Annotated in this window: 52 protein-coding genes and 1 other RNA gene (1 of these 53 only partly in view); 35 read left to right on the top strand and 18 right to left on the bottom strand. The window is 59.2% G+C overall.

Translation table 11 applies throughout. The features are described 5' to 3' along the window. Positions 1 to 218: 218 nt before the first annotated feature. Positions 219 to 1,379 (bottom strand): Do family serine endopeptidase AlgW, encoded by a 1,161-nt coding sequence (gene algW, locus LIX91_RS00005; RefSeq protein ID WP_003340656.1) that lies wholly within the window; start codon positions 1,377 to 1,379, stop codon positions 219 to 221. Positions 1,380 to 1,490: 111 nt separating this feature from the next. On the opposite strand from algW, the gene LIX91_RS00010 reads away from it, so the two are divergent. From LIX91_RS00010 to cysN, 4 genes are all read left to right on the top strand, one after another. Then, entirely contained in the window at positions 1,491 to 2,249 is a 759-nt protein-coding gene (locus LIX91_RS00010; RefSeq protein ID WP_003364071.1) for a Nif3-like dinuclear metal center hexameric protein, read from the top strand. Between the two features lie 153 nt (positions 2,250 to 2,402). Beyond that, positions 2,403 to 3,320 (top strand): sulfate adenylyltransferase subunit CysD, encoded by a 918-nt coding sequence (cysD, locus tag LIX91_RS00015; protein ID WP_003313577.1) that lies wholly within the window; start codon positions 2,403 to 2,405, stop codon positions 3,318 to 3,320. Between the two features lie 58 nt (positions 3,321 to 3,378). Next, complete coding sequence (locus tag LIX91_RS00020; RefSeq protein WP_003340660.1) at positions 3,379 to 3,720, top strand: four helix bundle protein; 342 nt, start codon at positions 3,379 to 3,381, stop codon at positions 3,718 to 3,720. 53 nt (positions 3,721 to 3,773) lie between these two features. Then, positions 3,774 to 5,672, top strand: coding sequence for a sulfate adenylyltransferase subunit CysN (gene cysN, locus LIX91_RS00025; protein WP_003418808.1), 1,899 nt, complete (start codon positions 3,774 to 3,776; stop codon positions 5,670 to 5,672). Between the two features lie 140 nt (positions 5,673 to 5,812). Here the strand turns inward: cysN and LIX91_RS00030 are convergent, their stop codons facing one another. Further along, complete coding sequence (locus tag LIX91_RS00030) at positions 5,813 to 6,256, bottom strand: YhcB family protein (RefSeq protein ID WP_003418807.1); 444 nt, start codon at positions 6,254 to 6,256, stop codon at positions 5,813 to 5,815. Positions 6,257 to 6,401: 145 nt separating this feature from the next. On the opposite strand from LIX91_RS00030, the gene LIX91_RS00035 reads away from it, so the two are divergent. The 3 genes from LIX91_RS00035 to zapE all read left to right on the top strand — a co-directional run bounded on the left by LIX91_RS00035 (position 6,402) and on the right by zapE (position 9,577). Continuing rightward, positions 6,402 to 7,031, top strand: coding sequence for an alpha/beta hydrolase (locus tag LIX91_RS00035; RefSeq protein ID WP_046236477.1), 630 nt, complete (start codon positions 6,402 to 6,404; stop codon positions 7,029 to 7,031). A 39-nt stretch (positions 7,032 to 7,070) separates the two neighbouring features. Then, positions 7,071 to 8,420 (top strand): tryptophan--tRNA ligase, encoded by a 1,350-nt coding sequence (locus LIX91_RS00040; RefSeq protein WP_004416192.1) that lies wholly within the window; start codon positions 7,071 to 7,073, stop codon positions 8,418 to 8,420. Positions 8,421 to 8,482: 62 nt separating this feature from the next. Continuing rightward, on the top strand, positions 8,483 to 9,577 hold the full coding sequence (gene zapE, locus LIX91_RS00045; protein ID WP_024692202.1) for a cell division protein ZapE: 1,095 nt from the start codon (positions 8,483 to 8,485) through the stop codon (positions 9,575 to 9,577). 99 nt (positions 9,578 to 9,676) lie between these two features. On the opposite strand, the gene LIX91_RS00050 is transcribed toward zapE, so the two are convergent. After that, positions 9,677 to 10,582, bottom strand: coding sequence for a GlxA family transcriptional regulator (locus LIX91_RS00050; protein WP_226487938.1), 906 nt, complete (start codon positions 10,580 to 10,582; stop codon positions 9,677 to 9,679). Between the two features lie 494 nt (positions 10,583 to 11,076). Between LIX91_RS00050 and rplM the strand changes: the two genes are divergently transcribed. The 4 genes from rplM to LIX91_RS00070 all read left to right on the top strand — a co-directional run bounded on the left by rplM (position 11,077) and on the right by LIX91_RS00070 (position 13,247). After that, positions 11,077 to 11,505, top strand: a complete 429-nt coding sequence (gene rplM / locus LIX91_RS00055; protein ID WP_002555065.1) for a 50S ribosomal protein L13 — start codon at positions 11,077 to 11,079, stop codon at positions 11,503 to 11,505. A 14-nt stretch (positions 11,506 to 11,519) separates the two neighbouring features. After that, a complete protein-coding gene (gene rpsI, locus LIX91_RS00060; protein ID WP_002555064.1) occupies positions 11,520 to 11,912 on the top strand; it encodes a 30S ribosomal protein S9 in 393 nt (130 codons plus the stop codon). A 280-nt stretch (positions 11,913 to 12,192) separates the two neighbouring features. Continuing rightward, the gene (locus LIX91_RS00065; RefSeq protein WP_003406040.1) at positions 12,193 to 12,810 is read left to right on the top strand and encodes a glutathione S-transferase N-terminal domain-containing protein; all 618 of its coding nucleotides are present in this window, start codon (positions 12,193 to 12,195) and stop codon (positions 12,808 to 12,810) included. 17 nt (positions 12,811 to 12,827) lie between these two features. Further along, the gene (locus tag LIX91_RS00070; RefSeq protein WP_003418802.1) at positions 12,828 to 13,247 is read left to right on the top strand and encodes a ClpXP protease specificity-enhancing factor; all 420 of its coding nucleotides are present in this window, start codon (positions 12,828 to 12,830) and stop codon (positions 13,245 to 13,247) included. 59 nt (positions 13,248 to 13,306) lie between these two features. Here the strand turns inward: LIX91_RS00070 and LIX91_RS00075 are convergent, their stop codons facing one another. The 4 genes from LIX91_RS00075 to LIX91_RS00090 all read right to left on the bottom strand — a co-directional run bounded on the left by LIX91_RS00075 (position 13,307) and on the right by LIX91_RS00090 (position 16,831). Further along, positions 13,307 to 13,885 (bottom strand): BON domain-containing protein, encoded by a 579-nt coding sequence (locus tag LIX91_RS00075; RefSeq protein ID WP_003313570.1) that lies wholly within the window; start codon positions 13,883 to 13,885, stop codon positions 13,307 to 13,309. Then, positions 13,882 to 14,475: a phosphoheptose isomerase gene (locus LIX91_RS00080; protein ID WP_003418801.1), complete on the bottom strand. Its 594-nt coding sequence runs from the start codon at positions 14,473 to 14,475 to the stop codon at positions 13,882 to 13,884. Before LIX91_RS00080 ends, LIX91_RS00075 begins: the two co-directional genes overlap by 4 nt. A gap of 170 nt (positions 14,476 to 14,645) precedes the next feature. After that, on the bottom strand, positions 14,646 to 15,020 hold the full coding sequence (locus LIX91_RS00085; protein ID WP_181017086.1) for a YraN family protein: 375 nt from the start codon (positions 15,018 to 15,020) through the stop codon (positions 14,646 to 14,648). Beyond that, positions 15,017 to 16,831, bottom strand: coding sequence for a penicillin-binding protein activator (locus LIX91_RS00090; RefSeq protein WP_003418800.1), 1,815 nt, complete (start codon positions 16,829 to 16,831; stop codon positions 15,017 to 15,019). The genes LIX91_RS00085 and LIX91_RS00090 overlap by 4 nt, the downstream gene beginning before the upstream one ends. Before the next feature lie 280 nt (positions 16,832 to 17,111). On the opposite strand from LIX91_RS00090, the gene rsmI reads away from it, so the two are divergent. The 18 genes from rsmI to lpxC all read left to right on the top strand — a co-directional run bounded on the left by rsmI (position 17,112) and on the right by lpxC (position 36,545). Further along, positions 17,112 to 17,981 (top strand): 16S rRNA (cytidine(1402)-2'-O)-methyltransferase, encoded by an 870-nt coding sequence (gene rsmI / locus LIX91_RS00095; protein ID WP_016568902.1) that lies wholly within the window; start codon positions 17,112 to 17,114, stop codon positions 17,979 to 17,981. An 85-nt stretch (positions 17,982 to 18,066) separates the two neighbouring features. Beyond that, positions 18,067 to 18,424, top strand: an RNA gene (gene rnpB / locus LIX91_RS00100) — RNase P RNA component class A. Positions 18,425 to 18,731: 307 nt separating this feature from the next. Then, positions 18,732 to 19,187, top strand: a complete 456-nt coding sequence (gene mraZ / locus LIX91_RS00105; RefSeq protein ID WP_003406034.1) for a division/cell wall cluster transcriptional repressor MraZ — start codon at positions 18,732 to 18,734, stop codon at positions 19,185 to 19,187. Then, a complete protein-coding gene (rsmH, locus tag LIX91_RS00110) occupies positions 19,184 to 20,131 on the top strand; it encodes a 16S rRNA (cytosine(1402)-N(4))-methyltransferase RsmH (RefSeq protein ID WP_226487790.1) in 948 nt (315 codons plus the stop codon). The genes mraZ and rsmH overlap by 4 nt, the downstream gene beginning before the upstream one ends. Beyond that, positions 20,128 to 20,421 carry a cell division protein FtsL gene (gene ftsL, locus LIX91_RS00115; protein ID WP_002555053.1) on the top strand — a complete coding sequence of 98 codons (294 nt, stop codon included), beginning with the start codon at positions 20,128 to 20,130 and terminating at the stop codon, positions 20,419 to 20,421. The genes rsmH and ftsL overlap by 4 nt, the downstream gene beginning before the upstream one ends. Further along, positions 20,421 to 22,148 carry a peptidoglycan D,D-transpeptidase FtsI family protein gene (locus tag LIX91_RS00120; protein ID WP_162234414.1) on the top strand — a complete coding sequence of 576 codons (1,728 nt, stop codon included), beginning with the start codon at positions 20,421 to 20,423 and terminating at the stop codon, positions 22,146 to 22,148. Before ftsL ends, LIX91_RS00120 begins: the two co-directional genes overlap by 1 nt. Continuing rightward, positions 22,148 to 23,611 (top strand): UDP-N-acetylmuramoyl-L-alanyl-D-glutamate--2,6-diaminopimelate ligase, encoded by a 1,464-nt coding sequence (locus LIX91_RS00125; RefSeq protein WP_226487791.1) that lies wholly within the window; start codon positions 22,148 to 22,150, stop codon positions 23,609 to 23,611. Before LIX91_RS00120 ends, LIX91_RS00125 begins: the two co-directional genes overlap by 1 nt. Further along, positions 23,604 to 24,974 (top strand): UDP-N-acetylmuramoyl-tripeptide--D-alanyl-D-alanine ligase, encoded by a 1,371-nt coding sequence (locus LIX91_RS00130; RefSeq protein WP_226487792.1) that lies wholly within the window; start codon positions 23,604 to 23,606, stop codon positions 24,972 to 24,974. Before LIX91_RS00125 ends, LIX91_RS00130 begins: the two co-directional genes overlap by 8 nt. Continuing rightward, positions 24,974 to 26,056, top strand: a complete 1,083-nt coding sequence (gene mraY, locus LIX91_RS00135) for a phospho-N-acetylmuramoyl-pentapeptide-transferase (protein WP_003313553.1) — start codon at positions 24,974 to 24,976, stop codon at positions 26,054 to 26,056. Before LIX91_RS00130 ends, mraY begins: the two co-directional genes overlap by 1 nt. Positions 26,057 to 26,061: 5 nt before the next feature. Next, on the top strand, positions 26,062 to 27,408 hold the full coding sequence (gene murD / locus LIX91_RS00140) for a UDP-N-acetylmuramoyl-L-alanine--D-glutamate ligase (RefSeq protein WP_226487793.1): 1,347 nt from the start codon (positions 26,062 to 26,064) through the stop codon (positions 27,406 to 27,408). Continuing rightward, positions 27,405 to 28,619 carry a putative lipid II flippase FtsW gene (gene ftsW, locus LIX91_RS00145; protein WP_003418789.1) on the top strand — a complete coding sequence of 405 codons (1,215 nt, stop codon included), beginning with the start codon at positions 27,405 to 27,407 and terminating at the stop codon, positions 28,617 to 28,619. Before murD ends, ftsW begins: the two co-directional genes overlap by 4 nt. After that, positions 28,609 to 29,679 (top strand): undecaprenyldiphospho-muramoylpentapeptide beta-N-acetylglucosaminyltransferase, encoded by a 1,071-nt coding sequence (murG, locus tag LIX91_RS00150; protein ID WP_100072517.1) that lies wholly within the window; start codon positions 28,609 to 28,611, stop codon positions 29,677 to 29,679. Before ftsW ends, murG begins: the two co-directional genes overlap by 11 nt. Next, positions 29,672 to 31,132 (top strand): UDP-N-acetylmuramate--L-alanine ligase, encoded by a 1,461-nt coding sequence (gene murC / locus LIX91_RS00155; protein WP_003418785.1) that lies wholly within the window; start codon positions 29,672 to 29,674, stop codon positions 31,130 to 31,132. Before murG ends, murC begins: the two co-directional genes overlap by 8 nt. Further along, on the top strand, positions 31,129 to 32,088 hold the full coding sequence (locus tag LIX91_RS00160; protein ID WP_003395373.1) for a D-alanine--D-alanine ligase: 960 nt from the start codon (positions 31,129 to 31,131) through the stop codon (positions 32,086 to 32,088). The genes murC and LIX91_RS00160 overlap by 4 nt, the downstream gene beginning before the upstream one ends. 3 nt (positions 32,089 to 32,091) lie before the next feature. Next, positions 32,092 to 32,961, top strand: coding sequence for a cell division protein FtsQ/DivIB (locus LIX91_RS00165; RefSeq protein ID WP_003395370.1), 870 nt, complete (start codon positions 32,092 to 32,094; stop codon positions 32,959 to 32,961). Between the two features lie 14 nt (positions 32,962 to 32,975). Next, entirely contained in the window at positions 32,976 to 34,232 is a 1,257-nt protein-coding gene (gene ftsA / locus LIX91_RS00170) for a cell division protein FtsA (RefSeq protein ID WP_003364017.1), read from the top strand. 101 nt (positions 34,233 to 34,333) lie between these two features. Continuing rightward, a complete protein-coding gene (gene ftsZ, locus LIX91_RS00175) occupies positions 34,334 to 35,521 on the top strand; it encodes a cell division protein FtsZ (protein WP_002555041.1) in 1,188 nt (395 codons plus the stop codon). Between the two features lie 112 nt (positions 35,522 to 35,633). After that, complete coding sequence (gene lpxC, locus LIX91_RS00180) at positions 35,634 to 36,545, top strand: UDP-3-O-acyl-N-acetylglucosamine deacetylase (protein ID WP_003364012.1); 912 nt, start codon at positions 35,634 to 35,636, stop codon at positions 36,543 to 36,545. Between the two features lie 116 nt (positions 36,546 to 36,661). Here lpxC and LIX91_RS00185 read toward each other — a convergent pair whose 3' ends face one another. Continuing rightward, positions 36,662 to 37,117 (bottom strand): DUF721 domain-containing protein, encoded by a 456-nt coding sequence (locus LIX91_RS00185; protein ID WP_003313540.1) that lies wholly within the window; start codon positions 37,115 to 37,117, stop codon positions 36,662 to 36,664. Positions 37,118 to 37,422: 305 nt separating this feature from the next. Here LIX91_RS00185 and secA point away from each other — a divergent pair, with 305 nt between their 5' ends. The 4 genes from secA (at position 37,423) to LIX91_RS00205 (ending at position 43,128) form a co-directional block, all read left to right on the top strand. Beyond that, positions 37,423 to 40,164, top strand: coding sequence for a preprotein translocase subunit SecA (gene secA / locus LIX91_RS00190; RefSeq protein ID WP_003418776.1), 2,742 nt, complete (start codon positions 37,423 to 37,425; stop codon positions 40,162 to 40,164). A gap of 109 nt (positions 40,165 to 40,273) precedes the next feature. Further along, positions 40,274 to 41,491: a bifunctional glutamate N-acetyltransferase/amino-acid acetyltransferase ArgJ gene (gene argJ / locus LIX91_RS00195; RefSeq protein ID WP_003340710.1), complete on the top strand. Its 1,218-nt coding sequence runs from the start codon at positions 40,274 to 40,276 to the stop codon at positions 41,489 to 41,491. A gap of 57 nt (positions 41,492 to 41,548) precedes the next feature. Further along, positions 41,549 to 42,175, top strand: coding sequence for a glutathione S-transferase family protein (locus LIX91_RS00200; protein ID WP_003313535.1), 627 nt, complete (start codon positions 41,549 to 41,551; stop codon positions 42,173 to 42,175). A gap of 2 nt (positions 42,176 to 42,177) precedes the next feature. Further along, a complete protein-coding gene (locus tag LIX91_RS00205) occupies positions 42,178 to 43,128 on the top strand; it encodes a Nudix family hydrolase (protein WP_226487794.1) in 951 nt (316 codons plus the stop codon). A 262-nt stretch (positions 43,129 to 43,390) separates the two neighbouring features. Here the strand turns inward: LIX91_RS00205 and LIX91_RS00210 are convergent, their stop codons facing one another. Genes LIX91_RS00210 through LIX91_RS00220 form a run of 3 tightly spaced genes read right to left on the bottom strand, consistent with a single transcriptional unit; the run spans position 43,391 to position 46,986 of the window. Then, positions 43,391 to 43,969: a cob(I)yrinic acid a,c-diamide adenosyltransferase gene (locus LIX91_RS00210; protein ID WP_003313533.1), complete on the bottom strand. Its 579-nt coding sequence runs from the start codon at positions 43,967 to 43,969 to the stop codon at positions 43,391 to 43,393. Between the two features lie 15 nt (positions 43,970 to 43,984). Next, complete coding sequence (locus LIX91_RS00215; RefSeq protein ID WP_003418768.1) at positions 43,985 to 46,021, bottom strand: sensor histidine kinase; 2,037 nt, start codon at positions 46,019 to 46,021, stop codon at positions 43,985 to 43,987. Positions 46,022 to 46,065: 44 nt separating this feature from the next. Beyond that, positions 46,066 to 46,986, bottom strand: coding sequence for a putative 2-dehydropantoate 2-reductase (locus tag LIX91_RS00220; protein WP_226487795.1), 921 nt, complete (start codon positions 46,984 to 46,986; stop codon positions 46,066 to 46,068). 169 nt (positions 46,987 to 47,155) lie between these two features. Here LIX91_RS00220 and LIX91_RS00225 point away from each other — a divergent pair, with 169 nt between their 5' ends. Further along, complete coding sequence (locus LIX91_RS00225) at positions 47,156 to 47,635, top strand: YajQ family cyclic di-GMP-binding protein (RefSeq protein ID WP_003304827.1); 480 nt, start codon at positions 47,156 to 47,158, stop codon at positions 47,633 to 47,635. Between the two features lie 121 nt (positions 47,636 to 47,756). Beyond that, positions 47,757 to 48,587, top strand: coding sequence for a mechanosensitive ion channel family protein (locus tag LIX91_RS00230; RefSeq protein ID WP_226487796.1), 831 nt, complete (start codon positions 47,757 to 47,759; stop codon positions 48,585 to 48,587). Positions 48,588 to 48,760: 173 nt separating this feature from the next. Here the strand turns inward: LIX91_RS00230 and LIX91_RS00235 are convergent, their stop codons facing one another. The 7 genes from LIX91_RS00235 to LIX91_RS00265 form a co-directional block, all read right to left on the bottom strand. Next, on the bottom strand, positions 48,761 to 49,276 hold the full coding sequence (locus tag LIX91_RS00235; RefSeq protein ID WP_032703229.1) for a hypothetical protein: 516 nt from the start codon (positions 49,274 to 49,276) through the stop codon (positions 48,761 to 48,763). Between the two features lie 80 nt (positions 49,277 to 49,356). Further along, the gene (locus tag LIX91_RS00240) at positions 49,357 to 49,626 is read right to left on the bottom strand and encodes a PAAR domain-containing protein (protein ID WP_003431441.1); all 270 of its coding nucleotides are present in this window, start codon (positions 49,624 to 49,626) and stop codon (positions 49,357 to 49,359) included. Then, on the bottom strand, positions 49,623 to 51,314 hold the full coding sequence (locus LIX91_RS00245) for a DUF2875 family protein (protein ID WP_181017085.1): 1,692 nt from the start codon (positions 51,312 to 51,314) through the stop codon (positions 49,623 to 49,625). Before LIX91_RS00245 ends, LIX91_RS00240 begins: the two co-directional genes overlap by 4 nt. Then, positions 51,311 to 53,323: a DUF3274 domain-containing protein gene (locus LIX91_RS00250; RefSeq protein ID WP_044312130.1), complete on the bottom strand. Its 2,013-nt coding sequence runs from the start codon at positions 53,321 to 53,323 to the stop codon at positions 51,311 to 51,313. The genes LIX91_RS00245 and LIX91_RS00250 overlap by 4 nt, the downstream gene beginning before the upstream one ends. Further along, entirely contained in the window at positions 53,320 to 55,881 is a 2,562-nt protein-coding gene (locus tag LIX91_RS00255; protein WP_226487797.1) for a type VI secretion system Vgr family protein, read from the bottom strand. The genes LIX91_RS00250 and LIX91_RS00255 overlap by 4 nt, the downstream gene beginning before the upstream one ends. A gap of 312 nt (positions 55,882 to 56,193) precedes the next feature. Next, positions 56,194 to 56,526, bottom strand: coding sequence for a hypothetical protein (locus LIX91_RS00260; RefSeq protein ID WP_226487798.1), 333 nt, complete (start codon positions 56,524 to 56,526; stop codon positions 56,194 to 56,196). A gap of 28 nt (positions 56,527 to 56,554) precedes the next feature. Next, a protein-coding gene (locus LIX91_RS00265; RefSeq protein ID WP_226487799.1) for an AmpG family muropeptide MFS transporter crosses the window boundary here: on the bottom strand, positions 56,555 to 57,030 show its final stretch. The gene runs 1,075 nt beyond the window's last position; only the last 476 of its 1,551 coding nucleotides appear in the window; the start codon falls outside the window, past its right edge; the stop codon is at positions 56,555 to 56,557.

Genomic DNA, 57,030 nt, shown 5'->3' on the forward strand with positions numbered 1-57,030 from the left:
GCTCCCACAAGGTCATCAGTGCCGCAGGGCATTCGCATGGCTCGAAACACAGCCGACCTGTGTGAGTAATCCACATAGCTCGAAAACACCCCGGCCCTGTGTGAGTGTTTCACATCGCCCGAAAACACCTCGCTCTCACGCGCTTCTGGCAGAAGCCCGGACACCTTTTATTCCCGGCGTCACAGATCCGCGCTGTACCGCACTTCCAGGTGCTGGCGTCACTCCGGTGCTGCGACGGGTGTCGGGGCGGGTGGTGGGCGTAGGCCGACTTCGGCGCTCAGGCGCATTTCCTTGCCGTTGCGCATTACGTCGATCGCAATCTTGTCCTTGGGTTTAGTGCGCGCCACCTGGTTCATCGAGCGACGCCCGTCGCCGGCAGGTTCGCCATTGATGCTCAGGATCACGTCACCCAGTTGCAGTCCGGCTTTCTGCGCCGGTCCGTCGCGGAAGATGCCCGCCACGACGATGCCTGGACGATCCTTCAGCCCGAAGGATTCGGCCAGTTCCTGGGTCAGGGGTTGAACTTCGATGCCCAGCCAGCCACGAATGACCTGACCGTGCTCGATGATCGACTTCATGACATCCATGGCCAGCTTGGTCGGAATGGCGAAGCCGATGCCCTGCGAGCCGCCGGACTTGGAAAAGATCGCGGTATTGATACCGATCAGATTGCCGCTGGCGTCTACCAGCGCACCGCCCGAGTTACCCGGGTTGATGGCCGCATCGGTCTGAATGAAGTCTTCGTAGGTGTTGAGGCCCAATTGATTGCGCCCGGTGGCACTGATGATGCCCATGGTCACGGTCTGGCCGACGCCGAACGGGTTGCCGATCGCCAGTGCCACGTCGCCTATGCGGATGCTGTCAGAGCGCGCGATGGTAATCGCCGGCAGGTTTTTCAGGTCGATCTTGAGCACCGCCAGGTCGGTTTCCGGGTCATTGCCGATGACCCGGGCAATGGTTTCGCGGCCGTCTTTGAGCGCGACCACGATCTGGTCCGCGCCGGTGGTGACGTGGTTGTTGGTCAGTATGTAGCCTTCGGGGCTCATCATGACGCCAGAACCCAGGCTCGATTCCATACGCTTCTGCTTGGGCGTGTTATCGCCGAAGAAACGTCGGAACTGCGGGTCTTCGAAAAGCGGGTTGTTGCCCTTGTTGACCATCTTGGTGGTATAGAGGTTGACCACCGCGGGCGCTGCGGCAATGACCGCGTCGGCATAGGAAGACGGACCTTGCATGACATTGGTGGTCTGTGGGGCCTGTTGCAGATTGACATCCAGGCTCGGCAGACCGACCCACTGCGGGTAGCGCTGAATAATCAGCATGGCGATAAGCACGCCAGCCAGCAATGGCCAGCCGAAAAAACGCAGTGCCTTGAACATTTAACAAGTCCTGATGGTTGCGGGCGCAGAAAGTTTTGCCACGGGTGCGCCATAATGGCGGGCATTATACGAGTACAACGCAGCTCTGAACTGCATATTTAGGAGTCTTTTATGGCTGTTGCCCTGAGCACCCTGGTCGAAGAAGCCGACCGCTATCTGAACAGTGCCCGGATTCAGGATTACTGCCCCAATGGCCTGCAGGTCGAAGGGCGGCCGCAAGTCATGCGCATCGTCAGTGGCGTGACGGCCAGTCAGGCCCTGCTGGACGCGGCCGTCGACGCTCAGGCTGATCTGGTTCTGGTCCATCACGGTTATTTCTGGAAGGGCGAAAACCCGTGTGTCGTCGGCATGAAGCAGCGTCGCCTGAAAACCTTGCTCAAGCATGACATCAGCCTGCTGGCCTACCACCTGCCGCTGGATGTGCATCCCGAGGTGGGCAACAACGTGCAACTGGCGCGTCAACTGGACATCACGGTCGAAGGTCCTCTGGACCCCGAAAACCCGCGCGTGGTCGGGCTGATCGGTTCGCTGTCCGAACCCATGACTGCGCGGGATTTCGCTCGTCGCGTGCAGGACGCGCTGGGGCGTGAGCCATTGCTCATCGAAGGCAGTCAGATGATTCGCCGTGTCGGCTGGTGCACGGGTGGCGGTCAGAACTACATCGATCAGGCGGTGCTTGAGGGCGTCGATCTGTTCCTCAGTGGTGAAGCGTCGGAGCAGACGTTTCATAGCGCACGAGAGAACGACATCAGCTTCATCGCCGCCGGCCATCATGCCACCGAGCGCTATGGCGTTCAGGCACTGGGCGACTACCTGGCGCGGCGCTTTGCGCTCGAACATATCTTTATCGACTGTCCGAACCCGATTTGAACGATCAAACAGCAGGGCATATGCATAGATCGTTTCGATCTAGTTGCATCGCTGATTAGCGATATCACGCATGTTAAAGTGCGCGGCTCGAATACGGCCCGCTGGCCGCCCCGGGGTTTCCCGGTCCATAACGAACGCAATCCGTGAGTAGCCATGGTTGACAAACTGACGCATCTGAAACAGCTGGAGGCGGAAAGCATCCACATCATCCGCGAGGTCGCCGCCGAGTTCGATAACCCGGTGATGCTGTACTCGATCGGCAAAGATTCGGCCGTGATGCTGCACCTGGCGCGCAAGGCATTCTTCCCCGGTAAACTGCCATTCCCGGTCATGCACGTCGATACCCGCTGGAAATTCCAGGAGATGTATCGCTTTCGCGACCAGATGGTCGAGGAAATGGGCCTGGACCTGATCACCCACATCAACCCCGATGGCGTGGCACAGGGCATCAACCCGTTCACCCATGGTAGCGCCAAACACACCGACATCATGAAGACCGAGGGCCTGAAGCAGGCGCTCGACAAGCATGGTTTCGACGCCGCCTTTGGCGGCGCCCGACGCGACGAAGAAAAGTCCAGGGCCAAGGAACGCGTCTACTCGTTCCGCGACAGCAAGCACCGCTGGGACCCGAAAAACCAGCGTCCCGAGCTGTGGAACGTCTACAACGGCAACGTCAACAAAGGTGAGTCGATCCGTGTGTTCCCGCTCTCCAACTGGACCGAGCTGGACATCTGGCAGTACATCTACCTTGAAGGCATCCCGATCGTGCCGCTGTATTTCGCCGCCGAGCGCGACGTTATCGAGAAGAACGGCACGCTGATCATGATCGACGACGAGCGCATCCTCGAGCATCTCACCGATGAAGAGAAGTCGCGCATCGTCAAGAAAAAGGTCCGTTTCCGCACCCTCGGCTGCTACCCGCTGACCGGTGCTGTCGAGTCCGAAGCGACCAGCCTGACCGACATCATTCAGGAAATGTTGCTGACGCGAACTTCCGAGCGCCAGGGCCGGGTCATTGACCATGACGGCGCTGGCTCGATGGAAGAAAAGAAACGTCAGGGTTATTTCTAAGGAGCAGCTTTTAGCTTCAAGCGGCAAGCTAGAAGAAAATTAAAAGCAGGGGATCGAAATGGACTTCGAGAGACTCTTGGTATGGCAAAGAGCAAAGGCGCTGGCGGTCATTCTCTACAGGCAAACGGCGTCTTGCCCTGATCTGGCTTTCAGAAGCCAGATCACACGCTCTGGTTTGTCGGTACCAAGCAATATTGCTGAGGGCATGGAGCGATTCACTGCCAAGGACAAGTGTCGCTTTTTGTATATTGCGAAAGCCTCGTGCGGCGAGCTGAGAACTCAGCTCATGATCGGCAGTGAAATCGGTTATATCCCTGAGGCAGTTGCAGCAGCATTGATTACTGAAACCCGCGAGCTCTCGAAAATGCTGTGCGGGCTGATCAACAAAATTTCTGAATAGCTGTACGCCGACAAGCTTGCCGCTTGAAGCTTACAGCTTGGAGCTCAACCGCTATGAGTCACCAATCTGATTTGATCAGCGAGGACATCCTCGCCTATCTGGGCCAGCACGAACGCAAGGAAATGCTGCGCTTTCTTACCTGTGGCAACGTCGATGACGGCAAGAGCACGCTGATCGGGCGTTTGCTGCACGACTCCAAGATGATCTACGAAGATCATCTGGAAGCCATCACCCGTGACTCGAAGAAGTCCGGTACCACGGGTGATGACGTCGATCTGGCGTTGCTGGTGGATGGCCTGCAGGCCGAGCGGGAGCAGGGCATCACCATCGATGTCGCTTATCGCTATTTCTCCACGGCCAAGCGCAAGTTCATCATCGCCGACACTCCGGGCCACGAGCAGTACACCCGCAACATGGCCACCGGTGCGTCGACCTGCGACCTGGCGATCATTCTGGTGGACGCGCGCTATGGCGTGCAGACCCAGACCCGTCGTCACAGCTATATCGCCTCGCTGCTGGGCATCAAGCATATCGTCGTCGCCATCAACAAGATGGACCTCAACGGCTTCGATGAAAGCGTTTTCGAGTCGATCAAGGCCGATTACCTGAAGTTTGCCGAGGGCATCGCGTTCAAGCCGACCACCATGGCTTTTGTGCCGATGTCGGCGCTCAAGGGCGACAACGTGGTGAACAAGAGCGAGCGTTCGCCGTGGTACACCGGCCAGTCGCTGATGGAAATTCTCGAAACGGTCGAAATCGCCAGCGACCGCAACTACGCGGACCTGCGTTTCCCGGTGCAGTACGTCAACCGCCCGAACCTGAACTTCCGTGGCTTCGCCGGTACGCTGGCCAGCGGCATCGTGCACAAGGGCGACGAGATCGTCGTGCTGCCGTCGGGCAAGAGCAGCCGTGTGAAGTCCATCGTCACCTTTGAAGGCGAGCTGGAGCAGGCGGGGCCGGGTCAGGCGGTGACACTGACCATGGAAGACGAGATCGACATTTCCCGTGGTGACCTGCTGGTACATGCCGACAACGTTCCGCAGGTCAGCGATGCGTTCGATGCCATGCTGGTGTGGATGGCCGAAGAGCCGATGTTGCCGGGCAAGAAGTACGACATCAAGCGCGCCACCAGCTATGTGCCAGGCTCGATTGCCAGCATCACCCATCGGGTCGATGTGAACACACTGGAGGAAGGCCCTGCCAGCTCGTTGCAGTTGAACGAGATCGGCCGCGTCAAGGTCAGCCTCGATGCGCCCATTGCGCTGGACGGCTACAGCAGCAACCGCACCACGGGTTCGTTCATCGTCATCGATCGTTTGACCAATGGCACCGTTGCGGCGGGCATGATCATCGCCAAGCCGGTTTCAGGTGGCGGCTCGCAGCACCATGGCGAACTGGCTCACGTCTCCACCGAAGAGCGCGCGCAGCGCTTCGGTCAGCAACCGGCCACCGTGTTGTTCAGCGGCCTGTCCGGCGCGGGCAAAAGCACGCTGGCCTATGCGGTCGAGCGCAAGCTGTTCGACATGGGCCGTGCGGTCTATGTGCTGGACGGTCAGAACCTGCGTCATGACCTGAACAAGGGCTTGCCACAGGATCGTGCAGGTCGTACCGAGAACTGGAGCCGTGCTGCTCATGTGGCGCGTCAGTTCAACGAAGCCGGCCTGCTGACCCTGGCCGCATTCGTTGCGCCGGATGCCGAAGGGCGTGAGCGCGCCAAGGCGCTGATCGGCAAGGATCGCCTGCTCACCGTCTATGTACAGGCGTCGCCAACGGTCTGCCGCGAGCGTGATCCACAGGGTCTGTATGCCGCCGACGGCGACAACATTCCTGGCGAGTCCTTCCCGTATGACGTGCCGCTGAATGCCGATCTGGTGATCGACACGCAGACACTCAACGTGGAAGAAAGCGTCAGGCAGGTGCTGGATCTGCTGCGCAGCCGCGGCGCGATCTGATACGCATGCAGGCGTGAATGACCAATGGTTTCCAGCGCCTGCACTAGCCTCTTCGCTTAGCTTGCTCGCGAAGGGGTAGGCCACAAAAAAGCCCGCCGCAGACAATCTCTGCGGCGGGCTTTTTGTGTGGCTGCGAAAGCTTACTTCTTCAAGCCGTAATGCTCGTCCAGCATGCCCGGGGTATTGGGCGACTTGGGGGCGTAATCCTTGGGTGTTTCAGTGTCGCGTGGCGGGGTCAGGCGGTCGCGATGATCGCGGTGCGCATGATTGGCCTCAGGGTGCAGGGCGGCCAGCAGGCGTTGGCGGGTCAGCTCGTCGAGAGCCAGACGGTTGGCGCCCTCGGCAAGGTGTTCCTGAACGTCCTGATAGCTCTGTGAAAGCTTTTGGACCAGATTGGCCGTGCTGTTGAAGTGCGTGACTACCTCGTTCTGATAGGCGTCGAAACGCTCCTGAATGTCATCCAGCTGGCGCTGGGTGCTGTTCGGAACGGTGTTGGGCAGCAGGCGTGCCACCAGAAAACCAATGACGACACCGGCCACCAGGGCGAGCGTCGGCAACAACCAGACTAAGAGCGAGTGTTCCACGAGTCCTTCCTCTATAAACGGCTTTGCTTTACGTTAACGGCTCGAACCTGCGCTGTATACCCGCGACGTATCGTTGATATGCATGCCGCAGACAATCAGCTAGACGAGTCGACCCATTTCGAGGTCACGGAGTTCTGTTTTGCTCATGCGTGAAACCCCATTATTTATCGATGGCCCTGAAGGCCAGCTCGAAGCGCTGTATCAGGACGTCCCCGACGCCCGAGGTGTTGCACTGATCTGCCATCCTAACCCGATACAGGGCGGAACGATGCTCAATAAAGTCGTCTCGACGTTGCAGCGTACCGCACGCGATCAGGGTTTGATCACGTTGCGCTTCAATTATCGCGGCGTCGGTGCCAGTGCCGGTACCTCGGTTGCCGGGCCGGGCGAGATCGATGATGCCCAGGCTGCCGCCCAATGGCTGCGGGCGCAACATCCTGATCTGCCGATGACCCTGTTCGGATTTTCCTTTGGCGGCTACGTTGCTGCAAACCTGGGTGGCAGGCTTGAAGCGCAGGGTGAAAAGCTCACGCACGTGTTTCTGATTGCGGCTGCGGCCTCGCGCCTCGAGGACCAGAGCGTACTGCCCAAGGCTTGCCCGCTGACGATCATTCAGCCCGAGAACGACGAAGTGATCGATCCCGAGACGGTCTATGCATGGTCCGCTGCGTTGCAACGTCCCCATGAGCTGCTGAAAGTGGCAGAATGCGGACACTTTTTTCACGGCAAGCTGACTGATCTGAAAGATCTGCTCCTGCCGCGACTTTCCAGCTGATTGCAGCCCGTATTGCATCCTATTGATAAGCGACCTGCCATGACCACTCGTATCCTGACCGGTATCACGACCACCGGCACTCCCCATCTGGGCAACTACGCGGGCGCCATTCGCCCGGCCATTGTCGCCAGCCGTCAGAGCGATTTCGACTCGTTCTATTTTCTGGCCGACTACCACGCGTTGATCAAATGCGATGACCCGCTGCGCATTCAGCGCTCGCGTCTGGAAATCGCCGCGACCTGGCTGGCAGCGGGGCTGGACGTTGATCGTGTGACCTTTTATCGCCAGTCGGACATTCCTGAAATCCCGGAACTGACCTGGTTGCTCACCTGCGTCGCGGCCAAGGGGCTGCTCAATCGCGCCCACGCCTACAAGGCGTCGGTGGACAAGAACGTGGAAGGTGGCGAAGACCCGGATGCAGGCATCACCATGGGGCTGTACAGCTACCCGGTGCTGATGGCTGCCGACATCCTGATGTTCAATGCGCATCAGGTTCCGGTAGGGCGTGATCAGATTCAGCACGTTGAAATGGCCCGCGACATCGGCCAGCGTTTCAATCACCTGTTCGGCAATGGCAAGGAATTCTTCGTCATGCCCGAGGCGCTGATCGAAGAGAGCGTGGCTACGCTGCCAGGTCTGGACGGTCGCAAGATGTCCAAGAGCTACGACAACACCATCCCGTTGTTCAGCGGTGCCAAGGACATGAAAAGCGCGATATCGCGCATCGTCACCGACTCGCGTGCGCCGGGCGAAGCGAAAGATCCGGACACCTCGCACCTGTTTACCCTGTACCAGGCTTTCTCGACGGCCGAGCAGTGCGCCGAATTCCGCGCTGACCTGTTGCAGGGCCTGGGTTGGGGTGAAGCCAAGAATCGTCTGTTCACGTTGCTGGATGCACAGCTGAGCGAGCCCCGTGAAAAGTATCTGGGGCTGATCGAGCGTCCTGCCGATCTCGAAGACATCCTGCTCGCTGGTGCGCAGAAAGCCCGACGTGTCGCCACCCCGTTCCTCGAGGAACTGCGCGAGGCGGTAGGCCTGCGGTCGTTCCGTACCGTGGTGCAGAACGCCGACACCGGCAAGAAAAAGGCCAGCAAGGGCGCTCGTTTCGTCAGCTTCCGTGAAGACGACGGCAGCTTCCGTTTCCGTCTGCTGGCAGCCGATGGCGAGCAGTTGCTGTTGTCGCGCAATTTTGCCGATGGCAAGGCGGCAGGCGTGGTCAGCAAGCAGTTGCAGCAGGGCGGCGAACTGGACCTGCGCAGCGAAGACGATCGCTTCACGCTGTGGCTGGACGGCGCCTGTGTGGCGGACAGTCCGGTATTCGCCGACGCTGCCGCGCGCGACAGTGCCATCGAAACACTCAAGCTGGCGCTCGCTCCTCAACAGGACTGATTGCCAATCCCCAGGGTCGTCGCTACAGTGACGACCCGTTTTTGTTGCCTTGCTAACGAATTATGACGCCCCTAGAACGATATCAAGCTGATCTGAAACGCCCGGACTTCTTTCACGATGCCGCGCAGGAAAACGCTGTGCGTCATCTGCAGCGCCTGTACGACGATCTGATCGCCGCTCACGACAGCAAGCCCGGCCTGTTCGGCAAACTGTTCGGCAAGAAAGAGCAGACGCTGGTCAAGGGGCTGTACTTCTGGGGTGGCGTAGGCCGCGGCAAGACGTATCTGGTCGATACGTTCTTTGACGCGCTGCCGTTCAAGGACAAGGTCCGTACGCACTTCCACCGCTTCATGAAGCGCGTGCACGAAGAGATGAAGACCCTCAAGGGCGAGAAAAACCCGCTGACGATCATCGCCAGGCGGTTTTCCGACGAGGCGCGGGTCATCTGTTTCGACGAGTTTTTCGTCTCCGATATCACCGATGCCATGATCCTCGGCACGCTGATGGAAGAGCTGTTCAAGAATGGCGTGACGCTGGTGGCCACTTCCAACATCGTTCCGGACGGCCTGTACAAGGACGGCCTGCAGCGGGCGCGTTTCCTGCCGGCCATCGCGCTGATCAAGCAGAACACCGACATCGTCAACGTCGACAGTGGCGTCGATTACCGTCTGCGTCACCTGGAGCAGGCTGAACTGTTCCATTTCCCGCTTAACGAAGTTGCACAGGAGAGCCTGCGTAAAAGCTTCAAGGCGCTGACTCCGGATTGCGCAGAAACCATCGAAAACGATGTGTTGATGATCGAAAACCGCGAGATCCGTGCGCTGCGTACCTGTGACGATGTGGCGTGGTTCGACTTCCGTGAGTTGTGCGACGGCCCGCGCAGTCAGAACGACTACATCGAGCTGGGCAAGATCTTCCATGCCGTGCTGATCAGCGGCGTCGAGCAGATGGACGTCGCCACTGACGACATCGCCCGACGCTTTATCAACATGGTCGACGAGTTCTACGATCGCAACGTCAAGCTGATCATCTCGGCCGAGGTCGAATTGAAGGACCTGTACACCGGCGGCCGGTTGATGTTCGAGTTCCAGCGCACCCTCAGCCGTCTGCTGGAAATGCAATCCCACGAGTTCCTCTCGCGGGCGCACAGGGCCTAGTCGCAGCGGCAAGTTTCAAGCTGCAAGCCGCAAGCTAAAAGCCCAGGCTCTTGCAGCTTGCAGCTTGCAGCTTGCAGCTTGCAGCTTATAGCTTATAGCTTATAGCTTCTCCCACTGACCCTCGAACTGTTGCCGATACTGATTGGGTGACAGCTCGGTGTGCTGGCGGAACAGTCGGGCAAAGAAGCTGGCGTCGTCGTAGCCCACTTCATAGCTGATGGTCTTGATGCTCTTGCGCGTCCCCGAGAGCAATCCCTTCGCCGTTTCGATCCGCAGCCGTTGCAGGTAATGCAGCGGTTTGTCGCCCGTGGCGGTCTGAAAGCGGCGCATGAAATTGCGAATGCTCATGCCGTGCTCGCGGGCCACGTCTTCAAAGCGGAACTTGTCGGCAAAGTGCTCTTCCAGCCAGTGCTGAATCTGCAGAATGACCACGTCCTGATGAAGCTTCTGACCGCCAAAACCGATTCGCCCCGGCGAGTAGGTGCGACGCACTTCATAGAGGATGTCGCGGGCGACGGCCTGGGCTACATTGGCGCCGCAGAAGCGCTCGATCAGATAAATGTACAGATCGCAGGCCGAGGTCGTGCCGCCCGCGCAATACACGTTGTCGGCGTCGGTCAGGTGCTTTTCCTGATTGAGCAGGACCTTGGGATAGCGCTCGGCGAATGCGCTGAAAAAGCGCCAGTAGGTCGTCGCTTCCTTGCCGTCCAGCAAGCCGGCTTCGGCAAGCCAGTAGACGCCGGTCGCTTCGGCGCAGAGTACCGCGCCATTGGCGTGCTGCTCGCGCAACCACGGCAGGATCTGTGGGTAACGCTGGCAGAGGGTTTCAAAATCGTCCCAGAAGGCCGGGATGACGATGATGTCGCTCTGGCACAGCGCGCCGTCGACCGGCAGGGTGACGTCGCTGAAGCTGCTGACCGAAAGCCCGTCCGGGCTGACCAGGCGCGTTTCGAAGGCGGGTACCAGGCCATGGCCCAGTTGCTTGCTGTAGCGCAGGCTCGCCAGATGGAAGAAATCCTTGGCCTGCATGACAGTGGAGGCAAACATCTTGTCCGTGGTCAGGATGCTTACGCGGCGCAGAAGAGTGGCGTGTCGGATCGGCATAATCGTTATTCTTATATGGGTAAATGGTCATGCTACGGCTGGATCGTCTTATTTTTTGCCAAAACTGTCCAGCCTCGTTACGTGTGTGCCCTTGGCAGGGCACCCATGATGGCTTTGTGCTAAGGGGGTCAATATCCGCCAATCCACGCCTCGCAGGCAATAAACAGAATGTGAACAAAAAATCCGGTTGAGGTTATTTTTACAGTCTGTATAATCCGCCAGCTCTTTGCAGTGGAAGTGATGCGCCGTCTGCCGAAGAATCTTGCCGTATAACGGACGCGCTGACCCGAGCCCCCGATAGCGTCTGTTTCCGGCTGCCTTTGACTTGTCAAAGTACGCACTATTCAGTAAGATCCGCCGTCTAATTTTCAGGGCGGCCCCTGAGGCTATAAAGAATGAAAACTTTTACTGCTAAACCGGAAACAGTTAAGCGCGACTGGTTCGTCGTCGACGCTGCTGGTCAGACCCTGGGTCGTCTGGCCACCGAAATCGCGAGCCGTCTGCGTGGCAAGCACAAACCGGAATACACTCCGCACGTTGATACCGGCGACTACATCGTCGTGATCAATGCCGAGCAGATCCGCGTTACTGGTGCCAAGACCACCGACAAGATCTACTACTCACACTCCGGTTTTCCGGGCGGGATCAAGTCGATCAACTTCGAAAAGCTGATCGCCAAAGCTCCTGAGCGCGTGATCGAGACCGCGGTCAAAGGCATGCTGCCTAAGAACCCGCTGGGTCGCGACATGTATCGTAAGCTGAAAGTCTATGCGGGCGCTGTACACCCTCATACTGCTCAGCAGCCCCAAGAACTGAAGTTTTAACGGAATAGTTCATTATGTCGGCGACTCAAAATTACGGCACTGGCCGTCGCAAGACCGCAACCGCTCGCGTTTTCCTGCGTCCGGGTACTGGTAACATCTCGATCAACAACCGCTCCCTGGACAATTTCTTCGGCCGCGAAACTGCCCGCATGGTAGTTCGTCAGCCGCTGGAACTGACCGAGACAGTTGAAAAGTTCGACATCTACGTCACCGTTATCGGTGGTGGTGTGAGTGGTCAGGCTGGCGCAATCCGCCACGGTATCACTCGCGCTCTGATGCAGTACGACGAGACACTGCGTGGCGCTCTGCGTAAAGCAGGCTTCGTGACTCGCGATGCTCGTGAAGTTGAACGTAAGAAAGTCGGTCTGCGTAAAGCGCGTAAGCGTCCGCAGTACTCGAAGCGTTAATACGCTCTTCGTTCGAAAAAGAACGTCCATCCCCTCGCGGGGCTGGGCGTTTTTTTATGGGCGTGCTTTTTACGGTCAGGATTTTTTCGCGGTGCTCGTTTTACGTCGATATTGTGAAATTTATCCGCCTGTCGACGAAGATTACGGAATTTACATCGCGTAAATGAGCTATCTTGTGGCCCGCGACGAACACCTGTCCTGTTGCGTTCATTATCGGATGCGCCCTTGAAGCGCGTTCGTTCGTCTGTCCGATAAATTTTAACAAGCGAGGAGGATCGCCATGGGCGTGACCAACCGGTTGGCCTGCTATTCCGACCCCGCCGACCACTATTCTCATCGCGTACGCATTGTGCTCGCCGAGAAGGGTGTCAGCGCCGAAATCATTGAAGTGGTGGCAGGTCGTCATCCGCCGCAGCTGATTGAAGTCAATCCATACGGCAGCGTGCCGACCCTCGTCGATCGTGACCTGGCGTTGTACGAGTCGACCGTGGTGATGGAGTATCTGGATGAGCGCTATCCACATCCGCCTCTGCTGCCCGTCTATCCGGTTGCCCGTGCCAATAGCCGTTTGCTGATCCATCGTATTCAGAGAGACTGGTGCGGCCTTGTCGACCTGATCCTGGATACGCGCAGCAAAGAGCCCGCTCGTGTTCAGGCGCGCAAGGAGCTTCGCGAGAGTCTGGCCGGGGTTTCCCCATTGTTCGCGGAAAAAGCTTTTTTCATGAGCGACGAGCTAAGTCTTGTTGACTGCTGTCTACTCCCCATACTCTGGCGTTTGCCAATTTTGGGTATTGAATTGCCACGGCCTGCCAAGCCGTTGCTTGATTACATGGAGCGCCAATTTGCGCGTGAGGCTTTTCAGACGAGTCTGTCTGCTGCCGAACGTGAAATGCGCTAAGGCTTAAGGAGCCGTTAATGAACTCCAGTCGCCCTTATCTTGTTCGTGCTCTTTACGAGTGGATCGTCGATAACGATTGCACCCCGCATGTGCTGGTCAATGCGGATTACCCGGCTGTGCAGGTCCCGCAGGGGTTTGCCAATGACGGGCAGATTGTCCTGAATGTTTCGCCGAGTGCCGTGCGTCATCTGCATATGGATAACGAAGCGGTGAGCTTTGAAGGCCGCTTCGGCGGTGTGCCGCATACGCTTTATGTACCTGTCGCTGCCATCCTGGGTATTTATGCCCGCGAGAACGGTCAGGGCATGGTTTTCGATCTGGAGCCTTCCATGGAAGAGGGTGAAGAAATCGAGATCGAGATCGAAGACGATACGCCTCCGCCAGACAGCGAACCGCCGCGTCCGAGTGGCAGGCCGAGTCTGAAGGTCGTGAAGTAAAAACGGGCAATAAAAAAGGCGATCTTCGGATCGCCTTTTTCATGCCTGCCGGTTACCCGTCAGTCGATGTACTCGAAGAGTTTGACGATCTTCTGTACGCCGGAGACGCCCTGCACCAGGTTGGTGGCGCGATTGGCTTCGTCCTGGGTCACCAGGCCCAGCAGGAATACGATGCCGTTCTCGGTCACCACCTTGATGCGTGAGCCGGGGATGGATGCGTCAGCGATCATCTGGCTTTTGACCTTGGTGGTCAGCCAGGCGTCGTTGTTGCGCGCCAGCAGTGAGGAGGGTGCCATCACCTGCAGTTCGTTGTTGACCTTCTTGACGCGCTGAACGGCGCTGGCGGCCTGTTCGGCCATAGCCTTGAGGTCGGCACGCGGCGTCTGGCCAGCCAGCAGCACGATGCCGTTGAAGCTGGTCACGACGATGTGCGAGCCCTCTGCGAGGTCAGGGCTGGCCTTGGAGATGTTGACGGCTGCCTTGGTCTCGATCAGCGAGTCATCGATCTTGCTGCCGAAGGTGCGCGTGCCGCGATCATCTTCGATCGGTTTTTCGCGAGTGGCCGTGATCACCGAACTGCATCCGGTGATGCTGAGGCACAGTGTCAGAACCAGTAGGCTGAGACGATTAGGGGTCATTCTTCACTCCCGAACAGTTGGCTGTCGATCAAATCGCAAAGGCAATGGATCGCCAGCAGATGGACTTCTTGTATGCGTGCCGTGACATTGGCGGGTACGCGGATCTCCACATCCTCGGGCAATAGCAGTGAGGCCATGCCGCCACCGTCGCGTCCCGTCAATGCTACGACAATCATTTCGCGATCATGTGCGGCCTGGATGGCCTGAATAATATTCGCCGAGTTGCCGCTGGTAGAAATAGCCAGCAATACATCGCCTGGCTGACCCAGCGCGCGGATCTGTTTGGAGAAGATTTCGTTGTAGCTGTAATCGTTGGCGATCGAGGTGATCGTCGAGCTGTCGGTGGTCAGTGCAATTGCCGGCAGGCTCGGCCGCTCACGTTCGAAGCGGTTGAGCAGTTCCGAGGAAAAGTGCTGTGCATCGCCAGCTGAACCGCCGTTGCCGCACGCGAGCATCTTGCCCTCGTTGAGCAGGGCATTGACCATGACCTGACTGGCTTGCTCGATAAAGGGTGCAAGGACTTCCATCGCCTGTTGCTTGGTTTCGATGCTGGCCTGGAACAGCCGGCGAATTCGGGATTGCATGTCCATCAATGTGACCTTAATTAGAGCGTACGGCGGCGGGACGGATGCGCCGGGTTCTCCCGGGAGCTATCCGGCACACAAGGTGTGCAGCCGGCAAAACAAATAGCGAAATCGGTGAGGGCTGTAGTGTATTGCAGGTCGTGACTCAAGTCGGATTGCTGCTTCACTGCGCCAGGTCAGCTGTCAAAAGCGCTCTTGATCCAGTTCAGTGGTGCAGCCTTGCCGGGCTCGCCTTCAATGGCGACCACGTCGAAACGGCAGGGGTAATTGGCCCAGGCCGTTGCGTGCTGCAGAAAAAGCTGTGCGGCCGTGACGAGTTTCTCCTGCTTGCGAAAATCGACGCTTTCCATGGCGCCGCCCCAGCCTGAATGGCGACGGTAGCGAACTTCGACGAATACTACTGTATCGCCGTCAAGCATGACTAGATCAAGCTCGCCGCGTTTGCATAACCAGTTTTGTTCAATCAGGCGCAGCCCCTGTTGTTGCAAAAACTGCAGGGCGAAGGCTTCGGCCTCGCGCCCTGCTTGCTGGCGGGTGCTGCGTTGCATCAAGGAGCGGTGTCCGGCAGGCGCTGGATCTTGCCGTCGACGAACTCGGCCCATGGCAGCTGGCGTTCGACGCGACGGCCAGGGTTCAGGCTGAGGCTGCCGGACAGCCCGTCAATGCGGCTGTCAGGCATCGCCTTGAGCTGGGCAAGGCGCGGTGCCAGGCGGTAGGCGTCGATACCCATCGCATACAGACGACCCAGGCTGCCTGCGGCCTGTGGCCATTGCGCGGTGACCTGCTGTCGCAGCGGGTCTTCGGCGTTCAGCAGCCATGGCGTTTCGCAGAAGCGCACGCCATTCAGGTCCATGTATTGCGCGTGATCGTTGCTGTTGGTGAACAGGTGCGAAGTGGCGTAGACCGGAACGTCACCTGCGTACTGGAAGACCATGGTGGGTTTGATCTGCTGCGCTTGCTGCGGGGTCGCGGCGAGGAACATGAAGTCGATGTCCTGGCGACGGCTTGGCTGAGCGGCGACCTGAGTGCCGGCCGTGCTTTGCAGGCGCTGCGCGCGGCCTTCGCTGTTGCGCAGCTGGAACAGATCGGCGACCTGCTGTGCCAGTTCTACAGGCTGATCAACGTGCTCTGCAGCGATCAGTGTGCCGCCCTTGGCCTGCCAGCTCTTGCGGAAGGCGTCCAGCACACGGTCGCCCCATTCACCTTTCGGAACCATCGCCACGGCGCTGCGCTTGCCGTCTGCCCAGGCGCGACGTGCAACCTCGCGGGCTTCGTCTTCTGCGGCCAGGCCGAACTGATACAGCTGGGCAGGGCCTTCATTGCTGGTGTCGCTGTAGTTCAGCGCCAGGGTAGTGATAGGCAGCTGCTGACGGCTGTTCAGCTGTTTGACGAGGTTCTTTTCCAGCGGACCGACGACCAGTTGCACGCCAGCGGCCTGAGCCTGACGGTAGAACTCGTCCATCGAGGTGATTCGCGAGCTGTCGAAGACCTGGATGGCCGGAGGATTCTCGCCTGCTTGCTGAGCCTGGAAGTGCGCGGCCATGAAGCCTTCGCGCAATGCCTTGGCAACTGCGGCCAACTGACCGTCCTGCGGCAGCAGCAGGGCGATTTTGGTGATCGGCTCGCTGGTCAGTGCACGCAACTGCGCGAGGGCGGTTGGCAGTTGCAGTGCAGCAGGGTGTTTAGGGTTCTGCGCTTTCCAGCTGTCGATGGCAGCCTGTTGTTGCTCAAGCGTGCCTGCGCCCTTGATCGAACGAGCCAGATTCAGCCAGCCGCCCATATCGTCGGTGGCTGTGCTCTGCAGTTGTTCGGCAGGCAGGGCGGAGACCAGTGTCCAGATCGCGTCATTGTTGGCGCTGGCGTCTGCGCCTTGCAGCAGCGGGCCGGCGTAAACACGTTCATTGGCGGCTGCGAGCGCCTGACCATCGGCTTCCAGGGCGCGTGCCTTGACCATGTGCGTACGAATCTGCTGCTCGACCGACAGCTCGCCCAGGCGCTGCATGCTTGGGTGGTTCAGGGCGGTCAGCGCTGCCTTGGGCTGATTACGGCCCATCGCCAGCTCGGCGGACAGTGTGCTGGCGAAAACCTGCAAGCCGGGCTTGAGTTGATCGATTTGCACTTGTCCGAGGATTTGCGCGGCGCGTCCTGCATCATTCTGGCGGCTGGCCAGATCGGCAGCACTCAAGCGCAGCGTTGCGGCTTGCTCGGGTGTTTTGGCGCTGGCGGCCTGCTCGAGCAATTGCTCGATGCTGGCATCAGGGGTTCGAGGCAGCTCGCCAAGACTGGACGAGGGCGAGCTGGCACAGGCTGCGAGGAGGGCAGCGAGGCAGAGGGCAGAGAGCAGCCGCAGACAAGCGATCATTGGTATGTTCCTGAAACTCGAGCGAATTAACGGGGGATTGTACCCAAGCGCTGGCCGGGGTGCGATGTCGATGGTATTTAAAGCCGTGATATCAGTCGCGTTAAGGTCATCTGGCGGCCAAATCGTTCAATTGGCGAGGTGCGCCGCGTTTCTGGCTCGGGTCTGAACATGTTTTCATTCCTTTTTTGTCGGCATCCTGAGGCGCGAACCGTTCCGCCGGGCCGCAGCCTGTACAATGCATTTTTTCCAAGCACCTGTTTTAACCTGCGAGGTTTGCGTTTTGACTGTTCCGGTTGTTTCGAATTCCACTCCGGGTTCGCTTTATGTAGTGGCGACTCCTATCGGCAATCTGGACGACATGAGTGTGCGAGCCTTGAAGGTGTTGCGTGACGTCGCGCTGATTGCAGCTGAAGACACGCGTCATTCCGCACGGCTGATGCAACACTTCGGCATCTCGACGCCATTGGCTGCCTGTCACGAACATAACGAACGTGATGAGGGTAGTCGTTTCATCACGCGTCTGCTGGCCGGTGATGATGTCGCACTGATTTCCGATGCGGGCACGCCACTGATCTCCGATCCCGGTTATCACCTGGTGCGCCAGGCGCGTGCCGCAGGTGTGCAGGTCGTACCTGTGCCGGGTGCGTGTGCCTTGATTGCGGCTTTGTCTGCGGCCGGGCTGCCGTCGGATCGATTTATTTTCGAGGGTTTTCTTCCTGCCAAGTCTGCGGGTCGCAAGGCCAGGCTCGAGCGTGTCAAAGAAGAACCGCGCACGTTGATCTACTATGAGGCGCCGCATCGCATCCTGGAGTGTCTGCAGGATATGGAACTGGTCTTCGGTGCTGACCGTCAGGCGTTGCTGGCGCGTGAAATAACCAAAACTTTCGAAACCCTCAAGGGTCTGCCTTTGGGTGAGCTGCGGGCATTCGTCGAATCCGACAGTAATCAGCAGCGTGGCGAGTGCGTAGTGCTGGTGGCTGGCTGGACGCCGCCGGATGACGAGGACGTCATTGGTGAGGAGGCTCGTCGGGTGCTGGATCTGTTGCTTGCAGAGATGCCGCTCAAGCGGGCCGCGGCGCTGGCTGCCGAAATAACCGGCGTGCGCAAGAACCTGTTGTATCAGGTGGCGCTGGAGAAGCAGAAGGAGTAGCGGCCTGCTTTTGAAAGGGGTAAGGGGGACACGCATGCTATTAAAGCTTGTTCTTGATGGCGTGTGCCGCTAACCTTGTCGGCGGAGAGTCGATTGGACAGTCGCTGCCTCTTGTTGTTCCGCAACAAGGGGGGGAGGAAAGTCCGGGCTCCATAGGGCGGAGTGCCAGGTAACGCCTGGGAGGCGTGAGCCTACGGAAAGTGCCACAGAAAATAACCGCCTAAGCACTTCGGTGCCGGTAAGGGTGAAAAGGTGCGGTAAGAGCGCACCGCACGTCTGGTAACAGTTCGTGGCAAGGTAAACCCCACTCGGAGCAAGACCAAATAGGGTTCCTAGGCGTGGCCCGCGCTGGAACCGGGTAGGTTGCTAAAGGCGTCCAGTGATGGCCGTCGTAGAGGAATGACTGTTCTCGACAGAACCCGGCTTACAGATCGACTCTCCACCTTTTTTCTTCCCCTTCGTTTCAAGCAGCAAAACCCCTCCGTAATACCAAAAAAATCTTACAGCTCATAAATTACATTAACTTCGAATCGCAACGATTTGAGTGGCGTGGGATTTATCCGTCGGATCCTTCGCAGAATTACCCTTTTATCCCCAATACCTCTCCTAAATCTCCGAAATGTAAGGGTTTTCCTTAAGACCGTGCCTTGACGGTGTGGTGGGCGCGTTCCTATAGTGTGCGCAAGTGGCAGAAAGTGGCACGAAGTGGGTTTTTTTAGCGCAAAAAGCTAATATTCGGAGAATGCGCCTGTGTTCCGTGGTGCCAATGCGATCAATCTCGATGCCAAGGGCCGTCTCGCTATGCCGAGCCGGTACCGTGACGAGTTGGATTCGCGTAGCGCCGGCCAACTTATCGTGACCATTGATGCTGTTGATCCATGCCTTTGCCTTTATCCGCTTTCCGAATGGGAGCTGATAGAAGCAAAACTTCGTGATCTGGCGACGTTTCGTGAAGAGAACCGCCGTCTGCAAAGGCTTCTGATTGGTAATGCTGTCGATCTGGAGCTCGACGGGAGTGGGCGTTTTCTGGTACCGCCGCGCCTGCGCGAGTACGCGAAGCTGGATAAGCGCGTAATGCTGGTGGGCCAGCTGAACAAGTTTCAACTGTGGGACGAGGACGCCTGGAATGCTCTTGCTGATGCTGACCTGGCTGCCATTCAAAAACCTGGCGCGATGCCCGACGAATTACGTGATTTGATCCTGTGACTAAGAATAGCGGCTTTACCCACATCACCGTGCTGCTCGAAGAAGCCGTGGAGGCTCTCGCGGTGCGCGCCGATGGCTGCTATCTGGACGGCACGTTCGGACGTGGCGGGCATAGTCGTCTGATACTCAGCCAGCTGGGCCCCGACGGTCGGCTTCTGGGCTTCGACAAGGACCCTCAAGCGATTGCCACCGGGCAAGCGCTAGCGGCCGAAGACGGCCGCTTTGTCATTGTGCAGCGCAGCTTTGCCGAATTGGGATCCGAGGCTCAGGAACGCGGTTTGGCGGGCAAGGTCAGTGGCATTCTGCTGGATCTGGGTGTGTCATCCCCGCAGCTGGATGATCCCGAGCGCGGTTTCAGCTTCATGAATGACGGTCCTCTGGACATGCGCATGGACCCTACCCGTGGCGTAAGTGCTGCCGAGTTCATTGCGACTGCCCCGGCTGAAGAAATTGCCCGCGTCTTCAAGGAATACGGCGAAGAGCGGTTTGCCAAGCGCATGGCCAACGCGGTCGTTGCGCGTCGCGAAGTCCAGCCTTTCGAGCGCACAGCCGATCTGGCAGAAGTACTCAAGGTTGCGAACCCTGCCTGGGAAAAGGGCAAGAATCCTGCAACGCGTGCCTTTCAGGGCCTGCGTATTCACGTAAACAACGAATTGGGCGATCTTGAAGCCGGCCTCGAAGCGGCAATGGATGCGCTGGAAGTGGGTGGCCGTCTGGTCGTCATCAGCTTTCACTCGCTGGAAGATCGCATCGTCAAGCTGTTCATGCGCAAGCTCGCCAAGGGCGAAGCCGACAACATGCCGCGCAATCTGCCGATCCAGTTCAAGCCGTTCGAACCGAAAATCAAAATTCACGGCAAGGCTCAATTCGCTTCGGATGTCGAAACCAAAGCAAACCCGCGCTCGCGCAGTGCTGTCATGCGTGTAGCGGAGAAGCTCAGGTGAGCCGTCTGTTTCTGAAACCTCTGCCCGGCGGCAGCTTTATTATGCTGCTGCTGTTCATTGCTGTCCTGATTTCGGCGATTGGCGTTTCCTATAGTGCACATTGGAATCGTCAACTGCTCAACTCGCTGTATTCGGAAATGAGCGTGCGCGACAAGGCGCAGGCAGAGTGGGGTCGGCTGATTCTTGAGCAGAGCACCTGGACTGCGCATAGCCGCATCGAAAACCTGGCCACCGAACAACTGAAGATGCGCATCCCGAGCGCAGCCGAAGTACGGATGGTGGCGCCATGATGAAACTCGATGGTGCTCTTTATCCGTGGCGCTTTCGCGTAGTCGTAGGGCTGCTGGTGTCCCTCGTGCTCGCCATTTGCTGGCGCATTGTCGACCTGCAGGTCATCGACCATACCTTTCTCAAGGAGCAGGGCGATGCACGCAGCCTTCGGCATATTCCTATTCCGGCGCACCGTGGCCTGATCACCGACCGTAACGGCGAGCCGCTGGCCGTCAGTACGCCGGTGACCACCCTGTGGGCCAACCCGCGTGAAATGCAGCAGGACAAGTCCAAGTGGCCGATGCTGGCCGCCGCGCTGGGTCAGGATCTCAAGGCATTGACCGAGCGCCTGGACTCACAGGCGAACAAGGAATTCATCTACCTGGTGCGTGGCCTGACGCCAGAACAGGGTCAGTCGGTCATCGACCTGAAAGTGCCGGGTGTCTATGGCATCGAAGAATTCCGCCGCTTTTATCCGGCCGGCGATGTTACTGCACACATGGTCGGCTTTACCGACCTTGACGACCATGGCCGGGAAGGCGTCGAGCTGGCGTATGACGACTGGCTCGCCGGTGTGCCCGGCAAGCGTCAGGTCATCAAGGACCGGCGTGGCCGACTGATCAAGGATGTTCAGGTGACCAAGAATGCCAAGGCCGGAAAGACCTTGGCTTTGTCTATTGACCTGCGCCTGCAGTACCTGGCGACCCGTGAACTGCGCAACGCCATCGTCGAGAACGAGGCCAAGGCCGGCAGCATGGTGATCATGGACGTCAAGACCGGTGAGGTACTGGCGATGGTCAACCAGCCGACCTACAACCCGAACAACCGCCGCACCATGGTGCCTGCCGCCATGCGCAACCGGGCCATCATCGACGTGTTCGAACCCGGTTCGACCATGAAACCGATCTCCATGACTGCAGCCCTGGACAGTGGCCGCTGGAAGCCGACCGACAAGGTCGAGGTTTATCCGGGCACCCTGCAGATCGGCAAATACACGATTCGTGACGTGACCAAGACCGAAGGCCCGATCCTCGATCTGACCGGCATTCTGATCAACTCCAGTAACGTCGGCATGAGCAAGGTCGCGTTCGATGTGGGCGGTGAGGCGATTTTCCGTGCCATGCAGCGCGTCGGGTTCGGTCAGTACACCGGCCTCGGCTTCCCTGGCGAGCGCGTCGGCAACCTGCCCAACTACCGCGAATGGCGCAAGGCCGAAACTGCCACGCTGTCCTATGGCTACGGTCTGTCGGTCACTGCCTTGCAGCTGGTGCATGCCTATGGCGCGCTGGCCAACAATGGCCGCATCGTGCCGTTGACCATCCTCAAAACAGACAAAGAGCCGGAGTCGACCCAGGCCATTCCGGAGAAAACCGCGAAGACCCTGCAAGGCATGTTGCAGCAGGTTATCGAGGACCCGCGCGGCGTCTATCGCGCCCGTGTGCCGTCCTACCACGTCGCTGGCAAGAGTGGTACGGCGCGCAAGACGTCCATCGGTACCAAGGGCTACGCGGAAAATTCCTATCGCTCGCTGTTCGCCGGTTTCGGCCCGATGAGTAACCCGCGCTACGCCATCGTGGTGGTCATCGACGAGCCGAGCAAGGGTGGTTACTACGGTGGTCTGGTTTCGGCCCCGGTATTCAGCAAGGTCATGTCCGGCACGTTGCGTTTGATGAACGTGACGCCGGACAACCTTGCGCCACCTGAACAAGTCAACGCCGCACCGGCAGCCAAAGGAGGGCGTGGTTGATGGCCTTTAATCTGAGCAAGCTTTTCGCTCACACCGACCGCGATGCGCTGATTCGCGAGTTGACTCTCGACAGCCGCAATGTGCGTCCGGGCGACCTGTTTCTGGCTGTGCCGGGCATCAAGGTCGATGGCCGCGCGCACATCGCCGACGCGCTCAAGCGTGGCGCAGCTGCCGTAGCCTATGAAGTCGAAGGGTCGATCGTTCTGCCGATCACTGACGTGCCGCTGATTCCGGTAAAAGGGCTTGCCGCGCAGTTGTCCGCGATCGCTGGTCGCTTCTATGGCGATTCGAGCCGCAGTCTGAATCTGGTGGGTGTTACCGGCACCAACGGCAAGACCAGCGTGACCCAGTTGGTGGCTCAGGCGCTTGATGCCCTCGGCCAACGCTGCGGGATCGTCGGTACACTGGGCACCGGTTTCTACGGTTCGCTGCAAAGCGGCCGCCACACCACGCCTGATCCGATTGCCGTGCAGGCAACGCTGACCGACCTGAGACAGGCCGGCGCGCGCGCAGTGGCGATGGAAGTCTCCTCCCACGGTCTTGATCAGGGACGCGCTGCGGCGCTGGCCTTTGATGTGGCGGTGCTGACCAATCTGTCCCGCGACCATCTGGATTACCACGGCACCATGGAGGCCTACGCTGCCGCCAAGGCGAAGCTGTTCGCATGGCCCGATCTGAAATGCCGGGTGATCAACCTGGATGACGATTTCGGTCGTGAACTGGCCGCTGTCAAACAAGAGTCGCGCCTGATCACCTACAGCCAGTTGGACAGCACGGCCTACCTGTATTGCCGCGATGCGAAGTTCGATGACGATGGCGTGCGTGCCACGCTGGTCACGCCTCAGGGCGAACACTTCCTGCGCAGCAGCCTGCTGGGCCGTTTCAACCTTAGCAATGTGCTGGCTGCGGTCGGTGCATTGCTGGGCCTGGATTACGCGCTGGACGAAATTCTCAAGGCGCTGCCGAAACTCGAAGGCCCGGTCGGACGCATGCAGCGTCTGGGTGGTGCCGACAAGCCCCTGGTCGTCGTGGATTACGCTCACACCCCGGACGCGCTGGAAAAAGTACTCGAAGCACTGCGCCCGCACGCCAAGGGCCGCTTGTTGTGCCTGTTCGGCTGCGGCGGTGATCGTGACCGTGGCAAGCGTCCGCTGATGGCTGAAGTGGTCGAGCGTCTGGCCGACGGCGTATGGGTCACTGATGACAATCCGCGCTCCGAATCGTCTGTCAGTATTTTTGACGATATACGCCCTGGCTTCGTTGCTGCGGACAAGGTGCGTTTCATCGAAGGTCGCGGTCAGGCCATTGCCGAGCTGATTGCCAGCGCCAATGCCGATGACGTCGTGGTGCTTGCCGGCAAGGGCCACGAGGACTACCAGGAAATCAACGGTCAGCGGCAGCCGTTCTCCGACCTGCAAGAAGCCGCCAGCGCGCTTGCTGTATGGGAGCCTGCGAATGCTTAAGCCAATGACCTTCAGCGAACTGGTTGTGCCACTCGACGCCCGTCTGGTCGGCGGCGACTGCAGCTTTGCCGGCGTCAGCACCGACAGCCGGGGCATCGAGCCTGGCCAGCTGTTCGTGGCCTTGACCGGTCCGCGTTTCGACGGTCATGAATACCTCGAACAAGTGGCTGCCAAAGGTGCGGTCGGTGCTCTGGTCGAGCGCGAAGTGCAGGGCACCGCCTTGTCGCAACTGGTCGTGCTGGATACCCGCAAGGCACTTGCCCAACTGGGTGCCATGAATCGCAATGCGTTCGTCGACCGGCCGGTTGCTGCCGTCACCGGGTCGAGTGGCAAAACCACGGTCAAGGAAATGCTCGCGAGCATCCTGCGCACGCGCGGGCCTGTGCTCGCGACCCGAGGCAACCTGAACAACGAATTGGGCGTTCCACTGACGCTGCTGGAACTGGCCCCTGAATACACGTCGGCTGTGATCGAACTGGGTGCTTCGCGGGTTGGCGAGATTGCCTACACCGTGAGCCTCGCCAAGCCGCACGTCGCCATGATCACCAACGCCGGGACCGCCCATGTTGGCGAGTTTGGCGGTCCCGACCGCATTGTCGAAGCCAAGGGCGAGATTCTGGAAGGTCTCGACGCGGGTGGTACGGCAGTCTTGAACCTGGAAGACAAGGCCTTCCCGATCTGGCGCAAGCGCGCTGGCAATCGTAATGTCCTGACCTTCGCACTGACCGACTCTGCGGCTGACGTGTACGCCAGCGAGCTTAGCCGTGATGCGCGGGGCTGCCCGGCTTTCACCCTCAACAGCCCGCTCGGCACTGCCCGGGTTCAGTTGAACCTGCTCGGCACGCACAATGTGTCCAATGCCCTGGCCGCTGCGGCTGCCGGCTGCGCAATGGGTGTGCCGCTGGAAGGGATCGTCACCGGACTGAACAACGTGCAGCCGGTCAAGGGCCGTGCCGTGGCGCAAATCGCCAGCAATGGCACGCGCGTCATCGATGACACCTACAACGCCAACCCTGCCTCGATCAACGCGGCCGTCGACATCCTCACCGGCTTCACAGGTCGTACCGTACTGGTGCTGGGCGATATCGGCGAGCTGGGCGACTGGGCCGAGCAGGGGCATCGCGAAGTCGGTGCCTATGCTGCTGGCAAGGTGTCGGCGCTGTATGCCGTCGGCCCATTGATGACTCACGCCGTCAGCGCCTTTGGCGAGCACGCTTACCACTTTGCCAGTCAGGCTGAACTGATTGCGGCGCTGGGCGCCGAGCAGGACCCTGATACCACTTTACTGATCAAGGGCTCGCGTAGCGCTGCGATGGAACACGTCGTGGCTGCCTTGTGCGGTTCTAGCCTGGAGAAACATTAATGCTGCTGCTGTTGGCCGAGTTTTTACAACAGTTCTACAAAGGCTTCGCGGTCTTTCAGTACCTGTCATTGCGCGGGATCCTTGGCGTGCTCACTGCACTGACGCTGTCGCTGTGCCTGGGGCCGTGGATGATCCGCACCCTGCAGATGCGTCAGATCGGTCAGTCGGTGCGTAACGACGGTCCGCAGTCGCACCTCTCCAAGTCGGGTACGCCGACCATGGGCGGCGCGTTGATCCTCTCGTCCATTGGTATCAGTACGCTGCTGTGGGCTGACCTGAGCAACCGTTACGTGTGGGTTGTGTTGCTGGTGACCTTCCTGTTCGGCGCCATCGGCTGGGTCGATGACTACCGCAAGGTGATCGAAAAGAATTCGCGTGGCCTGCCGAGCCGCTGGAAGTATTTCTGGCAGTCGGTGTTCGGCCTCTGTGCCGCGATCTTCCTTTATACGACTGCACCGTCGGCGACTGAAACCACGCTGATCGTGCCGATGCTCAAGGATGTGCGCATCCCGCTGGGTATCGGTTTCATCGTGCTGACCTATTTCGTGATCGTCGGCTCCAGCAACGCAGTCAACCTGACTGACGGGCTGGACGGTCTGGCGATCATGCCGACGGTGATGGTGGGCGGTGCCCTGGGCATCTTCTGCTACCTGTCGGGTAACGTGAAATTTGCTGAATACCTGCTGATTCCCTACGTACCGGGGGCGGGCGAGCTGATTGTGTTCTCAGGCGCGCTGATTGGTGCCGGGCTCGGGTTCCTCTGGTTCAACACGTATCCGGCGCAGGTGTTCATGGGCGACGTCGGTGCGCTGGCGCTCGGCGCGGCGCTGGGCACCATGGCGGTGATCGTTCGTCAGGAAATGGTCCTGTTCATCATGGGCGGCGTGTTCGTGATGGAAACCCTTTCAGTGGTCATTCAGGTTGCGTCTTTCAAACTTACCGGCCGCCGCGTATTCCGCATGGCGCCGATCCACCACCACTTTGAACTCAAAGGCTGGCCCGAGCCACGTGTGATCGTCCGTTTCTGGATCATCACCGTGATTCTGGTGCTCATTGGCCTTGCCACGCTGAAACTGAGGTAGAACGAGTGTCCCTGATCGTTTCCGACCGCTTCCGCATTGTCGTGGGTCTAGGCAAAAGCGGCATGTCCCTGGTTCGCTTCCTGGCGAACCAGGGCGTGTCCTTTGCCGTGGCCGACACGCGGGAGAATCCTCCTGAGCTGGCGACCTTGCGTCGCGACTATCCGCAGGTGGAAGTGCGTTGTGGCGAGCTGGACGTGGATTTCCTCTGCCGTGCCGATGAGCTGTATGTCAGCCCCGGTCTGGCCCTGGCGACCCCGGCCCTGCAGCAGGCGCACGCACGCGGCGTCAAACTGTCGGGCGACATCGAACTGTTCGCGCGTTACGCGAAGGTGCCGGTGATTGCCATTACCGGTTCGAATGCAAAAAGCACCGTGACCACGCTGGTCGGTGAGATGGCCGCTGCCGCTGGAAAGCGTGTGGCGGTGGGCGGCAATCTCGGCACTCCGGCGCTGGACCTGCTCAGCGACGATGTCGAGTTGTACGTGATGGAGCTTTCCAGCTTTCAGCTCGAAACCACCGACCAGCTCAATGCTGAAGTGGCGACCGTGCTGAATATCAGCGAAGACCACATGGACCGCTACAGCGGCCTGCCTGCCTACCACCTGGCCAAGCACCGGATTTTCCGTGGCGCGCGGCAAGTGGTGGTCAATCGTCAGGACGCGCTGTCCCGTCCGTTGATTGGCGAAGGTCTGCCGTGCTGGACATTCGGCCTCAACAAGCCCGATTTCCATGGTTTCGGCCTGCGTGAAGAGAACGGCGAAAAGTACCTGGCGTTCCAGTTTGAAAACCTCATGTCGGTGCGTGAGCTGAAAGTGCGCGGTGCGCACAATCAGGCCAACGCGCTCGCCGCCTTGGCGCTCGGGCATGCGGTCGGCCTGCCGTTCGACGCCATGCTCGCCAGCCTGCGTGAATTCACCGGCCTGGAGCATCGCTGCCAGTGGCTGCGCGAGCACGACGGCATTCATTACTACAACGATTCCAAAGCCACCAACGTGGGCGCCGCACTGGCTGCCATCGAAGGGCTGGGCTCGGATATCGACGGCAAGCTGGTGCTGATCGCCGGCGGCGATGGCAAAGGCGCTGACTTCAGCGGTTTGCGTGCGCCAGTCGCCAAGCATTGCCGCGCGGCGGTCTTGCTCGGTCGCGATGCCGAACTGATTGCCCAGGCATTGGGTGACGCCGTTCCGCTGCTGCGTGTCGACACCGTCCAGGCGGCTGTCGAGCACAGCGCAAAACTGGCGCAACGTGGCGATGCGGTATTGCTTTCTCCTGCATGCGCCAGTCTGGACATGTTCAAGAATTATGAAGAGCGCGGACGTGTGTTCGCGCAGGCAGTGGAGTGCTTGTCATGATCTTCGGTGTGATCAAGCCTTATCCATCGCCACTGATCAGTGGGCGCGGCATCGACCTGGACTTCCCGATGCTGGTCGGCTGCCTGGCGCTGCTCGGCCTTGGACTGGTGATGATTACCTCGGCCTCGTCGGAAGTGGCCGCAGTGCAGTCGGGCAACACGCTGTACATGATGACCCGTCACCTGGTTTATCTGCTGATCGGCCTGGGTGCCTGCGGCGTGACCATGATGATCCCGGTGGCCACCTGGCAGCGTCTGGGCTGGATGATGCTGCTCGGCGCGTTCGGCCTGTTGCTGCTGGTGCTGGTGCCGGGGATCGGGCGCGAGGTGAACGGTTCGATGCGCTGGATCGGCTTCGGCGCGTTCAACGTGCAGCCGTCGGAAATCGCCAAGGTGTTTGTGGTGATCTTCCTTGCCGGCTACCTGATTCGTCAGCAGCAGGAAGTTCGCGAAAGCTGGATGGGCTTCTTCAAGCCGTTCATCGTGCTGTTGCCGATGGCCGGTCTGCTGCTCATGGAGCCTGACTTCGGTGCGACCGTGGTAATGATGGGCGCCGCGGCGGCCATGTTGTTCCTCGGTGGTGTCGGCCTGTTCCGCTTCTCACTGATGGTGGTACTGGCGGTTGCCTCTGTTGTGGTGCTGGTTCAGGCCCAACCTTACCGGATGGCGCGTCTGACCAACTTTACCGACCCGTGGGCCGACCAGTTCGGCTCCGGCTACCAATTGACCCAGGCGCTGATCGCCTTCGGTCGCGGCGAGTGGTTCGGCGTCGGGCTGGGCAACAGCGTGCAGAAGCAGTTCTACCTGCCGGAAGCGCACACCGACTTCGTGTTTTCGGTACTTGCAGAAGAGCTGGGCGTCGTGGGTTCGCTGATCACCGTCGCGTTGTTCCTGTTCGTCAGTATTCGCGGCATGTACATCGGCATGTGGGCCGAGCGCGCCAAGCAGTTCTTCGGTGCCTACGTGGCCTACGGCCTGTCGTTCCTGTGGATCGGTCAGTTCCTGATCAACATCGGTGTGAACGTCGGTCTGCTGCCCACCAAAGGCCTGACCCTGCCGTTCCTCAGCTACGGCGGCAGCTCGCTGGTGATCTGCTGCGCGAGTCTCGGGCTGCTGCTGCGCATCGAGTGGGAATCGCGCAACAACATGGGCAGTGAAGAAGCCGAGTTCAAGGAAAGCGACTTCGCCGAGGACACGCCTCATGGACGCTAACGTGCTGATCATGGCGGGCGGGACCGGCGGGCATGTATTCCCGGCGCTGGCCTGCGCGCGCGAGTTCCAGGCACGCGGCTACAAGGTCCATTGGCTGGGCACGCCGCGCGGTATCGAAAACGAACTGGTGCCGCAGGCCGGTCTGACGCTGCACCTGATCAATGTCACCGGCCTGCGTGGCAAGGGCCGCTTGTCGCTGCTCAAGGCGCCTTTCATGTTGCTCAAGGCTCTGATGCAGGCACGCAAGGTCGTGCGTCAGGTGAAACCGGTCTGCGTGGTCGGCTTTGGTGGCTACGTCACCGGCCCCGGCGGTCTGGCGGCGAAGCTGGCAGGCGTACCGTTGATCATTCACGAGCAGAACGCCGTGGCCGGTACCGCCAACCGCAGTCTGGCGTCGTTTGCCAGCCGGGTATGCGAAGCGTTCCCGAACACCTTTGCGGAGTCGTCCAAGCGTCGCACCACCGGCAACCCGGTGCGTGTCGAGCTGTTTCTGGAAACACCGCGTCAGGCACTGGCCGGACGCAAGGCTCGTCTGCTGGTACTGGGCGGCAGCCTGGGCGCGGAGCCGCTGAACAAATTGTTGCCCGAGGCGCTGTCCCAGCTGCCTCAGGACATCCAGCCCGAAGTCTTTCATCAGTCGGGCAAGAATCATGACGCAGTCACCGCCGAGCGCTATCGCAACGTGGGCGTCGAGGCGCAGGTTGCGCCGTTCATCCAGAACATGGCCCAAGCCTATGGCTGGGCCGATCTGGTGGTCTGCCGCGCAGGCGCATTGACCATCAGCGAACTGGCCGCCGCCGGCCTGCCGTCGTTGCTGATACCGCTGCCCCACGCGATTGATGACCATCAGTCACGTAACGCTGACTATCTGGCTCGCGAAGGCGCAGCCTTCGTCATGCCGCAAGCGACAACTGGCGCCGCCGAGATGGCAGCACGCCTGAAAGAGGTTTTGATGCAACCCGAACAATTGAACAGCATGGCCCGCACTGCACGCAGCCTGGCCAGGCCTGATGCAACCAGCACCGTCGTCAACGTCTGTGTGGAGGTGGCCCATGGTTGAGAATCAACGCGCCATGCCACAACCTGAAATGCGCCGTATCCGTCGTATCCACTTCGTCGGTATCGGCGGTGTCGGCATGTGCGGGATTGCCGAGGTACTGTTGAACCTGGGCTACGAAGTGTCGGGCTCCGACCTGAAGGGCTCGGCCGTGACCGAACGCCTGGAATCGTTCGGCGCACAGATTTTCATTGGCCATCGTGCCGAGAACACCATCGGTGCCGACGTGCTGGTAGTGTCCAGTGCCGTCAACACCTCCAACCCGGAAGTGGCCACTGCGCTGGAGCGCCGCATCCCGGTCGTACCGCGTGCCGAGATGCTCGCCGAGCTGATGCGTTATCGCCACGGCATCGCCGTTGCCGGTACGCATGGCAAGACCACCACCACCAGCCTGATCGCTTCGGTATTCGCTGCCGGCGGCCTGGACCCGACCTTCGTGATTGGCGGTCGTCTTAACGCAGCGGGCACCAATGCGCAGTTGGGCACCAGCCGTTACCTGATCGCCGAAGCCGATGAAAGCGACGCCAGCTTCCTGCACCTGCAACCTCTGGTCGCAGTGGTCACCAATATCGACGCCGATCACATGGCGACCTACGAAGGCGACTTCAACAAACTGAAGAAGACCTTTGTCGAGTTCCTGCACAACCTGCCTTTCTACGGGCTGGCGGTAATGTGCATCGACGATCCGGTAGTGCGTGAAATTCTGCCGCTGGTCAAGCGCCCGACGCTGACCTATGGCTTCAGCGAGTCTGCCGATATACGCGCAATCAATGTGCGTCAGGACGGCATGCTGACCTTCTTCACCGTACTGCGCCGCGATCGCGAGCCGCTGGATGTGTCGGTGAACATGCCCGGCAATCACAACGTACTCAACTCGCTGGCGACCATCGCCATTGCTACCGATGAGGGCGTCAGCGACGAGGCCATCGTTCAGGGGCTTTCCGGCTTCCAGGGCGTTGGTCGGCGCTTCCAGGTCTACGGCGAGCTGCCGGTCGATGGCGGCAACGTGATGCTGGTCGATGACTACGGTCACCACCCGCGTGAAGTGGCAGCAGTGATCAGTGCGGTGCGTGGTGGCTGGCCTGATCGTCGTCTGGTCATGGTTTACCAGCCGCACCGGTTTAGCCGCACACGCGATCTGTACGATGACTTCGTGCAGGTTCTGGCGGACGCCAATGTGCTGCTGCTGATGGAAGTCTACCCGGCCGGTGAAGAGCCGGTTCCCGGTGCGGACAGTCGTAACCTGTGCCACAGCATTCGTCAGCGCGGCCAACTGGACCCGATCTACATCGAGCGCGGTGTCGAGCTGGCGCCGCTGGTCAAACCGTTGCTGCGCGCGGGCGACATTCTGCTCTGTCAGGGCGCTGGCGACATTGCCGGTCTGGCACCGCAACTGCTCAAGAGCCCGCTGTTCGCCGGTGCCAAAGTGGCCTCCACCGAAGGGAAGCTGAAATGACAGCGGTCGCCCAGTCTTCCCTGCGCTCGACACTCGAGCCGAAAAGCTTCGGCCGTGTCGCCGTGCTCTTCGGTGGCAAGAGTGCCGAGCGGGCAGTCTCGCTGAACTCGGGTAACGCCGTGCTCAGTGCGTTGCTCGAGGCAGGCGTGGATGCGTTCGGCATTGATGTGGGCGATGATTTCCTGCAGCGACTGGTCAGCGAGAAAATCGACCGTGCCTTTATCGTTCTGCACGGACGTGGTGGTGAAGACGGCACCATGCAAGGCCTGCTGGAATGCCTGGAAATCCCTTATACCGGCAGTGGCGTACTGGCTTCTGCACTGGCGATGGACAAGTTGCGCACCAAGCAGGTCTGGCAGAGTCTCGGTCTCGCCACACCGCTGCATGCCGTTCTTGAAAACGAGAGTGATTGTATTTGCGCCGCGACGGAACTGGGCTTGCCTTTGATCGTCAAACCGGCCCATGAAGGTTCAAGTATCGGTATGGCAAAGGTGAACAGCGTCGATGAATTGATCGCCGCATGGAAAGCCGCCAGTACCTACGATTCGCAAGTATTAGTCGAACAATGGATTCAGGGACCTGAGTTCACTGTGGCGTCTCTGCGTGGCCAGGTGTTGCCTCCCATCGGCCTGGGCACTCCTCACAGTTTTTATGATTACGATGCCAAGTACCTGGCGTCCGATACTCAGTATCGGATTCCGTGCGGACTTGGCGATGCACAGGAACAGGAACTCAAACAACTTGCAGCACGTGCTTGCGAAGCCATCGGCATTGCAGGGTGGGCGCGCACGGATGTCATGCAGGACGCACAAGGCAAGTTCTGGTTACTGGAAGTCAATACTGTACCGGGCATGACCGATCACAGTCTGGTGCCTATGGCGGCCCGTGCGGCAGGTCTGGATTTTCAACAACTGGTGTTGGCGATTCTGGCCGACAGCGTTCAGGCGAGGGGTTAAGGCATGTACGGCCCGTCGACACGTCCTCAGCCACCTGCACCCGGCCGCAACAAGCCGGTGCCGCGCGGCGCCAGCCGTATGGTGGCCAAGGAGCCCTTGTCGGCGCGCCTGCCCAAGGCCAACTTCAGTTTTCTGAAGCGTCTGCTCTGGCCTGTGCTGTTGGTGGTTCTGGGCTTCGGTACTTATGAGGCAGCACAGCGTCTGCTGCCGTACGCCGACCGCCCGATTACCCGCATCAACGTGCAGGGCGATTTGAGTTACATCAGCCAGCAGGCTGTACAGCAGCGGATTGCGCCTTATGTGGCGTCGAGCTTTTTCAAGATCGATCTGGCTGCCATGCGCACCGAGCTTGAGCAGATGCCATGGATCGCGCACGCCGAGGTCCGTCGTGTATGGCCGGATCAGGTAGTGATTCGTCTTGAAGAGCAGTTGCCGGTTGCCCGTTGGGGCGATGAAGCGCTGTTGAATAACCAGGGGCAGGCTTTCACACCGCGTGAACTGTCCAATTACGAACATCTTCCCCAGTTGTTCGGCCCGCAGCGGGCCCAGCAGCAGGTGATGCAGCAGTATCAGGTGTTGAGTCAGATGTTGCGCCCGCTGGGCTTCTCCATCGTGCGCCTGGAACTGCGCGAGCGTGGCAGCTGGTTCCTGACAACAGGTGCCGGTAGTGCTGGCCCGGGTATCGAATTGTTGCTTGGACGCGACCACCTTGTCGAAAAAATGCGCCGCTTCATCGCGATTTACGACAAAACGCTGAAAGACCAAATAACGAATATCGCGCGCGTCGACTTGCGTTACTCCAACGGCCTTGCGGTCGGTTGGCGCGAACAGGCAGCGCCGGCGACGGAAAAACCCGCCGTCGCGAAGAATTGATAAGAGGCAGGACCATGGCAAATGTGCAAAGCGGCAAAATGATCGTCGGGCTGGATATCGGTACCTCCAAGGTGGTGGCACTGGTAGGCGAAGTCGCGGCCGATGGCTCGCTGGAAATCGTGGGTATCGGTACCCATCCCTCCCGCGGCCTGAAAAAGGGCGTGGTGGTGAATATCGAATCGACCGTGCAGTCGATCCAGCGCGCGATCGAAGAAGCGCAGCTGATGGCCGGCTGCCGTATCCACTCGGCATTCGTGGGCGTTGCAGGCAGCCACATTCGCAGCCTGAACTCGCACGGCATCGTGGCGATTCGTGATCGCGAAGTCAGCTCTGCGGACCTGGAGCGTGTGCTCGATGCTGCTCAGGCGGTGGCCATTCCTGCCGACCAGCGTGTGTTGCACACCCTGCCTCAGGATTACGTGATCGATAACCAGGAAGGCGTGCGTGAGCCCCTGGGCATGTCCGGCGTACGTCTGGAAGCCAAGGTCCACGTGGTGACCTGTGCGGTGAACGCGGCGCAGAACATCGAAAAGTGCGTACGTCGCTGCGGTCTTGAAGTCGACGACATCATTCTCGAGCAACTGGCCTCGGCGTATTCCGTGCTGACCGATGACGAGAAAGAACTGGGTGTGTGCCTGGTGGACATCGGTGGCGGCACCACCGACATCGCGATCTTCACCGAAGGCGCCATTCGCCACACGGCGGTCATCCCGATTGCGGGTGATCAGGTGACTAACGACATCGCCATGGCGTTGCGCACTCCGACCCAGTACGCCGAAGAAATCAAGATTCGTTATGCCTGTGCGCTGGCCAAACTGGCCGGTGCGGGCGAAACCATCAAAGTGCCGAGCGTGGGCGACCGTCCACCTCGCGAGTTGTCGCGTCAGGCCCTGGCCGAAGTGGTAGAGCCTCGTTACGACGAGCTGTTCACCCTGATCCAGGCCGAACTGCGCCGCAGCGGCTACGAAGATCTGATCCCGGCCGGCATCGTGCTGACCGGGGGCACAGCGAAAATGGAAGGTGCGGTCGAACTGGCCGAGGAAATCTTCCACATGCCGGTCCGCCTGGGCGTACCGCACAGCGTCAAAGGGCTCGCTGATGTCGTGCGCAACCCGATCTACTCAACCGGCGTAGGCCTGTTGATGTACGGGCTGCAAAAACAATCGGATGGCATTTCGCTGTCCGGGATTGTCGGCAACAGCAGTTACAGCGACGAAACCAAGGCACCGGTGCTTGAGCGTATCAAGCGTTGGGTGCAGGGCAATTTCTAAGTTTCAACGTTCAACGGTTTCACAGCTTCAGATTCAGGGCTTCACCAGCAGTATCGGCAGGCAGTAGGCAAAACTAACTAGAAAGCGGAAGGAGAGAGAAAATGTTCGAACTCGTAGACAACGTCCCGCAAAGCCCGGTTATCAAGGTTATCGGCGTAGGCGGTGGTGGCGGCAACGCTGTCAATCACATGGTCAAGAGCAACATCGAAGGAGTGGAATTCATCTGCGCCAACACCGATGCTCAAGCGCTGAAAAACATCGGCGCGCGGACCATTCTGCAACTGGGCACCGGCGTGACCAAAGGCCTTGGCGCTGGCGCCAACCCTGAAGTCGGTCGTCAGGCCGCACTGGAAGATCGTGAGCGCATTGCAGAAGTTCTGCAGGGCACCAACATGGTTTTCATCACCACTGGCATGGGCGGCGGTACCGGTACCGGTGCAGCACCGATCATTGCTGAAGTGGCCAAGGAAATGGGCATTCTGACGGTCGCAGTCGTGACCCGTCCGTTCCCGTTCGAAGGTCGCAAGCGTATGCAGATCGCCGATGAAGGCATCCGCATGCTGTCCGAAAGCGTCGACTCGTTGATCACCATCCCCAACGAGAAGCTGCTGACCATCCTCGGTAAAGACGCCAGCCTGCTGTCGGCTTTCGCCAAGGCTGACGATGTACTGGCCGGTGCCGTTCGCGGTATCTCCGACATCATCAAGCGTCCGGGCATGATCAACGTCGACTTCGCCGACGTGCGTACCGTGATGAGCGAAATGGGCATGGCGATGATGGGCACTGGCTGCGCCAGCGGTCCTAACCGTGCACGTGAAGCGACCGAAGCGGCGATCCGCAACCCGTTGCTCGAAGACGTCAACCTGCAGGGCGCTCGCGGCATCCTGGTCAACATCACTGCCGGTCCTGACCTGTCTCTGGGTGAGTACTCGGACGTGGGTAGCATCATCGAAGCGTTCGCTTCCGAGCACGCGATGGTCAAGGTCGGTACCGTTATCGATCCGGACATGCGTGACGAGTTGCACGTGACTGTGGTTGCCACCGGCCTGGGCGCGAAAATCGAGAAACCTGTCAAGGTCATCGACAACACGCTGCAGACTACCCAGCAGGCTCCTGCACAGCAGGCGTCCCGCCAGGAAGCACCGTCGGTCAACTACCGTGACCTGGATCGTCCTACCGTGATGCGCAATCAGGCACACGCAGGCGCTACAGCCGCGGCGAAGATGAACCCTAACGATGATCTTGATTACCTGGACATCCCGGCTTTCCTGCGTCGTCAGGCCGATTGATGAAATGTATCAGGGGTATTAGGGTGATTGGTGTTCAGCAAAGGCATGGTCTGCTATCATCGCCAGCCTTTGTTGATACCAGTTCGCAACTTGCGCTGAAGCGGCCCATGCCATGATTAAACAACGCACCCTGAAAAATATTATCCGTGCCACAGGTGTAGGCCTGCACTCCGGGGAGAAGGTTTACCTGACCCTCAAGCCCGCACCTGTGAATACCGGCATTGTGTTTTGCCGAGCTGACCTTGATCCCGTCGTGCAGATTCCTGCGCGTGCGGAAAACGTCGGTGACACCACTCTGTCGACCACTCTGGTCAATGGTGATGTCAAAGTCGACACGGTAGAACACTTGCTCTCGGCCATGGCTGGCCTTGGCATCGATAACGCCTACGTCGAGCTCTCTGCCTCCGAAGTTCCTATCATGGACGGCAGCGCAGGCCCTTTCGTATTCCTGATTCAATCGGCAGGCCTGGAAGAACAGGACGAGCCGAAGAAATTCATCCGTATCCTGCGTGAAGTCACAGTGGAGGAGGGCGGTAAACGCGCTACTTTCGTGCCTTTCGAAGGGTTCAAGGTCAGTTTCGAGATCGATTTCGATCACCCGGTCTTCCGTGACCGCACCCAGAGTGCAAGCGTGGACTTTTCCAGTACTTCCTTCGTGAAGGAAGTCAGCCGTGCCCGGACCTTCGGGTTCATGAGTGATATCGAGTACCTGCGCAAGCACAACCTCGCACTCGGCGGCAGCGTGGAAAACGCCATCGTGGTCGACAAGGACGGTGTACTGAACGAAGACGGCCTGCGGTACGAGGACGAATTCGTCAAACACAAAATCCTCGACGCCATCGGTGACCTCTACCTGCTGGGCAACAGCCTGATTGGTGAGTTCCGGGGTTTCAAATCGGGGCATGCACTGAACAACCGTCTGCTGCGCACGTTGATCGAGCAGAAAGACGCTTGGGAAGTGGTGACTTTCGAGGATGCCAGTACGGCACCTATTTCTTACATGCGCCCTGTCGCGGCGGTGTAAGCAAGCTTTACTCTCTTTCCTTTTGTTCTTTAAAGGCTGCCCTCGGGTGGCCTTTTTTTATGGGCTTTTTCAGGGAAAGTCAGTGTTCGCGGAGGGCGTGCAGCGATCAGGCAGGGCTACTTCCTGTCCTTCGCATGGCTGGCCAGCCGTTCCAGTGCGGCACGCAAGCGCGGATCGGTGATGCCTTCAGCGGTGGCCTGAATGTTTTCGGCAGCCACTGCCGACAGGTCGATGGTGTGCGTGGCGGCTCCGCGGGGCGCTTCAGGCGGCTGCACCTTGAACACAATGCGCGTCAGGTTGATGAATTCGTCGAAGGCCATCATTTGCCGGTGCAGGCGTTTCTGCTGGTAGCGCAGGCGCGTGGCCCAATGACCGTCCGTCACGATCAGCAACAAGGTACCTTCGCGCCACGAGGCCACGCGACAATGCTCGCGGGCCGCAGGCTGCAGCTGGCTTTCGAGCAGGCGCTGCAAGTGGCTCAATCGCTCGGCGTGGCGAAATATAGCCTTCAGGGGCTTGGCTTCACGCAGCAAAACCGCGGGCGGGCGGGCGTTCAGAGGACGAAAGGCCATGGAGGGATGCCTGGGTAACAAGATGAACATCTTAACAGAAAGCGTTCTGACGGCTGCTTTTCAGGGCATTTCCGTGCTTTCATATGCAAATCAATGAGTAACTTCCCCGGCTAACGGGTTGAAGTGCTTGAAAATGGCCCCATTGTAAACCTGCCCCGTCACAGCGCTGTGCCAGCATCGTGGAATAACGCCACTTTCCTCACCATCGTTTCCGGGTAGAATGCTCGTTCGCATGCGGCCATCTGGGCTGCACGGGCGACTCACGGGGCCGCCCTCCATTCCTATGTGTGGAAGATCCTGTCGATATGTTTGCGCCTTTGTTGAAAAAACTTTTTGGAAGCAAGAACGAGCGTGAAGTAAAACGCATGCTCAAGACGGTACAGATCGTCAATGCCTTCGAAGAGCAAATGGTGGCCCTTTCGGACGAGCAACTGCGCGCCAAGACCGAAGAGTTCAAGGCCCGCATAGCCAAAGGCGAGACCCTCGATCAATTGCTTCCGGAAGCCTTTGCTGTCGCTCGTGAAGCGGGCAAGCGCGTCATGGGCATGCGCCACTTCGACGTTCAGTTGATCGGCGGCATGACCCTGCACGAAGGTCAGATCGCGGAAATGCGCACCGGTGAAGGTAAAACCCTGGTCGGTACGCTGGCTGTCTACCTCAACGCATTGTCCGGCAAGGGCGTTCACGTCGTTACCGTGAACGATTACCTCGCGCGCCGCGATGCCAACTGGATGCGTCCGCTGTACGAATTCCTCGGCCTGACCGTAGGCATCGTCACGCCATTCCAGCCGCCAGAAGAGAAGCGCGCCGCCTACGCTGCCGATATTACGTACGGCACCAACAACGAATACGGTTTCGATTACCTGCGCGACAACATGGCGTTCAGCATGGACGACAAGTTCCAGCGTGAACTCAATTTTGCCGTGATCGACGAAGTCGACTCGATTCTGATCGACGAAGCGCGTACGCCGCTGATCATCTCCGGCCAGGCTGAAGACAGTTCCAAGCTGTACACCGAAATCAACCGCCTGATCCCCAAGCTCGAGCAGCATATCGAGGAAGTGGAAGGCGAAGTCACCAAGCCGGGTCATTTCACCGTCGACGAGAAAACCCGTCAGGTCGAGCTGAACGAAGCCGGTCACCAGTTCATCGAGGAAATGCTCACCGAAGTCGGCCTGCTGGCTGAAGGCGAGAGCCTCTACTCGGCGCATAACCTGGGCCTGCTGACTCACGTCTATGCCGGTCTGCGTGCGCACAAGCTGTTCAATCGCAACGTCGAATACATCGTTTCGGACGGTCAGGTGCTGCTGGTCGATGAACACACCGGCCGTACCATGCCGGGCCGTCGTCTGTCCGAAGGTCTGCACCAGGCCATCGAAGCCAAGGAAGGTCTGAACATTCAGGCTGAAAGCCAGACCCTGGCATCGACCACGTTCCAGAACTACTTCCGTCTGTACAACAAGCTGTCCGGCATGACCGGTACGGCCGACACCGAAGCGTTCGAATTCCACCAGATCTACAACCTGGCCGTCATGGTCATCCCGCCGAACAAGCCTTTGGCGCGTAAGGACTTCAACGACCTGGTCTACCTGACGGCGGAAGAGAAGTACGCCGCCATCGTCACCGACATCAAGGCCTGCATCGCGGAAAACCGTCCGGTGCTGGTGGGTACGGCGACCATCGAAACGTCCGAGCACATGTCCAGCCTGCTCAACAAGGAAGGCATCGAGCACAAGGTTCTGAACGCCAAGTTCCACGAAAAGGAAGCGGAAATCATCGCGCAGGCCGGTCGTCCGGGTGCGTTGACCATTGCCACCAACATGGCCGGTCGTGGTACCGACATCCTGCTGGGCGGCAACTGGGAAGTCGAGGTTGCGAATCTGGAAGACCCGACTCCCGAGCAGATCGCACAAATCAAGGCTGACTGGCAGAAGCGCCATCAGCAGGTGATCGAAGCGGGCGGCCTGCATGTCATTGCCTCCGAGCGTCACGAATCGCGTCGTATCGACAACCAGCTGCGCGGTCGTGCCGGCCGTCAGGGCGACACCGGCTCCAGCCGTTTCTACCTGTCGCTCGAAGACAGCCTGATGCGCATCTTTGCCTCTGACCGGGTGAAGAACTTCATGAAGGCGCTGGGCATGCAGTCCGGTGAGGCCATCGAGCATCGCATGGTGACCAACGCCATCGAAAAGGCGCAGCGCAAGGTGGAAGGTCGCAACTTCGACATCCGCAAGCAGTTGCTGGAATTCGATGACGTGGCCAACGAACAGCGTAAAGTGATTTATCACATGCGTAACACGTTGCTGGCCGCCGAGAACATTGGCGAGACCATTGCCGACTTCCGCGAGGAAGTGCTCAACAACCTGATCATCCAGCACATTCCGCCACAGTCCCTGCCGGAGCAGTGGAATGTTGCTGGCCTGGAATCGGCGCTCAATACCGACTTCGCGGTGCAAATGCCGATCCAGCAGTGGCTCGACGAAGACGACAACCTGCACGAAGACAGCCTGCGCGAAAAAATCATGGCGCAGTTGCTGGTGGCGTACAACGAGAAGGAAGACCAGGCCAGCGCCGAAGCTCTGCGCTCCTTCGAGAAGCAGATCCTCCTGCGCGTGCTGGACGACCTGTGGAAAGATCACCTGTCGACCATGGACCACCTGCGTCACGGTATCCACCTGCGCGGCTACGCTCAGAAGAACCCGAAGCAGGAATACAAGCGCGAGTCCTTCACGCTGTTCCAGGAACTGCTGGATTCGATCAAGCGCGACACCATCCGTGTGCTCTCGCATGTTCAGGTTCGCCGCGAAGATCCAGAGGAAGAAGAAGCACGCCTGCGTCAGGACGCCGAAGAGCTGGCCAGTCGCATGCAGTTCGAACACGCGCCGGCACCGGGCATCGAGCAGCCGCTTCTCGATGAAGAGGGTGGCGAAGCGCCTGTTGCCGTTGCATCCGAGCCGGTTCGCAACGACCAGAAACTGGGCCGCAACGAGCTGTGCTGGTGTGGTTCGGGCAAGAAATTCAAGCACTGTCACGGCCAGATCAACTAAGCCTTTGACTGTGTAATACCTGCGCCGCGACCGGCTTGCCCGTCGCGGCGTTTTTTCATTGATCGCCGTACCGATGCGGACGGCGCCACACTCCATGAGGAGCACCCCGATGGCTGTTGGTCTTGGTCCTTTGCCTGCGTTGCACCCGGTTCCCGGTTTTGAACTTGGCATTTCTTCTGCCGGCATCAAACGCCCGGGGCGCAAGGATGTCGTGGTCATGCGCTGTGCCGAAGGCTCCAGCGTGGCCGGCGTATTCACCTTGAATGCGTTCTGCGCCGCGCCGGTCATTCTGGCCAAGCAACGTGTCCAGGGCACCGTGCGTTATTTGCTGACCAACACTGGCAATGCCAATGCGGGCACGGGCGAACCAGGTCTTGTGGCGGCGCGGCGTACCTGCGAAAAGCTGGCGCAACTGACCGGCGTCGATGCTTCGGCGGTGCTGCCGTACTCGACGGGCGTGATCGGCGAGCCGTTGCCTGTGGAAAAGATCGAAGGCGCCCTGCAAGCCGCGCTGGATGATCTGTCTGTGGATAACTGGGCCGCTGCGGCGACCGGGATCATGACCACCGACACCCTGCCCAAAGGCGCCAGCCGTCAGTTCAGCCATGACGGCGTGACCGTCACTGTGACCGGCATCAGCAAGGGGGCAGGCATGATTCGCCCGAACATGGCGACCATGCTCGGTTACATCGCCACCGACGCCAAAGTGGCGCAGAGCGTGCTTCAGGACCTGATTCGTGACGGCGCCAACAAGTCGTTCAACCGCATCACCATCGATGGCGACACCTCGACCAACGATTGCTGCATGCTGATCGCCACCGGTCAGGCTGATCTGCCGGAAATCACCGAGGCCAAAGGCCCGTTGTTCGAGGCGTTGAAGAAAGCCGTGTTCGATGTGTGCATGGAAGTCGCTCAGGCCATCGTGCGTGACGGTGAAGGTGCGACCAAGTTCGTGACCGTTGAAGTCAACGGTGGCGGCAATCATCAGGAATGCCTGGACGTCGGTTATGCCGTGGCCCACTCGCCGCTGATCAAGACCGCGCTGTTCGCCTCCGACCCGAACTGGGGACGTATCCTGGCGGCGGTCGGCCGTGCCGGTGTGCCGGATCTGGACGTGAGCAAGATTGACGTATTCCTGGGGGGCGTGTGCATCGCCAGTCAGGGCTGCCGCGCCACGACCTACACCGAAGAGCAGGGCTCGGCGGTAATGGCCGAAGAAGAGATCACCATCCGTATCGAGCTGGGTCGCGGCGATTGCAGCGAAACGATCTGGACCACCGATCTTTCTCACGAGTATGTGAAGATCAACGCGGAATATCGCACCTGATTCAATGCCCGGCGCGCCGGCATCCTGTCTTCGCGCCGGGCTCAATGGAGCTGAACCATGAGCCTGCATCTGATTATCGGCGACAAACGCTACTCCTCCTGGTCGCTGCGTCCCTGGCTGGTGCTGGAAATGACCGGTGCTCCGTTCACCGATCAGGTCATCCGCCTGAACCAGCCTGACACCCGCGCGAACATTCTCAAGTATTCACCCACCGGCAAGGTCCCTGCGCTGCAGTGCGAGCACGGCACGATCATCGATTCGCTGGCCATTTGCGAATACCTGGTCGAACGTTTTCCGGACGCTGGCCTGTGGCCGAGTGATACCGCTGCGCGTGCCCAGGCACGTTCTGCCTGCGCGCAGATGCACAGCGGCTTTGTCAGTCTGCGTTCGAACATGCCGATGGACCTGCGCCAGGATCAGGCACTGGAAGTGATTCCGGTCGATACCCAGAACGACATCGACCGTATCGTCGAACTGTGGGCTGAATGCCGCACTGCGGCGGCCGAAAGCGGTCCGTTTCTGTTCGGTAAGCCGAGCATTGCCGACGCGTTCTTTGCCCCGGTAGCCATTCGCCTGCGCAGTTACCGTGTCGAACTGCCTGAAGAAGCGCTGAAGTACATCGAAACCATTTACCAATGGCCTGCCTTCAAACGCTGGCAGCAGGCCGGTCTGGAGGAGTCCTGATCGTGAAACGAGTTCATGTGGCCGCCGCCGTCATTCGTGGCGCTGACGGCAGCGTATTGATTGCCCGACGTGCCGACACTCAGCATCAAGGCGGCCTCTGGGAGTTTCCTGGCGGCAAAGTCGAGGAGGGCGAGACCGTCCAGGCCGCGCTCGCACGTGAACTGCAGGAAGAGCTGGGCATCCTGGTGACGGCGGCACGTCCGCTGATCAAGGTCTGTCACGACTATCCGGACAAACAGGTGCTGCTGGACGTCTGGGAAGTCTCGGCCTTCACTGGCCAGGCGCATGGTGCAGAAGGGCAGCCGCTGGTCTGGGCAAGCCCGCGTGAGCTGGCCAATTATGACTTTCCGGCCGCCAATCAGCCGATCGTCGCGGCGGCACGTTTGCCCGGCGAGTACCTGATCACCCCTGAGGGGCTGGACAATATCGAGCTGTTGCGCGGTATGCAGAAAGCCATCGCAGGCGGCATCAAGCTGGTCCAGTTGCGTGCACCGGGCGGTTACGATCCGAAGTACCGTGACTTGGCCGTGGATGCGGCGGGCCTGTGTGCCGGCAAGGCGCAGCTCATGCTCAAAGGGCCTCTGGAGTGGCTGGGCGACTTTCCGTCCGCCGGCTGGCACCTGACGGCGGAGCAACTGCGCAAGTACGCCAGTCGCGGGCGTCCATTCCCTGAGAACCGCTGGCTGGCGGCGTCATGCCATAACGCCGAAGAGCTGGCTTTGGCCGAGCAGATGGGCGTGGATTTCGTCACCCTGTCGCCCGTTCAGCCAACCCTGACCCACCCCGATGCGCAGCCGCTTGGCTGGCCGCAGGCGGCGCAACTGATTACGGGTTTCAACAGACCGGTCTTTCTGTTGGGCGGCGTAGGCCCTGCCGAGCGTCAACAGGCCTGGGAAAGCGGCGCACAGGGCGTGGCCGGGATTCGCGCGTTCTGGCCTGACGAGATCGTCTGACGCTCAGCAGAGGACGCAGAGCGTCCAGAACGGCATGCCCACGGAGAGTACCTGGCGTTATACACAAGTCTGCTCTTGATTCTGGCCGCAGGCCGTGGGAGCGAGCTTGCTCGCGAAGAGGCCAGTAAAACCCCTGAAAATGGGGCGTCTGGACCGATGTCTTCGTGAGCCCGCCTCGCTCACTCTCACAAGACCTATACCTAACGACAGGATGCTGGCGTGAGGATGTCTTCTGTGCTGCTCCGTTTAATGGATATGCCCATCAAACCGGCTTGGGCGCGGGCTGCCAAAGGATCTCGGCAATCCCCTGTCTTCTGGCGATCAATCGGGCGGCGACGAACAGCAGGTCCGACAGCCTGTTGATATACGCCAGCCCTGCGCCTTCCAACGGCTCGACGGCATTCAGATGCTGACAGCGACGTTCGGCACTGCGCGCCAGGCTACGGCAGATGTGCGCCTGGGCGATCAGCGATGAACCGCCTGGCAAAATGAAATTTTCCAGTGGCCCCAACTCCTCATTCCAGACATCAATAGCGGCCTCCAGTCGCTCGACCTCGGCTTCGTTCAGCGCCTTGTAGGTCGGCATGGCCAGTTCACCGCCCAGATCGAACAGACGGTGCTGGCAGGGTGCAAGTACTTCGATCACTTCCTTGAGCGCCGGGACGCGCTGAGCTTCATCGATCAATCCTGCCAGCAATAGCCCCAGCTGGCTGTTGAGCGTATCGACCTCACCGATGGCCTCGACGCGCGGATGATCCTTGGAGACCCGACGGCCATCGCCCAGACCGGTTTCACCGGCATCGCCGGTACGCGTGTAAATCTTCGACAAACGAAAGCCCATTGATGCGATTCCTGATCAGGATTTTGAAATGACCTGCTGCTGAACGCTCACCTGGTTGGCCACCAGCGGTAGACGCAGCGTAAAGCAGGTGCCTGTGCCGAGAGAGGAATGTACCTCCATCTGGCCTTTATGGTTGTTGGTGACAATGAAGTAGGACACCGACAGGCCCAGCCCGGTGCCCTGGCCGATTTCCTTGGTGGTGAAAAACGGCTCGAACGTACGCTTGCGGATGTTCTCCGACATGCCGATGCCGTTGTCCTCGACCTGAATCTCGGCCCACGGCGGATTGAGGCGCGTGCGCAGGGTGATGCGCCCGGGCTCTTCGCTCTCCGGCCGCTGGTGGATGGCCTGCGCGGCGTTCTTCAGCAGGTTCAGCAGCACCTGCTCCAGCTCGTTGGCAATGCACGGCACCGGACCCAGTTCGGGGTCGAACTGACGGATGATGTGCTGGCCCTTGAAGTCGAAACCGATGGTCAGATCGAAATCGTTACTGGCGATCTCCACGGCCTGATCGATCAAGGCCGGCAAGTCACAGGGCGATAACTGACGACTGCTCAGGCGGCTGAAGTTGAGCATGTGGCTGACGATTTTTGCGGCCCTGGCACCGGCCTGCTGAATGCCGTCGAGCAGTTTGGGCACTTCGCGGCTTTCCAGGTAATGGTTGACCTGCGCCAGATCGACGCCGTCGGCCTCGGCCTGCTCGATGTTCTTCGGCAGTTCCGGGGACAGTCGCCGGCGGATGTTCTGCACGTTGTGCAGAATGGCGCCCAGCGGGTTGTTGATCTCATGCGCCATGCCTGCTGCCAGACCGCCGACGGACAACATTTTTTCCGACTGCACCATCATTTCTTCCAGCGATATGCGCTGGGTGATGTCATCGATCCGGATCACCACGCCGCGCCCGGCATCGCCGGTCAACGGATAGAACGTCAGCGCGTAGTGGCGGGACTCGTCATTCTTGATCCAGGTCACGCGCTCGATCTTGGTCACGCTGTGGCGCTCGACGGTGTGCTTGATCTGCGGCAGAAACGAGCGCATCGGCTCGAAGGCCAGGAAGATCGGCTGGTTCAGCGCTTCGTCCAGGGTCGTCCCGGACAATGCCGTCGCCTCCTGATTCCACTGGGTGACGTACAGCTGTTCGTCCAGTGCGATCATCGCCGAGGGCATCGAGTCGATGATGCTGTTGAGGTAGTTCTGGAAGCCGGTGAGCTTCTTCTCGATCTTGCTGCGCACCTGGACTTCCAGCTCCAGCTTGCGGTTGGTGTGGCGGGTTTCCTCGGCCAGCCCCTGAGCCTGATCGTAGGCTTCCTGCGAGTCGTCGCGCGCGCGCTTGAGTTGCTGTTCGCGTGCTTCGATACGCGACAGCATGGTGTTGAACGCCTCGGCCAGGCTGCCGATTTCATCCTCGTTACCGGGTTCTGCGCGGAGTGCGTAGTTCTCTTCGCGGGTCACCTGCCGGGACAATTCTTCCAGTTGGTAAATGGGTTCAGTAATCAGGCGCCGAATCTGCCGCGCCACCACCAGCCACAGCAACACGCTGAACACCAGAATGCCCAGGCTGGCAGTCAGCGTGCCGGTGTAGAACGCAGGAGGCAGCTCACTGCTGGCAACCAGCAACAAGTGCCCTGGCGGCTCATCGCCCTTCGGTACGGTAATGACCTGCGTGCTGCGAAATTCGGTCAGGCGCCAGTTGTCCATGTCTTTGAAGTGTCTGGGCAGCTCAAGGCTTTCGCCCTGATGCATCTGCTCAAGCCGCTCGCCGTCGTTGTCATACAGGGCTGCGGCGCGCAACGGCCCGTAGCTTCTCAGCTCCTTGAGGAGTGCGCGTGCCTCGTCCGGCGAGTACAAGGCCCGCTCGTTGAGGTTGGCGCTGCTGATCAGCCGGCCGATGGTCTGCAGGGCCTGTGGAGCCATCGCCTCCTGAGAGATGTAGTAGGCCGCGCTGATGAAGGTCAGGTTGGCGACCAGCAGTACAGTGGTCATCAGGACCAGCAGGGCAGCCAGCAGTTTCTGACCTACCGGCAGGTTTTCCAGGCGTTGGCGCAAAGGCATTGGGCAAGTCGCAGTGACGGGTGATGCGAGCAGGGTAGCGCGGGCTAGTCGGTACGCAAACCCTTGCTTGCCAGATGAGCTGTCAGACGCGTCTGCAAATGCTGCAGGTGCGGGGCCGGACAGCCATGACGCGCTGCGGCTGCGCATGCGTAACCCAGCAGGTAGCTGATTTCGGTGCGTCGCCCGTGAAGCACATCCTGATACATGGATGAGTAATTGGCGGCGGTCGCCTGGATGACCCGCAGCACCTCAGCATGCAAGTCTTGCGCTGCCGCTGGCTGGCCACAGCGGCCCAGCAGATCGCTCAGCTCGGCGCACAGCGTGGCGACCTCGCAGGCGTGCTCGAGCAGGCCACCATTACGGCAGTCGTGCAGGACCGTCAGCGGGTTGATCGCACAGTTGAGTGCCAGCTTGCGCCACAGACGGGTCAGGATGTCCGGCGTCCATTCGTGGGGAATGCCACTGTCGTGCAAGTCCTGCACAAGCGCGGGGGCTGTCGGGTTGGACGCGTCACCCAGCCAGTTGAAACCGTGGCCAGCGAACCTGACGCGCCAGTCCGACTCCAGAAACGCGCCTTCGGTGCTGGAGGCGAACAGGCAGCGCGCCTGGGGGATTCGCGCCGCCACTGCGTCCTGGCTGCCCAGGCCGTTCTGCAACAGGATGACGTCGGCCTGCGCCGTCAATCGCGGAGCCAACTGAGCGACAGCCTGCTCGGCCTCGTAAGCCTTGCAGGCCACCAGCAGCCGTTCGATGGGTTGTCGATGGTCGGCGGTCTGTGCTTCGACCGGGTACGCATGGGCGATATCGTTTTCGACCAGCGTCACGCAGCTGCCATTGGCTTGATAGGCGGCCAGCCGATCCGCGTTGCGAAGGATCAACCGCACCGGCAGATTCGCGCGTGCCAGTCGCGTCGCCCAGAGACTGCCCAGGCTGCCCGCGCCGAGAACATGCCATGTCACCGCCATCACAGCGGCACGTTATGGCGCTGAAGCGGTCTGCAGAAGGTGAAAACAAGGATGTGCATGGAAGGCTCACAGTGAACGCCGGAAAAGTCTCGTTATAATGAGCGTTCTTTCACACCGTCAAGTCATGCGTGCCCGAATTGTGCGCACGCCGTTTATCTGGAGAACATACATGCCCTCGTTCGACGTAGTGTCCGAATTGGATAAACACGAAGTCACGAATGCCGTCGACAACGCTATCAAAGAGCTGGACCGTCGCTACGACCTCAAAGGCAAAGGCACGTTCGAGTTCAAGGAACTGACCGTCACGCTGACTGCAGAAGCAGACTTCCAGCTGGAGGCCATGATCGAAATCCTCAAGCTGGCGCTGGTCAAACGCAAGATCGACGCGAAGTGCCTCGAGATCAAGGACGCTTATGCTTCCGGCAAATTGATGAAGCAGGAAGTCATCCTGCGTGAAGGCATCGACAAGGAGCTGGCGAAGAAAATCGTCGCCCACATCAAGGAAGCCAAACTCAAGGTCCAGGCCGCCATTCAGGGCGAGCAGGTGCGGGTGACCGGCAAGAAGCGCGACGACCTGCAAGAAGCCATCGCAGCGCTGCGTGCCTACGATTCGGGCATGCCGTTGCAATTCAACAACTTCCGCGACTGATCGTTGCATTGAAAGCCGGGGAACCCTGCGTTCCCCCGCCAGTCCGAATCGCCCTGAGCATTGAAATGACGGCAGGCCGCCGTGGTTTTGATCGCAGTTCGTGACGAGTAAGGAGATAACGATGGATTTAAACGCAGAAGTCGGTCATCTGTGGCAAGCGTCGCAGGCCTGGATTCCGATGATCATGGAGTACGGCAGCCGCTTGCTGCTGGCAGTCGTCACACTGTGTGTAGGCTGGTGGCTGATCAACCGGCTGACCGGCAAACTGGGCGCCTTGCTGGCCTTGCGACACGCCGATCTGGCCTTGCAGGGCTTCGTCAACAACCTGGCCAACGTCATTCTGAAAATCCTGCTGGTGGTCAGCGTCGCGTCGATGATCGGCGTGGAAACCACCTCGTTCGTGGCGGCGATCGGTGCTGCCGGTCTGGCGATCGGTCTGGCGTTGCAAGGCAGCCTGGCGAACTTCGCCGGTGGCGTGCTGATTCTGTTGTTCCGCCCGTTCCGTATCGGTGACTGGATTGAAGCCCAGGGTGTGTCGGGAACCGTCGACAACATCCAGATCTTCCACACCGTGCTGCGCACCGGCGACAACCGTACCGTGATCATTCCCAACGGCAACCTGTCCAACGGCATCATCACCAACACCAACCGTCAGCCGACCCGCAAGATCACCTTCGACATCGGCGTCAGCCACGACGCCGATCTCAAGAAGGCCTTGCAGGTCCTGCTGGACATGGCCGACGACCCGCGCGTACTCAAGGACCCGGCCCCCCAGGCTGTGGTGGCTGCGCTGGGGGAGAACGCAATTACCTTGTCCCTGCGTGTCTGGACCAGCAGTGGCGACATGGGCGACGTGACGTCGATGTTCAACATCGAAGCGCGCGACCGCCTGAAGGACGCAGGCATCGAGATCCCACTGCCGCAACGGATTGTGCGGATGGTTCAGGAATAGTGGTTTGTGCGGTATGACAAAGCCCTGGCTCGTGAGAGTCGGGGCTTTTTTATTTGCAGGTTCAGGAAAAGGCTCTTTCCATGGTTGATGATTGTCTGCCTTCAGCGATGCCCGGGCGCTTTACCGTCTGTTGATACGAACATGCCTTTCAGCTCTCCGGCACAAAAAGTAGGTTATTTACTGTAAATGTAACCGTCGTCGTCCTCATCTTCCTCGTTGATATCTTTGAGTTTTTCTTGATGAGGCACCGGGTAAAGACCCAGTACAGCCGCTATTCCCGCAGATATGCCCATGAGGAATGGGGTCGGCTCGGGATACTGCGAAAGTTTCCGATCGGGATCCTCTGTGGGATTAACGCCGCTGCCAGTGGGGAGCTTCATTATCTTCATACCATCAGCGGTGAGAATGCAGCGAGGCGGTACTATTTTGCCTTCAAACATTTCCACTATTTCGGCGTTGGGTAAGGGGGTGAGCGGCTCACTGACCTGTGCACCCGATTCGCTATGCGTGAACAAGAACTTCTCGCCGCTTTTCTCGATACGAATCCTTGGCTGATTCTTGGGCTTTGTGGCGTAGTCACCAATCAACTCGTCACACGGGGACACTGACTCTTGCGCACAGCCCGCTAATAGAACCATCCCGGCGACTAAATGCATCCCTACGACGGCCTGACAAAAACGCGTGTACATGTTTCTTCCTTGTTCCAATTGAGGGGGCAGTTCCATGTCGTTTCCTGTACTTGCGCTGCATGACCTGATCACGAAATATCCTAAATCACTCGCACATTCATGGCGTGGCTGGCCACACCCTGACAGCCGCACGCCAGTCGGTGGCCGTGCAGGACCACCGGTATGCCGTTCAGTTTTCGGGTGGGGTGGCCTTCGATAAAGGCGAATTCTCCTGAATGAAGCGGGCAGGTGGCTTTGTCGCCCAGCACGGCCGGAGGCTTGCCGTTGAGGGTGTGGGTGCCTGCCAGTTGGCAGGACACCACTCGGCCACCACTGCTGGTCGCGTCGCCCAGGCAGACGGGATAACTCACTCCGCAGGTGCCCCGCCGGTTGGCGAGCCGAAGGTGAACGGGTCTGCGCCGCGGTTCTGGCTGTTCTTCGCTTTGCGGGCTTCATCGGGCGGGCGGACCATTTGTACGGTCAGGCTGCCATCGGTGCCGGCGTAGACCACGGCACTGACGCCGCCATCCTTGTAACTGGCGATGGTCGCCAGATTGATCTCGACCAGCGCACCGCTGACACCGGTATTGCCCAGACGACGACCGATGTCGTAGCCCTCTTCGACATTGCCGAGCTCAAGACCGTGGCCGTCCTTGTTCAGGTCGTGCAGGGCATTGTTCAGGGCGATTTCCGCTTCCGGGTTATTGGTGCTGTCGTAGAACACCCGCACAGGTTTCTGACCGTCGGGCAAGGTATCCAGCGCCTGCACCCAGGCTGCTTGCAGCGCTTTGGCTTGCAATGCAGGTTTCAGGCGCTTGCCGTTTTCATCCTGCATGGGCGCCTTGATCGGGCGGTGCAGATAGCCGAGTACCGGTGCAGCGTCGAACTCCTTGACCTGATGCTGCCCCCAGCGAATGGGCAGCCAGGGTGAGGGCTCGAAGTTGCCAGGGCCGCGATTGCTGATGGTTTTCCATAGAGTAGGGAGTTGGGATTGCCAGTAGGCGGTGGACATGGTGCCTGGAGCGTAGGGGCTTTCAATCCCCTTGGCGTTCTCCTCGCTTTCGTACCAGTCTGAAAATGCTTTATCACGGCTCCAATAAAAAGCCCAAAGTTTGCCCAGATCGGTATTTTTGTTTTGATTGTCTTCTTTTTCGCTTATCGCATAAGGACGAATATACCGGTCTACACGATCCGAACGGGTGACAAGTAGGCCTGTCATGCTTTCGAACACGGTCGGTACGACCTGAGCATTTTTGGGCAGGCCGGGGGTACCACGTTTACGATAAATGTTTCGTGTGACGTCGCCGTCCTGACTTGCGATCAATGCTTGTGGGACCTGCGGATTATCGTTGAAGAACTTGAAAAGTCGCTCAATCATGGCTTGAGCATTGCTCGTGCTCTCATCGTCCTGCCATAGGAATAGCGTGACGCCGAGAGTAGCAGCATTGCGACCGGCGTTGATCAGGTTTGCGGCTCTGTAGGGTTTTTCATATGGATTAGGTGGGCCAAGCGCGAAGACTGGAATCGGCCAATAGGCTACGGATTCAGACGCTGAATGTTTGAAAGCGACTTGTAATTTTATATCTGCGCTGATCTCTCTAGCGTCGAGTGAGGGGTCATAATCCTTGGGATCCCGTGAAAAGATAGAGACAAAATTATTGTTTTTCTTTTTTATGAAATCCCAGATTTCAGACTGATGATCTTCATAGATGCCAATTCCGCCACCTCTTATCTCCAGTGAATAGGTTCGCTGTCGAGCAGCCTCCTGTTCTGCATTCTGAGTGATCACTTCGGATTTATAAGCGGCCAGTTCAGCTTTTTCATGAGCGACCGCGTTGCCCCACCAATGCCCGCTGTACGCCAATAGTGCAGCAGCTAAAATCCCTGTAATACTCCAGCGTACCACTGAATGTATATCACGAAGTTCCACGTCGGTTTCCTGTGCTTTCAAATAAACAATGATGACAAAGCCGAGCCACAGCACCAGCGTTAGTCCGATCGTCCAGAGGTAGGGTCTTAGTGACGGGCGAAGTGAAGATTTTTGTTTGGTGTCCGTCACTGCTTTGCCTCTTTATTCAATACATTCTTGACCAAGGCCGGTGGGGACAGAGGGACCACCCCATAGGGTGGAAATATACCTTTTTGATAGTACTGATGACTGGCCTTTATCAATGCCTGGGCACGTGGACTGAGACGGCCCCACGCTGGGGACTCGGTTGTATTGAGAAATTTTTTTGCATCCATTCGCCAGTCCCCAATAGCCACCAGCAATTCACACATTGCTGGGTCGTCCAGGCTTTTGCATTGGCCAATCGCTATGTCCATTGCAGTGACCCAACGGTGATTCTCCGGACTCCGTAGCAAACCGGAGTGATAGGAGTTGTCTCCCCATGTACTGTTGTCATGTTCCATACGTTTACGGACTTCGGACGGTGTTTCTTCTCGCTGAAAGCTTCGACGATTGTTGGAGATGCGTACCGATCTGGTACGTTCTTCGGGGTCATTGGACAGGCTGTTATAACGTGCCAGAGCTTGCTCCTTATCAATCTTGTACGGGTCATACTCACCAGGCATCTGTATCCAGAGAAACGTGGCCGCGTCTTTGCCGAGTGCAACGCTTTTCCCGACATCGTCAGGCCTATCTCGGCCAGCGGTCGTGGCTGACCCTTTGATTGCTTCGCCGCCAAACATCTGCGGTTCGTGAGGGGGATTCAATGCCTCTGCATTGATCAGGCGTTCTTGCCCTTCTGATACGGGTGCCTGAGAGACAAGCCCGACAAAGAAAGAACCGCCTGGGTAACGGCTTTCGCCCTCCGCACGCAGAAACTCGGGCTGAGGTGTCTTGCCTACCAAAACCGGCTCTCCGTCGCGATAGCGTTTTGTCCACATCCGCTGATAAAAGCGTCTTGCCTGCAGGATCATCATAGCCATTCGCCCATCCGGCAAAGCGTCAGGTACGCCATACGTGCCGATGCCCTGCACATCGTCCAGCGCCACGGTGGTGTCATCAGGACAGAAGTAGAGATACACTTTGCCGCGATTATCTCGTTCGGGGAAGACGGTCAAGTTACCTAGCTTATTCTTTCGGGTACCTTGAGCGGGCGACCATTTAGGCCCACTTCTGCCTGCATAGGTAGCGGGGTTTCTCAGGTCTGACAATGGCGGCTGTGTGTGAGGGTTTTTTGTAACCGCGCTGACGATATTGATCAGCGTTGATAGGGTGTCATGGTCTTTGGGTGTTACGTCTGGCAGCACACTGTAGGGTGAGTCAACCATGATCACAGTGTCCGCGCAACGCTGGCCTTCATCGACTAACAAGGCTTGCGCCAATAACGTTATAAGCGTGCCTTGACTATGGCCCATGATGGTGATGGTTTCATCGGGCGATAGGCGGCGAATCTCGCGGACCAGCATCGCCAAACGATGCGCTGCCAGCACAAAGTAGTGCCTTGAAGGCGCTTTTCCAAAGTATAAAGAGTTATCCGCACTCAAGAATTCTACTGAATGAGTTTTGAAGTTTGGCTCGAAGCCTTCTCCATACATTTCTTGTAAATTGTTTGTCGCGTTGGCGAAAAAACCACCGCCCTTGGCAAAATGACGATCCAGACGGTTGCCGTTGATGTCTTGAAACTGATTGCGCATTCGGAGCGGGTCGCCCGCCTCATCGCGTTTTATATCCTCAGGTGCTGCTCGATAGCCCCAGTAAAAAGGGATGAGAAGACTGTGGGTTTTAGGGTCAGTGGTGTCGCGTCGATAAAGATAAGTGTCAGAATCATCGATTATTACTTTCTGGTCACTGCTCCGTTTTTCAGGCGCTGTTTTTTCAGCTGCCTTGTACTTGGCCCCATACCGTCCCGCCACCAGATCCGGCCGATCCAGCCGCTCATTCACCCCCTGACACAACCCGCTCTCCACCATGCTGTACGACGCCCCCGGGTCATTCACACCGTGCAGAAAGATCACTACGCCTGGCAAATCGCCGGGCACTTCCATTTTGCAGGTGGTGTTGAGGTTGGGGATCAGGCGTGTGTTGCCTTGGGCAACGGCGTATTCATCGGCGCCGTTCATTGCGCACCTCCTTTCGGGGTGCCGCTGCGCAGTGCCGATACTTGCGCCTGATGCATCATTTCGCGTTCCACGCGCTCGGTCAGTCCGTCTGCGTTCGTCATTCCTTTCACCAGGCTGCCATCTTCCAGTTTGATTTCATACGAGTGATCCGCTGCTGCCCGCGGGCTTTGTTCGCTGTGGCCGGGGTAGTGGAAGGTGACCTGCTGGGCGGCGGGGTCGCGGCCGAAAGAGGGGATAGCAGCGCTGTCGGTCTTGGGGCCGATCCAGTCGTGTTCGCTGGCGTGCACGGTGACTTTGCCCTGTGAGCCGATCTCGACGCCGCCGCCAATCTTGATGTAACTGCCGTCATCGGCGACCAGGCGGATGGTCGGCGCGGTGATGACCACTTCGCCTTCGACGGCCGAGACGTGCAGGTTTTTCTGGGCATTGAGGGCGATGTCGTCTTCCTGCGCTTGCACCAGCACCTTGCCGCGGTTGGCGATGGCGCTGATGCCTGCATCCTGAGCGAAGGCCGACAGCCCTTTGCCTGCTTGCAGGTGCATGGCCGCGCCGCTGGTCAATTGCAGGTTGTCCTGCGCAGTGGTGTCGTGATTTTCACCCGCATAGTGAACCTGCGAGCGTGGTGTGGCGCTGGCAATGCCTGCTGCTGCGGTCATGGCCAGTACCGGATCGCCCAGGCCGTTATTATCCGGCGCTGGCCATTGATCGAGCGACTGGCGCAAGGCTTCTATACCTTTGACATCCACCGTCTGACTGCCACGTGCGGCTGCGGTTTCGCCGAGGGATTTGAACAGCTCGCCGCACTCGGTCAGCAGTTTGAGCAGCTCTTCGCGATCCAGCTGTGAGCCTTTTGCGTCGGTACGCGCATAGGTGGTCAGCAACATGCCTTGCGCGGCACGCAGGGCGATGGCGGCATCGGTGCGCAGTTCTGCGCCGTTGCCGCGTGGCTGGGCGGTGCCGTCAGTGCGCGGGTCGGTCAGTTTGCCCAGGTTGAGGGCGGTGGCCTGATGGGTCGTGCCCATGCGTGCGCGCAGTGAGCCCGGCGTGTCATCGAACAGCAGTTCGTTGAAGCCGCTGCCTTTGTGTTCCTGGGTGCGGATCCCCGACAGCGTGCGGTTGCCGGGCAGCCCCGAGGCCTTGCTGAAGCGTGGCGGCAGATTAATGTTGTTATAGAGCACCGACGTCACCAGAGGCCGGTCGATATCGCCTGCCAGAAACGTCACCAGCACTTCCTGGCCAATGCGTGGCATGAACTGATGTCCGAAGCCGCTACCGGCACTGGGCATCGCCACCCTTAACCAGGTGGTGCCTTGCGGCAGGCTGTCGCCGCGCTGCCAATGGAACCTGACCTGTATCCGCGCCAACTCGTCAGTGAACACTTCCTCACCTTCCGGCCCGACCACGATGGCGCTCAGAGGGCCCGGAATGCTCGGGCGCGGGACGGTGATCGGATGACGGTAGGGGATTTTGTGGCGAATGCACACGAACTCGTTTGTGTAGCCCGCGTCTTCGTCTGACAGGTAATTGTTGCTGCCCTCATGCTTGACCGTTATCAGTAGAAAACTGCGATCTTCAGCGGAGCCGCGGTCATGATCAAAATGCTGGGTCAGCTCAAAGGTGTGGCCAGGGTACATGGCGCGGCAGTTACTGTTGCCAGTGAATGTCTTGCCCTGAACCTCAATGGCCTCCAGACGCTGACGTACCAGGCGTTCACCGTCATTGAAGGTGCCGTGGCTGTAGTGATCGAGCACGTCATACACTTCATACGAATCGACGTTGCCCTGCTCATTGAGGCTCGGCATGCCAACCGGCAGCGAATTGCGCGGCTGCTTGTAATCGAAAGTCTGAATGGACATGCGCCCCGATTGCAGACGTCGATGGCTGCGCCATTCGGTAATCGAATCCGCTGTCTCGGTAACGGATGCACTGTGATAACGAATGGTGGGCTGTTGCGGCAGGGGCGAGAGGTCGCGCGAGTGATCAAGAATGATCAGCGTGTGCTTTTCCTGATTGTGATCGAAATAGAAGAACAGCCCTTCGTGTTCCAGCAAGCGCAATACAAAGGTCAGATCGCTTTCACGGTACTGGGTTATGTAACTGTGCGTCTTGAGTGGCTGGCTGAGTTGAAACTCGAAATCGGGCAACGCACCATAGGCCGCAAATACCGTTCGGATAACGGCTTCGATGGTCTGTTCCTGAAATATCCGCGAGTCGACGCGCCGCGAGAGCATCCACAGCCAGGGGCTCAGTGTGGCGCTGTAACGTGCCAGACCGCCGTCGCTGCCTTCCAGGCTGAAGGTGCTGATATAGCCATTGATGAAGCGCGACTCGCCGGTGGCCAGCTCTATTGCCAGTTGTGCAGGCTGGCCGATCTGCGATTTGAGCTCCAGGCCGGCATCGCGGCTGATCATCGACAACTCGAAACTGAACAGCTCGGACAGGCTTTCAGTGCCGGAAAAACGTTCCAGCAGGAGTTCCTGTTCGTCACGGGCAACGGTCGTCAGCTTGATCAGGCGACGGTTTTGTGGCGCAAACAGCGCCGTTAGATCCTTTAACATTGTTGCTCCGTTATATAAAACCAGCCGCTCGTTCCGGGCGAGAGTGCTGATATAGAGAGGTGGGTGAGTCTACAGACTTCTTTCCGGGGGCACACAGTTAAATTGCAAAGGGCCATTACCGGGCGACATTACTCTTGATGCCGCAGTGAGGTAGTGAGGAATGGCTAGAAATGTCGTCGGCCAATTCATAAGAAGCTGTAGTGCGTTTCTTACGGCGTAATGAGAGACGCCAAGAGGAAAGACTTTAAGGGGAGGGTGCGCGATATGAAAAAAGCCCTGGCGCTTGAGCGTCAGGGCTTTTTTGGTCGGCGATTACTGCAGGCTTATATTGGCCAGCGTAACGATAATGCCGATTGCCGCGACGACGGCGGCGACTGCGTTGATCAAGAACACGGTGCGTAGGGTTGTGGAGAGTCTCCACGGTTTTACGGCGAACGCATAAACCAGCAGAAAGATGATGGCGAAGATCTCCACCTGCGCGAGCAGAACCACCGCGCCACCGAAGGCCATTGGCCCGGAAGGGGTCGCGGGATCCTGTGACAGGTAGGCGCTCAGCAGGGTGCCGATGATCGGCAGCCAGATCCCCAGGCTGATAAGGATCAGGGGAACGGGGTTGAAAGCGCGTGCTTTGTTTTCGGTGTCCAATGTTGTTCCTTGATGAGGTAGCCAGAGATCAGGGCTTGTCAATAACGGAAGCCTCTTGAGGCGGCTCGGTCTTCGCCGTGCGTATCTCTCGGTTCCATTGCAGGATGATCATCACCAGCGTCGGAATGCCCAACAGCGCGGTGATCAGGAAGAAGTTGTGGTAGCCGTACTTTTCCACCACCACACCGGAATAGCCGCCCAGCAGGCGCGGTAGCAGCAGCATGATGGAGCTGAGCAAGGCATATTGCGTGGCAGAGAATTTCAGGTTGGTGAGGCTCGACAGGTAGGCGACGAACGCTGATGTCGCAAGCCCGGAGCTGAGGTTGTCCAGCGAGATGGTGAGGATCAGCATCTTCACGTTCGGGCCCATATCGGCCAGCAACAGGAACAGGATATTGGTCGAAGCCGAGGCCAGTCCGCCGATGAACAGGATCGGCATGATGCCGAAGCGCACAATCAGCAGCCCGCCGATACCGGCCCCCAGCAGGGTCATGATCAGGCCGA

The organism is Pseudomonas sp. B20 (genome assembly GCF_020515755.1).
Classification (GTDB): Bacteria; Pseudomonadota; Gammaproteobacteria; order Pseudomonadales; family Pseudomonadaceae; genus Aquipseudomonas; species Aquipseudomonas syringae.

What these genes read in the sequence shown, in the direction of transcription:
- LIX91_RS00020 (WP_003340660.1), top strand. Translation starts at nt 3,379, where the DNA reads ATGGACTTCGAGAGACTCTTGGTATGGCAAAGAGCAAAGGCGCTGGCG.
- LIX91_RS00250 (WP_044312130.1), bottom strand. Translation starts at nt 53,323, where the DNA reads ATGAACGGCGCCGATGAATACGCCGTTGCCCAAGGCAACACACGCCTG.
- LIX91_RS00125 (WP_226487791.1), top strand. Translation starts at nt 22,148, where the DNA reads ATGGCCTTTAATCTGAGCAAGCTTTTCGCTCACACCGACCGCGATGCG.
- lpxC (WP_003364012.1), top strand. Translation starts at nt 35,634, where the DNA reads ATGATTAAACAACGCACCCTGAAAAATATTATCCGTGCCACAGGTGTA.
- LIX91_RS00040 (WP_004416192.1), top strand. Translation starts at nt 7,071, where the DNA reads ATGACCACTCGTATCCTGACCGGTATCACGACCACCGGCACTCCCCAT.
- secA (WP_003418776.1), top strand. Translation starts at nt 37,423, where the DNA reads ATGTTTGCGCCTTTGTTGAAAAAACTTTTTGGAAGCAAGAACGAGCGT.
- cysD (WP_003313577.1), top strand. Translation starts at nt 2,403, where the DNA reads ATGGTTGACAAACTGACGCATCTGAAACAGCTGGAGGCGGAAAGCATC.
- LIX91_RS00185 (WP_003313540.1), bottom strand. Translation starts at nt 37,117, where the DNA reads ATGGCCTTTCGTCCTCTGAACGCCCGCCCGCCCGCGGTTTTGCTGCGT.
- LIX91_RS00160 (WP_003395373.1), top strand. Translation starts at nt 31,129, where the DNA reads ATGACAGCGGTCGCCCAGTCTTCCCTGCGCTCGACACTCGAGCCGAAA.
- rplM (WP_002555065.1), top strand. Translation starts at nt 11,077, where the DNA reads ATGAAAACTTTTACTGCTAAACCGGAAACAGTTAAGCGCGACTGGTTC.
- LIX91_RS00230 (WP_226487796.1), top strand. Translation starts at nt 47,757, where the DNA reads ATGGATTTAAACGCAGAAGTCGGTCATCTGTGGCAAGCGTCGCAGGCC.
- LIX91_RS00090 (WP_003418800.1), bottom strand. Translation starts at nt 16,831, where the DNA reads ATGATCGCTTGTCTGCGGCTGCTCTCTGCCCTCTGCCTCGCTGCCCTC.
- LIX91_RS00035 (WP_046236477.1), top strand. Translation starts at nt 6,402, where the DNA reads ATGCGTGAAACCCCATTATTTATCGATGGCCCTGAAGGCCAGCTCGAA.
- LIX91_RS00075 (WP_003313570.1), bottom strand. Translation starts at nt 13,885, where the DNA reads ATGACCCCTAATCGTCTCAGCCTACTGGTTCTGACACTGTGCCTCAGC.
- ftsZ (WP_002555041.1), top strand. Translation starts at nt 34,334, where the DNA reads ATGTTCGAACTCGTAGACAACGTCCCGCAAAGCCCGGTTATCAAGGTT.
- ftsA (WP_003364017.1), top strand. Translation starts at nt 32,976, where the DNA reads ATGGCAAATGTGCAAAGCGGCAAAATGATCGTCGGGCTGGATATCGGT.
- argJ (WP_003340710.1), top strand. Translation starts at nt 40,274, where the DNA reads ATGGCTGTTGGTCTTGGTCCTTTGCCTGCGTTGCACCCGGTTCCCGGT.
- LIX91_RS00080 (WP_003418801.1), bottom strand. Translation starts at nt 14,475, where the DNA reads ATGGACATGCAATCCCGAATTCGCCGGCTGTTCCAGGCCAGCATCGAA.
- murG (WP_100072517.1), top strand. Translation starts at nt 28,609, where the DNA reads ATGGACGCTAACGTGCTGATCATGGCGGGCGGGACCGGCGGGCATGTA.
- LIX91_RS00255 (WP_226487797.1), bottom strand. Translation starts at nt 55,881, where the DNA reads ATGTTAAAGGATCTAACGGCGCTGTTTGCGCCACAAAACCGTCGCCTG.
- zapE (WP_024692202.1), top strand. Translation starts at nt 8,483, where the DNA reads ATGACGCCCCTAGAACGATATCAAGCTGATCTGAAACGCCCGGACTTC.
- LIX91_RS00165 (WP_003395370.1), top strand. Translation starts at nt 32,092, where the DNA reads ATGTACGGCCCGTCGACACGTCCTCAGCCACCTGCACCCGGCCGCAAC.
- rpsI (WP_002555064.1), top strand. Translation starts at nt 11,520, where the DNA reads ATGTCGGCGACTCAAAATTACGGCACTGGCCGTCGCAAGACCGCAACC.
- LIX91_RS00225 (WP_003304827.1), top strand. Translation starts at nt 47,156, where the DNA reads ATGCCCTCGTTCGACGTAGTGTCCGAATTGGATAAACACGAAGTCACG.
- LIX91_RS00200 (WP_003313535.1), top strand. Translation starts at nt 41,549, where the DNA reads ATGAGCCTGCATCTGATTATCGGCGACAAACGCTACTCCTCCTGGTCG.
- LIX91_RS00215 (WP_003418768.1), bottom strand. Translation starts at nt 46,021, where the DNA reads ATGCCTTTGCGCCAACGCCTGGAAAACCTGCCGGTAGGTCAGAAACTG.
- LIX91_RS00235 (WP_032703229.1), bottom strand. Translation starts at nt 49,276, where the DNA reads ATGTACACGCGTTTTTGTCAGGCCGTCGTAGGGATGCATTTAGTCGCC.
- LIX91_RS00065 (WP_003406040.1), top strand. Translation starts at nt 12,193, where the DNA reads ATGGGCGTGACCAACCGGTTGGCCTGCTATTCCGACCCCGCCGACCAC.
- mraY (WP_003313553.1), top strand. Translation starts at nt 24,974, where the DNA reads ATGCTGCTGCTGTTGGCCGAGTTTTTACAACAGTTCTACAAAGGCTTC.
- cysN (WP_003418808.1), top strand. Translation starts at nt 3,774, where the DNA reads ATGAGTCACCAATCTGATTTGATCAGCGAGGACATCCTCGCCTATCTG.
- murC (WP_003418785.1), top strand. Translation starts at nt 29,672, where the DNA reads ATGGTTGAGAATCAACGCGCCATGCCACAACCTGAAATGCGCCGTATC.
- LIX91_RS00220 (WP_226487795.1), bottom strand. Translation starts at nt 46,986, where the DNA reads ATGGCGGTGACATGGCATGTTCTCGGCGCGGGCAGCCTGGGCAGTCTC.
- LIX91_RS00130 (WP_226487792.1), top strand. Translation starts at nt 23,604, where the DNA reads ATGCTTAAGCCAATGACCTTCAGCGAACTGGTTGTGCCACTCGACGCC.
- LIX91_RS00070 (WP_003418802.1), top strand. Translation starts at nt 12,828, where the DNA reads ATGAACTCCAGTCGCCCTTATCTTGTTCGTGCTCTTTACGAGTGGATC.
- LIX91_RS00210 (WP_003313533.1), bottom strand. Translation starts at nt 43,969, where the DNA reads ATGGGCTTTCGTTTGTCGAAGATTTACACGCGTACCGGCGATGCCGGT.
- ftsW (WP_003418789.1), top strand. Translation starts at nt 27,405, where the DNA reads ATGATCTTCGGTGTGATCAAGCCTTATCCATCGCCACTGATCAGTGGG.
- LIX91_RS00120 (WP_162234414.1), top strand. Translation starts at nt 20,421, where the DNA reads ATGAAACTCGATGGTGCTCTTTATCCGTGGCGCTTTCGCGTAGTCGTA.
- LIX91_RS00010 (WP_003364071.1), top strand. Translation starts at nt 1,491, where the DNA reads ATGGCTGTTGCCCTGAGCACCCTGGTCGAAGAAGCCGACCGCTATCTG.
- algW (WP_003340656.1), bottom strand. Translation starts at nt 1,379, where the DNA reads ATGTTCAAGGCACTGCGTTTTTTCGGCTGGCCATTGCTGGCTGGCGTG.